The 57,671-nt window shown below is 52.1% G+C and carries 53 protein-coding genes (1 of these 53 running past the window's edge); 14 read left to right on the top strand and 39 right to left on the bottom strand.

Features of this window, described 5'->3' with window-relative positions:
* Nucleotides 1–45, top strand: partial view of a lactoylglutathione lyase gene (gene gloA, locus CX651_RS10360; protein WP_039033974.1) — the 3' end only. It extends 366 nt beyond the left edge of the window; 45 of the gene's 411 nt are visible here — the last part of the coding sequence; the start codon falls outside the window, past its left edge; its stop codon occupies nt 43–45.
* 129 nt (nt 46–174) lie between these two features.
* On the opposite strand, the gene grxD is transcribed toward gloA, so the two are convergent.
* Entirely contained in the window at nt 175–510 is a 336-nt protein-coding gene (grxD, locus tag CX651_RS10355) for a Grx4 family monothiol glutaredoxin (protein WP_101055934.1), read from the bottom strand.
* A 221-nt stretch (nt 511–731) separates the two neighbouring features.
* On the opposite strand from grxD, the gene sodB reads away from it, so the two are divergent.
* From sodB to CX651_RS10335, 4 genes are all read left to right on the top strand, one after another.
* The gene (sodB, locus tag CX651_RS10350; RefSeq protein WP_025011619.1) at nt 732–1,316 is read left to right on the top strand and encodes a superoxide dismutase [Fe]; all 585 of its coding nucleotides are present in this window, start codon (nt 732–734) and stop codon (nt 1,314–1,316) included.
* A gap of 266 nt (nt 1,317–1,582) precedes the next feature.
* The gene (locus tag CX651_RS10345; protein ID WP_101055933.1) at nt 1,583–3,517 is read left to right on the top strand and encodes a PrkA family serine protein kinase; all 1,935 of its coding nucleotides are present in this window, start codon (nt 1,583–1,585) and stop codon (nt 3,515–3,517) included.
* Nucleotides 3,518–3,568: 51 nt separating this feature from the next.
* Nucleotides 3,569–4,837 (top strand): YeaH/YhbH family protein, encoded by a 1,269-nt coding sequence (locus CX651_RS10340; RefSeq protein ID WP_101055932.1) that lies wholly within the window; start codon nt 3,569–3,571, stop codon nt 4,835–4,837.
* Between the two features lie 12 nt (nt 4,838–4,849).
* Nucleotides 4,850–6,370: a SpoVR family protein gene (locus CX651_RS10335; protein WP_101055931.1), complete on the top strand. Its 1,521-nt coding sequence runs from the start codon at nt 4,850–4,852 to the stop codon at nt 6,368–6,370.
* 103 nt (nt 6,371–6,473) lie between these two features.
* Here CX651_RS10335 and CX651_RS10330 read toward each other — a convergent pair whose 3' ends face one another.
* Genes CX651_RS10330 through apbC form a run of 9 tightly spaced genes read right to left on the bottom strand, consistent with a single transcriptional unit; the run spans nt 6,474 to nt 13,446 of the window.
* On the bottom strand, nt 6,474–7,265 hold the full coding sequence (locus CX651_RS10330; protein ID WP_101055949.1) for a TatD family hydrolase: 792 nt from the start codon (nt 7,263–7,265) through the stop codon (nt 6,474–6,476).
* A gap of 44 nt (nt 7,266–7,309) precedes the next feature.
* Entirely contained in the window at nt 7,310–7,636 is a 327-nt protein-coding gene (locus CX651_RS10325) for a PilZ domain-containing protein (RefSeq protein WP_025011164.1), read from the bottom strand.
* 10 nt (nt 7,637–7,646) lie between these two features.
* Complete coding sequence (holB, locus tag CX651_RS10320) at nt 7,647–8,558, bottom strand: DNA polymerase III subunit delta' (protein ID WP_101055930.1); 912 nt, start codon at nt 8,556–8,558, stop codon at nt 7,647–7,649.
* A gap of 25 nt (nt 8,559–8,583) precedes the next feature.
* Nucleotides 8,584–9,216, bottom strand: a complete 633-nt coding sequence (tmk, locus tag CX651_RS10315; protein ID WP_025887713.1) for a dTMP kinase — start codon at nt 9,214–9,216, stop codon at nt 8,584–8,586.
* A complete protein-coding gene (gene mltG / locus CX651_RS10310; RefSeq protein ID WP_101055929.1) occupies nt 9,216–10,223 on the bottom strand; it encodes an endolytic transglycosylase MltG in 1,008 nt (335 codons plus the stop codon). Before mltG ends, tmk begins: the two co-directional genes overlap by 1 nt.
* On the bottom strand, nt 10,220–11,053 hold the full coding sequence (pabC, locus tag CX651_RS10305; RefSeq protein ID WP_101055928.1) for an aminodeoxychorismate lyase: 834 nt from the start codon (nt 11,051–11,053) through the stop codon (nt 10,220–10,222). The genes mltG and pabC overlap by 4 nt, the downstream gene beginning before the upstream one ends.
* A 14-nt stretch (nt 11,054–11,067) precedes the next feature.
* Complete coding sequence (dcd, locus tag CX651_RS10300; protein WP_101055927.1) at nt 11,068–11,649, bottom strand: dCTP deaminase; 582 nt, start codon at nt 11,647–11,649, stop codon at nt 11,068–11,070.
* Between the two features lie 30 nt (nt 11,650–11,679).
* Nucleotides 11,680–12,318 carry a uridine kinase gene (gene udk, locus CX651_RS10295; RefSeq protein ID WP_101055926.1) on the bottom strand — a complete coding sequence of 213 codons (639 nt, stop codon included), beginning with the start codon at nt 12,316–12,318 and terminating at the stop codon, nt 11,680–11,682.
* Between the two features lie 12 nt (nt 12,319–12,330).
* The gene (gene apbC / locus CX651_RS10290; protein WP_025011170.1) at nt 12,331–13,446 is read right to left on the bottom strand and encodes an iron-sulfur cluster carrier protein ApbC; all 1,116 of its coding nucleotides are present in this window, start codon (nt 13,444–13,446) and stop codon (nt 12,331–12,333) included.
* Between the two features lie 159 nt (nt 13,447–13,605).
* Between apbC and metG the strand changes: the two genes are divergently transcribed.
* The 7 genes from metG (at nt 13,606) to CX651_RS10255 (ending at nt 24,558) form a co-directional block, all read left to right on the top strand.
* Entirely contained in the window at nt 13,606–15,636 is a 2,031-nt protein-coding gene (metG, locus tag CX651_RS10285; protein ID WP_101055925.1) for a methionine--tRNA ligase, read from the top strand.
* Between the two features lie 150 nt (nt 15,637–15,786).
* Entirely contained in the window at nt 15,787–16,212 is a 426-nt protein-coding gene (locus CX651_RS10280) for a DUF7079 family protein (protein ID WP_101055924.1), read from the top strand.
* A gap of 159 nt (nt 16,213–16,371) precedes the next feature.
* A complete protein-coding gene (locus CX651_RS10275; protein ID WP_146225994.1) occupies nt 16,372–17,394 on the top strand; it encodes a non-structural maintenance of chromosomes element 1 family protein in 1,023 nt (340 codons plus the stop codon).
* A complete protein-coding gene (locus tag CX651_RS10270; protein WP_101055922.1) occupies nt 17,391–17,924 on the top strand; it encodes a hypothetical protein in 534 nt (177 codons plus the stop codon). Before CX651_RS10275 ends, CX651_RS10270 begins: the two co-directional genes overlap by 4 nt.
* An 88-nt stretch (nt 17,925–18,012) precedes the next feature.
* Nucleotides 18,013–18,447 (top strand): hypothetical protein, encoded by a 435-nt coding sequence (locus CX651_RS10265; protein WP_101055921.1) that lies wholly within the window; start codon nt 18,013–18,015, stop codon nt 18,445–18,447.
* Between the two features lie 16 nt (nt 18,448–18,463).
* On the top strand, nt 18,464–22,063 hold the full coding sequence (locus tag CX651_RS10260; protein WP_101055920.1) for a DEAD/DEAH box helicase: 3,600 nt from the start codon (nt 18,464–18,466) through the stop codon (nt 22,061–22,063).
* Nucleotides 22,064–22,506: 443 nt separating this feature from the next.
* Complete coding sequence (locus CX651_RS10255; protein ID WP_101055919.1) at nt 22,507–24,558, top strand: TonB-dependent receptor; 2,052 nt, start codon at nt 22,507–22,509, stop codon at nt 24,556–24,558.
* 254 nt (nt 24,559–24,812) lie between these two features.
* Here CX651_RS10255 and CX651_RS10250 read toward each other — a convergent pair whose 3' ends face one another.
* The 16 genes from CX651_RS10250 to CX651_RS10175 all read right to left on the bottom strand — a co-directional run bounded on the left by CX651_RS10250 (nt 24,813) and on the right by CX651_RS10175 (nt 37,597).
* Nucleotides 24,813–25,220: a PaaI family thioesterase gene (locus CX651_RS10250; RefSeq protein ID WP_101055918.1), complete on the bottom strand. Its 408-nt coding sequence runs from the start codon at nt 25,218–25,220 to the stop codon at nt 24,813–24,815.
* A 98-nt stretch (nt 25,221–25,318) separates the two neighbouring features.
* Nucleotides 25,319–25,660, bottom strand: coding sequence for a hypothetical protein (locus CX651_RS10245; protein WP_101055917.1), 342 nt, complete (start codon nt 25,658–25,660; stop codon nt 25,319–25,321).
* Between the two features lie 107 nt (nt 25,661–25,767).
* A complete protein-coding gene (locus tag CX651_RS10240) occupies nt 25,768–26,193 on the bottom strand; it encodes a DUF6559 family protein (RefSeq protein ID WP_101055916.1) in 426 nt (141 codons plus the stop codon).
* A 277-nt stretch (nt 26,194–26,470) separates the two neighbouring features.
* Complete coding sequence (locus tag CX651_RS10235; RefSeq protein ID WP_101055915.1) at nt 26,471–27,052, bottom strand: GAD-like domain-containing protein; 582 nt, start codon at nt 27,050–27,052, stop codon at nt 26,471–26,473.
* Between the two features lie 397 nt (nt 27,053–27,449).
* Nucleotides 27,450–27,755, bottom strand: coding sequence for a hypothetical protein (locus CX651_RS10230; RefSeq protein ID WP_101055914.1), 306 nt, complete (start codon nt 27,753–27,755; stop codon nt 27,450–27,452).
* 44 nt (nt 27,756–27,799) lie between these two features.
* Entirely contained in the window at nt 27,800–28,093 is a 294-nt protein-coding gene (locus CX651_RS10225) for a hypothetical protein (RefSeq protein WP_025889069.1), read from the bottom strand.
* 129 nt (nt 28,094–28,222) lie between these two features.
* The gene (locus CX651_RS10220; RefSeq protein WP_101055913.1) at nt 28,223–28,891 is read right to left on the bottom strand and encodes a Type 1 glutamine amidotransferase-like domain-containing protein; all 669 of its coding nucleotides are present in this window, start codon (nt 28,889–28,891) and stop codon (nt 28,223–28,225) included.
* A 110-nt stretch (nt 28,892–29,001) separates the two neighbouring features.
* Nucleotides 29,002–29,859 (bottom strand): hypothetical protein, encoded by an 858-nt coding sequence (locus CX651_RS10215; protein ID WP_101055912.1) that lies wholly within the window; start codon nt 29,857–29,859, stop codon nt 29,002–29,004.
* A gap of 69 nt (nt 29,860–29,928) precedes the next feature.
* The gene (locus CX651_RS10210; RefSeq protein WP_101055911.1) at nt 29,929–31,062 is read right to left on the bottom strand and encodes an alpha/beta hydrolase; all 1,134 of its coding nucleotides are present in this window, start codon (nt 31,060–31,062) and stop codon (nt 29,929–29,931) included.
* 293 nt (nt 31,063–31,355) lie between these two features.
* Nucleotides 31,356–31,637, bottom strand: a complete 282-nt coding sequence (locus CX651_RS10205) for a DUF6150 family protein (RefSeq protein ID WP_101055910.1) — start codon at nt 31,635–31,637, stop codon at nt 31,356–31,358.
* 326 nt (nt 31,638–31,963) lie between these two features.
* Nucleotides 31,964–33,925: an NERD domain-containing protein kinase family protein gene (locus CX651_RS10200; RefSeq protein WP_101055909.1), complete on the bottom strand. Its 1,962-nt coding sequence runs from the start codon at nt 33,923–33,925 to the stop codon at nt 31,964–31,966.
* A gap of 100 nt (nt 33,926–34,025) precedes the next feature.
* On the bottom strand, nt 34,026–34,412 hold the full coding sequence (locus CX651_RS10195; protein WP_025011246.1) for a ribonuclease E inhibitor RraB: 387 nt from the start codon (nt 34,410–34,412) through the stop codon (nt 34,026–34,028).
* Between the two features lie 16 nt (nt 34,413–34,428).
* Nucleotides 34,429–34,650, bottom strand: a complete 222-nt coding sequence (locus CX651_RS10190; RefSeq protein WP_037475159.1) for an RNA-binding S4 domain-containing protein — start codon at nt 34,648–34,650, stop codon at nt 34,429–34,431.
* Nucleotides 34,651–34,737: 87 nt separating this feature from the next.
* A complete protein-coding gene (locus tag CX651_RS10185) occupies nt 34,738–35,271 on the bottom strand; it encodes a GNAT family N-acetyltransferase (protein WP_101055908.1) in 534 nt (177 codons plus the stop codon).
* A 15-nt stretch (nt 35,272–35,286) separates the two neighbouring features.
* On the bottom strand, nt 35,287–35,565 hold the full coding sequence (locus CX651_RS10180; protein WP_039034012.1) for a peptidylprolyl isomerase: 279 nt from the start codon (nt 35,563–35,565) through the stop codon (nt 35,287–35,289).
* Between the two features lie 196 nt (nt 35,566–35,761).
* Nucleotides 35,762–37,597, bottom strand: coding sequence for a DUF885 domain-containing protein (locus tag CX651_RS10175; protein WP_101055907.1), 1,836 nt, complete (start codon nt 37,595–37,597; stop codon nt 35,762–35,764).
* Nucleotides 37,598–37,676: 79 nt separating this feature from the next.
* Here CX651_RS10175 and CX651_RS10170 point away from each other — a divergent pair, with 79 nt between their 5' ends.
* Nucleotides 37,677–38,186: a diguanylate cyclase domain-containing protein gene (locus CX651_RS10170; protein ID WP_101055906.1), complete on the top strand. Its 510-nt coding sequence runs from the start codon at nt 37,677–37,679 to the stop codon at nt 38,184–38,186.
* Between the two features lie 93 nt (nt 38,187–38,279).
* On the opposite strand, the gene CX651_RS10165 is transcribed toward CX651_RS10170, so the two are convergent.
* From CX651_RS10165 to CX651_RS10115, 12 genes are all read right to left on the bottom strand, one after another.
* Nucleotides 38,280–39,296: an AraC family transcriptional regulator gene (locus CX651_RS10165; RefSeq protein WP_101055905.1), complete on the bottom strand. Its 1,017-nt coding sequence runs from the start codon at nt 39,294–39,296 to the stop codon at nt 38,280–38,282.
* 123 nt (nt 39,297–39,419) lie between these two features.
* Nucleotides 39,420–40,442 carry a protease SohB gene (sohB, locus tag CX651_RS10160; protein WP_101055904.1) on the bottom strand — a complete coding sequence of 341 codons (1,023 nt, stop codon included), beginning with the start codon at nt 40,440–40,442 and terminating at the stop codon, nt 39,420–39,422.
* Nucleotides 40,443–40,777: 335 nt separating this feature from the next.
* Nucleotides 40,778–42,499 carry a phospho-sugar mutase gene (locus tag CX651_RS10155; protein ID WP_101055903.1) on the bottom strand — a complete coding sequence of 574 codons (1,722 nt, stop codon included), beginning with the start codon at nt 42,497–42,499 and terminating at the stop codon, nt 40,778–40,780.
* Nucleotides 42,500–42,733: 234 nt separating this feature from the next.
* Complete coding sequence (locus CX651_RS10150; RefSeq protein ID WP_025009827.1) at nt 42,734–43,039, bottom strand: hypothetical protein; 306 nt, start codon at nt 43,037–43,039, stop codon at nt 42,734–42,736.
* A gap of 280 nt (nt 43,040–43,319) precedes the next feature.
* On the bottom strand, nt 43,320–46,877 hold the full coding sequence (locus CX651_RS10145) for an ABC transporter permease/M1 family aminopeptidase (protein WP_101055902.1): 3,558 nt from the start codon (nt 46,875–46,877) through the stop codon (nt 43,320–43,322).
* A gap of 10 nt (nt 46,878–46,887) precedes the next feature.
* Entirely contained in the window at nt 46,888–47,778 is an 891-nt protein-coding gene (locus CX651_RS10140; protein ID WP_101055901.1) for an ABC transporter ATP-binding protein, read from the bottom strand.
* A 290-nt stretch (nt 47,779–48,068) separates the two neighbouring features.
* The gene (locus CX651_RS19850; RefSeq protein WP_157822678.1) at nt 48,069–48,212 is read right to left on the bottom strand and encodes a hypothetical protein; all 144 of its coding nucleotides are present in this window, start codon (nt 48,210–48,212) and stop codon (nt 48,069–48,071) included.
* A gap of 9 nt (nt 48,213–48,221) precedes the next feature.
* A complete protein-coding gene (gene oleD, locus CX651_RS10135; protein ID WP_373296822.1) occupies nt 48,222–49,304 on the bottom strand; it encodes a 2-alkyl-3-oxoalkanoate reductase in 1,083 nt (360 codons plus the stop codon).
* A gap of 108 nt (nt 49,305–49,412) precedes the next feature.
* The gene (locus tag CX651_RS10130; RefSeq protein ID WP_101055899.1) at nt 49,413–51,278 is read right to left on the bottom strand and encodes a fatty acid CoA ligase family protein; all 1,866 of its coding nucleotides are present in this window, start codon (nt 51,276–51,278) and stop codon (nt 49,413–49,415) included.
* A 1-nt stretch (nt 51,279) separates the two neighbouring features.
* Complete coding sequence (locus CX651_RS10125) at nt 51,280–52,266, bottom strand: alpha/beta fold hydrolase (protein ID WP_101055898.1); 987 nt, start codon at nt 52,264–52,266, stop codon at nt 51,280–51,282.
* 101 nt (nt 52,267–52,367) lie between these two features.
* Nucleotides 52,368–53,417: a 3-oxoacyl-ACP synthase III gene (locus CX651_RS10120; RefSeq protein WP_101055897.1), complete on the bottom strand. Its 1,050-nt coding sequence runs from the start codon at nt 53,415–53,417 to the stop codon at nt 52,368–52,370.
* 201 nt (nt 53,418–53,618) lie between these two features.
* The gene (locus CX651_RS10115; RefSeq protein WP_101055896.1) at nt 53,619–54,962 is read right to left on the bottom strand and encodes a class I SAM-dependent methyltransferase; all 1,344 of its coding nucleotides are present in this window, start codon (nt 54,960–54,962) and stop codon (nt 53,619–53,621) included.
* Nucleotides 54,963–55,436: 474 nt separating this feature from the next.
* Between CX651_RS10115 and CX651_RS10110 the strand changes: the two genes are divergently transcribed.
* Nucleotides 55,437–55,697, top strand: a complete 261-nt coding sequence (locus CX651_RS10110) for a DUF1289 domain-containing protein (protein ID WP_263619455.1) — start codon at nt 55,437–55,439, stop codon at nt 55,695–55,697.
* 89 nt (nt 55,698–55,786) lie between these two features.
* Here CX651_RS10110 and CX651_RS10105 read toward each other — a convergent pair whose 3' ends face one another.
* The gene (locus CX651_RS10105) at nt 55,787–57,313 is read right to left on the bottom strand and encodes a peptide MFS transporter (RefSeq protein WP_101055895.1); all 1,527 of its coding nucleotides are present in this window, start codon (nt 57,311–57,313) and stop codon (nt 55,787–55,789) included.
* Between the last annotated feature and the right edge of the window lie 358 nt (nt 57,314–57,671).

Here is a 57,671-nt window from a genome sequence, read left to right as displayed (position 1 = left end):
ATCGAGCTTATTCAAATGAGTTCGGCTGAAAACGGCTTGGGCTAACAACACGAATGCAAAGAAGCCATCGGCAAGGCAGGTGGCAGGTGGCAGGTGAATTCAATGTAACAAAGAAAAGGCCGGAACATCTCCGGCCTCTTGCATTAATGCACTTATAAAGCGCTGAGATTAATCTCAGGCTTCATCCTGCTTGTACTTGGCTGCAGTGTCCTTGATCAAGGTCTGTAGCTCCCCTTTTTGGTACATCTCGGTCAGGATATCGCAACCGCCGATCAGCTCACCTTCAACCCACAACTGAGGGAAAGTTGGCCAATTGGCATACTTGGGCAGTTCAGCACGGATATCAGAATGCTGCAGAATATCAACAAACGCGAACTGCTCGCCGATATTGATCATGATCTGCGCCACCTGAGAGGAAAAACCGCAGCTAGGTAATTTGGGCGAACCTTTCATGTAAAGGATGATGGGGTTTTCAGCGATTTGCTGCTTAATTTTTTCAACAGTTTCCATTTACGTTCCTGAGTACGACACTATATTTGATTCGCTATTGTACGCGAGAGAAACGCAGAACAAAATCACACTATTTGTAAGGTTATTTAGTTATTTGATTTTCCAATGATGTCAATCTGCTCAATCACTCAAACAATGATTCACTTCACAAATTTTATCGGTACAATAGGTGGCAGTGAGCAAGTCTGAAAATGATAAACCAAGTCCATGGAGAGATACTAATGGCTTTCGAATTACCCGCATTACCATATGCCAAGAACGCACTGGAACCCCACATTTCTCAGGAAACCATCGAATACCACTACGGTAAGCACCACAACACTTATGTGGTTAAGCTGAATGGTCTGATCGAAGGCACTGAATTCGCCGGCAAGACCCTGGAAGAAATTGTAAAAACCTCCAGCGGCGGTATTTTCAACAACGCAGCTCAGGTTTGGAACCACACTTTTTACTGGAATTGTCTGGCGCCTAACGGCGGCGGTGAAGCCACTGGCGCTGTAGCAGAAGCCATCAATGCTGCTTTCGGTTCTTTTGAAGCCTTCAAGACTCAGTTCACTGAGTCCGCAGTCAACAACTTTGGTAGCGGCTGGACCTGGCTGGTTAAAAAGGCTGATGGCACTGTCGCTATCGTTAACACCAGCAACGCGGCCACTCCACTGACAGATGCTTCAGTGACCCCACTGCTGACCGTTGACGTTTGGGAACACGCTTACTACATCGACTACCGTAACGTTCGCCCTGACTACATGGCGCACTTCTGGCAGTTGCTGAACTGGGATTTTGTTAACCAAAACTTCGCCGGTTAATTCTCATCAAAACTGAGTTACTGAAAAGGAGCCTGATGGCTCCTTTTTTATAGTTCACAGACACTTCCTCACCGGCAAATCCAACCGCCGTCAGCTCATAACTCCCCTTCACGCCACAAGTGCAACTATTGCTTTTGCAACTATTTGCCTTTGTTTTTATTTATGTTTTTTGACATGAAGCATGAATTAGTGTCTAAGATTAATGGTAGGCAACTGCTAAAGACAGTTCCCTTCCCAGACATATTTGGCGTTTCAGGGGGTTTAAAATGGGCATATTTGAGCACTACCAACAGCGCTATGAGAAGAAACTCGATGAAGAATACACATTACAGGAGTTTCTCGATATCTGTAAGCAAGATCGCAGCGCCTACGCTTCGGCTGCAGAAAGACTGCTTATCGCCATCGGCGAGCCGGAAGTGGTCGACACTTCCAAGAATCAGGTTCTGAGCCGGATATTTTCCAACCGCTTAATCTCTCGCTATCCCGCGTTTAAAGACTTCTACGGCATGGAAGATGCCATAGAGCAGATAGTCTCTTACCTTAAACATTCGGCCCAGGGGCTGGAAGAATCCAAGCAGATCCTCTATCTGCTGGGACCTGTCGGTGGCGGTAAATCGTCGCTGGCCGAAAAACTCAAAGCCTTAATGCAGCAAGTACCCATCTATATTCTCAGCGCCGATGGGGTCAGAAGTCCGGTCAACGACCACCCTTTCTGCCTGTTTGATGCCGAGGAAGATGGCAAGTTACTGCAGGAAGAGTACCAGATCCCGACCCGTTACCTGCGCAGTATCATGTCGCCCTGGGCGGTCAAGCGTTTGCATGATTTTGGCGGCGATATCTCCCGCTTCCGGGTCGTTAAGGTATTCCCTTCAGTGCTGGATCAAATTGCCATCGCCAAGACTGAACCCGGAGATGACAACAATCAGGACATCTCTTCTCTAGTGGGCAAAGTCGACATTCGTCAGCTGGAGCACTTTGCCCAGAATGATGCCGATGCCTACTCCTATTCAGGAGCACTGTGCCGTGCCAACCAGGGTTTAATGGAGTTTGTGGAGATGTTCAAGGCGCCGATCAAGGTGCTGCACCCACTGCTGACCGCCACTCAGGAAGGCAACTATAACGGCACCGAAGGTTTATCGGCCCTGCCCTTTAACGGCATTATTCTGGCTCACTCCAACGAGTCTGAATGGAGCAGCTTTAAAAATAATAAAAACAATGAAGCCTTTCTCGACCGTGTTTATATCGTTAAGGTGCCCTACTGCCTGCGCGTGTCGGAAGAGATGCAGATTTACCGCAAGCTTATCGCCAATTCAGAACTGACCAAGGCCCCCTGTGCCCCAGGCACACTGGAGACCTTGGCTCAATTCAGCGTGCTCTCAAGGATCAAGACCCCGGAGAACTCCTCCGTCTACTCCAAGATGCGGGTCTATGACGGTGAAAGCCTCAAGGATACCGATCCCAAAGCCAAGTCTTACCAGGAATATCGTGACTATGCCGGGGTCGATGAGGGGATGCATGGACTATCAACTCGCTTCGCGTTCAAGATCCTCTCCAAGGTCTTTAACTTCGATCATTCCGAAATTGCCGCCAACCCAGTGCACCTCTTCTATGTGCTGGAGCGGCAGATAGAGCAAGAGCAGTTCCCTTCCGATACCGCAGAAAGGTATATGGAGTTTCTGAAGGGCTATCTGATCCCTAAATATGTTGAGTTTATCGGCAAAGAGATCCAAACCGCTTATCTGGAATCTTACTCGGAATATGGTCAGAACATTTTCGACCGCTATGTCACCTATGCCGACTTCTGGATCCAGGATCAGGAATACAGAGATCCGGAAACCGGCCAACTGTTTGACCGAGCCGCACTCAACGCCGAATTGGAGAAAATTGAAAAGCCGGCCGGGATAAGTAATCCCAAAGACTTTCGCAATGAGATAGTCAACTTTGTGCTCAGGGCCAGGGCCAATAACGATGGCAACAACCCGCAATGGACCAGCTATGAGAAACTCAGAACCGTGATAGAGAAGAAGATGTTCTCAAATACGGAAGATCTCCTGCCGGTCATATCTTTCAACGCCAAGACCTCCACAGACGATCAGCGCAAACATGATGATTTCGTCAATCGTATGATGGAGAAAGGCTACACCAAGAAACAGGTGCGCCTGTTGTCCGAGTGGTACTTACGGGTACGTAAGTCCTCATAGCTGTGCCCTTTCGGGGCTTTCGGGCCCCGGTATTTGCTTTGGGAGGTGCGTATGGCGAACTTTATCGACAGGCGGTTGAATGCCAAAGGAAAGAGCACGGTTAACCGTCAGCGGTTTATTAACCGCTATAAACAACAAATTAAAAAAGCGGTCAGTGATGCTGTCACTCATCGTAGCGTCACAGATGTCGACAAGGGAGAAAAAATCAGTATCCCCACTAAGGACATCAGCGAACCCGTATTCCATCAAGGCCCTGGCGGCGTGCGTGAGCGGGTACATCCAGGCAATGACCAATTTACCCGCGGCGACAAGATAGACAGACCTCAGGGTGGCGGACGCGGTGGCAGCGGCAAGGGCGACGCCTCGGACTCAGGCGAAGGTCAGGATGACTTTGTATTTCAAATCTCCAAAGATGAGTACCTCGAGCTCTTGTTTGAAGATCTTGAGTTGCCCAACCTGCAGAAAAACCGCCTGAACAAACTGGTGGAATACCAAACTTACCGAGCCGGTTATACCAATGATGGAGTGCCCTCCAATATCAATATCGTCCGCTCTTTGAGATCCTCTCTGGCGCGGCGCACCGCTATGTCCGCGGACAAGAAGCGGCGACTGCTGGAGCTGGAAAACGAACTGGCAGAGCTGGAGAACACCCCGGGTGCCAGTGCCGAGCGGATATTGCAACTCAAAGAGGAGATTGAAGAGCTTAAACAGCGCATCGCCAAGGTGCCCTTTATCGACACTTTCGATCTGCGCTACAACAACTTTGCCAAGCGGGAAGTGCCCACCAGTCAAGCGGTGATGTTCTGTCTTATGGATGTCTCCGGCTCCATGGATCAAGCCACCAAAGATATGGCCAAACGCTTTTATATATTGCTGTACCTGTTTCTGACCCGCACTTACAAAAATCTTGAGGTCGTTTATATCCGTCATCATACCCAGGCCAAAGAAGTGGATGAACACGAGTTCTTCTACTCCCAGGAAACGGGCGGCACCATAGTCTCCAGTGCACTGAAATTAATGCACGAGATTCAACAGGAGCGTTATCCGGCCAATGAATGGAATATCTATGCCGCCCAGGCATCCGATGGTGACAACTGGGCAGATGATTCGCCCACCTGTTATCAGATCCTTGAAACACAACTGCTGCCCGTAGTGCGCTATTTCAGCTACATAGAAATCACCAACAGGGCGCACCAGACGCTCTGGCGTGAATATGAAACCCTGCAAAAACAATTCGACAATATGGCGGTACAACATATTCGCCAGGCAGAGGATATCTATCCCGTCTTCCGCGAGTTGTTCAAGAAGCAGGCGGTTTAAGGGGAAGCGATTATGAGCAAAAAGAAAACACGCCAGCCGCTAAGCGATGGTCCTGAATGGACTTTTGAGCTGCTGGAAACCTATGAAAAGGAAATCGCCCGGGTCGCGGAGCATTATCGTCTTGGGACCTATCCCAATCAGATAGAGGTGATCACCGCCGAGCAGATGATGGATGCCTACGCCAGCATAGGCATGCCTATAGGTTATACTCACTGGTCCTTCGGTAAGCGTTTTATCGAAACCGAGCAGGGTTATAAGCGCGGCCAGATGGGACTGGCCTATGAGATAGTCATCAACTCCAACCCCTGTATCGCCTATCTGATGGAAGAAAACACCCTCACCATGCAGGCCTTGGTGATAGCTCACGCCTGCTTTGGCCACAACAGTTTCTTCAAAAACAACTACCTGTTCCGCACCTGGACAGATGCCGGTTCCATCATTGATTACCTTGTCTTTGCCAAGCAATACATCAGTGAATGCGAGCGTAAATATGGCATAGATGAGGTGGAAAACCTGCTGGATTCCTGCCACGCCTTGATGAATTATGGCGTCGACCGCTACAAGCGGCCAACAGAAATATCGTTTCGTGAAGAGCAGGCACGCCAGAAAGAGCGCGAGGCCTATCTGCAAACCCAGGTCAACGATCTCTGGCGTACCATCCCCTCACTGCAGACCAAGGAGGAAGCCATACAGCAAAAACGTTTTCCGTCAGAGCCACAGGAAAACATTCTTTACTTTATCGAAAAACATGCTCCGCTGCTGGAGCCATGGCAGCGGGAGTTGGTGCGTATCGTACGCAAGATGGGGCAGTATTTTTACCCGCAACGCCAGACCCAGGTGATGAACGAGGGCTGGGCCACCTTCTGGCATTACACCCTGCTCAACCACCTTTATGACGAAGGTCTGGTTACCGACAGATTCATGTTGGAGTTTTTACAGAGTCACACCAATGTAGTGGCTCAGCCTCCCTATAACAGCCCTTATTACAACGGCATTAACCCCTATGCCCTGGGGTTCAATATGTTTTGCGACATTCGCCGTATCTGCGAACAGCCAACTGAAGAAGATAGATATTGGTTCCCGGATATCGCCGGCAGCGATTGGCTGAAAACTGTACATTTCGCCATGGAAAACTTCAAGGATGAGAGCTTCATCAGCCAATATCTATCCCCCACCATGATCCGCAAGTTCAAGCTGTTTGGCGTACTCGATGATGAAAGCAAAAACTATCTGTCGGTATCGGCCATTCATGATGAACAGGGATACCGCGATATCAGACAAATTTTGTCTTCGCAATACAACCTGTCCAATAATGAACCCAATATTCAGGTGCATAATGTCATGGTCAATGGCGATCGCTCGCTGACACTGAGGTATATACCCAGTAATGGTATTCCTCTGGCAGACAGCTGCCGGGAAGTACTCAAACACCTACATAGATTGTGGGGCTTTGACGTCACCCTGGAGCAGAAAGCGGAAGATGGCGAGATACGAATACTGGCCTCGTGTCCTGACAAAGGCGAATATATCTAACCATCATGTGGGCTGCTTGTACTCCTGCCCTCACCGGCCATTGACTCACAGCGCAAAACAGATAGGCTCGAGCTATAAGCAAAAGCCTCTCTGTTTCGTTGAGCTAGCTTCTGCCTGCCAGTTTAGCGGCATCCTTGAACAGGGTAAAAAAGTTGTCTGTGGTGTACTGGGCCAACTCTTCAAAGGACTCACCTCTGAGCTCGGCAACAAACTCGGCGACATCACGAACAAAGGCCGGCTGATTCTCTTTTCCCCGATGAGGCACGGGTGCCAGATAAGGCGAATCGGTTTCGACCAGCAGCCTGTCTTTGGGGATTTTACGGATAACACTTCTTAGCTCAGCGGCATTTTTAAAGCTGACGATACCGGAAACCGAAATATAAAAGCCCAGATCCATAGCCGCCTTGGCCATTTCCCAGTTCTCGGTAAAGCAGTGCAGTACCCCGCCGCACTGTTCGGCGCCGCCGTTCTTCAGTATGGCTATGGTGTCTTCTCTGGCATCCCGGGTGTGAACAATCAAAGGCTTGGCCACTTCTCTGGCCAGCGCCACTTGCTGCTCAAAGCATTGTTGCTGCAAGGCCTTGGTATCATCGGCATAGAAATAATCCAGCCCTGTCTCGCCAATGGCCACGACTTTCGGGTCGGCGGCATAACGCTTGAGTTCATTGAGATCCAATCCCTCTTTCACATCCAAAGGATGCACCCCGGAAGACAGGAACACCTGCTCAAACCCGGCGACTTTGGCCTTCATCTCTGCAAAACCTTTTTGCCGGACATTGACACAAAGAAAATAATCTACCCCCCGAGCCTTGGCGGCATCGAGCAACTGACTGAGGCTTTCGGGATCCGGCGCGGCTTTGAGGCGATCGAGATGGCAATGGGAATCAACTAACACTTGGAAATCCACCCACAATTGAAAAGGACGGCAAGGATAGCGCCCTACATAGTGCAGGTCAAATCACCCGAGGCCAGCTCTCTGGAAAGGAGTTTTTCAATATGATGCTTGTGGGACTCGGGATCCGAGAGAATTTTAACCCCGATACCGGCCGGGCGTCCTCCGGAAGCGCCGAGCGGGTTGATCCACACCACGACCCCCTGAAACTCATTGACATGAGTCGAGCCCGGCAAACGATAACCTATCTGGATCTCCTGACCGAGGAAATGTCCCTCGGTAGTTGCCACAAACAGGCCCGCCGGCTGAATAAAAGGCATGTAAGCACGATACAACTGGTGCAGGGTGTCAAAATTCACTGTCAGATCGACCATAGGATACTTTTTAAGTTTTCAGTCTCTTATATTCTAAGACATAATTCTGGCAAAGCGCCAAGTAGTTGACACTCGGCATCTGGCTCAGACGATTGCAGGTATCCATCACCTTGGCAGCCAGGGTCGCTATTTGCGCCCGCAGCAAGGGGTCCTCCCCTTCGATGGTTAACAGCTCTCTATGCAACACCAAGTATAAAACTCTAAGTACATCAGAGATTTGTTCCTCACCTACTGTTAACAAACTAGCACACAGATGGCCCGTTAACAAACTGGCGCGCCAATCGCGGCGATAATCCAATAAGGTCTGGTATCTGTCAGACTGCAAAACCTCTGCCAACTTTAGCGGTCCGCCGACGACGGGCAAACACCAGGTAACATCGGCCGGCAGCGGTAACTGCTGCGCCAGCCAGGACTGAATGGCACTCTTGTCCGGCAGTTTTACCTGCACTCTCTGACAACGACTGGATATGGTCGGCAACAGCCCGGCGGTGCTGTCGGTCTGTAGAATAATCAGCGTCCCCTGCCCCGGCTCTTCCAGGGTTTTCAGCAGAGCATTGGCCGCAGCTTGATTGAGGCGCTCACTTTGGGCGATAAGCGCCACCCGCCGCCCACCTTGCTGGGCCGTGGAGGTCAGCTCCTGACAAAGCGCCCGCACCTGATCCACTTTTATCTGTTTACCATCGGCTTCAAGAAGATGAAAATCGGGATGGTTACCGGCGAGCACCAGCTGGCAGCTCTTGCAATGACCGCACTCTCCCCGAGCTGTGGGTTCGCTGCACAGGGCCGCCGCGGCTATCTCTTCGGCTAGCTTCATGCCGCCATAACCCTGGGAAAGCCCCAGCAGCAACGCATGAGGCATCTGAGCCGAGTGCAGTTGCTGCATAAAACGGGCTTTAGCGTCACTCAACCAGGGCATGTCCATCTTCATCACTCCTTATGCCGCTTGCTTACCAATCTTTGGTTTGCAACACAGCCAGAATATCTTTATGCACTTCGGCCATGCTCTGACTGGCGTCGATAACCGCTATGCTGTCGTCCTGTTGTGCCAGGCTCAGGTAGGTGGCACGGGTACGTTCAAAGAAGGCCAGTTCCTGCTGCTCGATTCGATCCAGCTCACCACGGTTGGCGGCGCGGGTTAACCCAAGGCTTGGCTCTATGTCGAGATACAGGGTCAAGTCTGGTTTAAAGTCCCCAAGGGTGGCGGCGCTGACCGCGCTGACCAAGGGCATCAACCCCCGACCACCGCCCTGATAAGCCAGGGACGACAGGTTGTGTCTGTCGCCGAGCACCCAACTGCCCTCGGCAAGCGCCGGCTTGATCACTCGGGCCACCAGCTGCGCCCTGGCGGCATACAGCAGCAGGCATTCAGATTCGTCACACAGAGGGTCGCTTGCATCGGCCACCTTCACCAAGTCGCGGATCTTCTCCGCCAACGGGGTGCCACCCGGCTCTCGGGTACAGACAGGTGCCTTGCCGGTATGTTTTTCGATAAAGTCTCGCACCAATGCGATGGCGCTGGACTTACCGGCGCCTTCCAGGCCCTCGATAACGATAAATTTTGCAGTGGCTTTTTGTGGCATTATCTCTTTCTCTGATACTGGTTCACGGCGCGGTTATGTTCGGCCAGTGTACGGGAAAATACATGACTGCCGTCATTGCGGGAAACGAAGTAGAGGTACTCCACCGCTTCCGGGTGTGCGGCCGCCAACAAGGCTTCCCGCCCGGGCGCGGCAATAGGTGTCGGCGGCAGTCCAAAAATACGGTAGGTGTTAAATGGCGTTTCTTCGCGCAGATCTTTACGGGTGATATTGCCATCAAAACGCTCCCCCATGCCGTAAATGACAGTGGGATCTGTCTGCAAGCGCATGCGTTTTTTCAAGCGATTAACAAATACCGCCGCTATCTTACCGCGCTCCTCTGCCAGGCCGGTTTCCTTTTCTATGATGGAGGCCAGGATCAAGAGTTCATAGGGACTCTTGAGCGGAATGCTTTGATCCCGCTGCTGCCAGATGCTCTCCAGTTGTTGCTGCATCTTGATAAAGCTTTGGGTCAACAGAGTATTGAGCTCAGTGCCGGCACGATACTGATAGGTATCCGGGAAAAACTTGCCTTCCGGCAAGCCGCTGTTATCCCCTTGAGCTTCGAGCACATCGATAAATGGCTTGTCGCTGACCTTGAGATACGCCAAGGTCTGCAGATACGCTTGCCACTCGCGAATAGTCTTGCCCTCTACCAGCGTCAGGGTAAAAGTCTTCTCGTCACCGGCCACCAACCGCTCCAGCAAAGAAACCGGAGTGTCGCCGGGTTCAATCTGGTAAAGACCGCTGCGAATAGCAGTCATCTGCGGGTAAAGCTTACCCCAGAGCTTCCAGTGCCAGTCAAACTCCAACAACTGCTGATTTTGCAGCTCTTGCCCCAACTGGTAAAAGGAGGTGCCACGTTTCAGCAGCAGCTCTCTGGGTTCGTCCAGTTTCAGCTCTGTGGCCGCAAAGCGGTTGAGTTCGTTGTAACCCCAAAAACCAACGCCCAGCGCCAGAGTCATCAGGGTAAACACAAAGGCCAGGGCCGCAACTAAGCATTTTTTCATAATTGGATAGCAAGCGCCTTGCGAAGAGGTGTGCTGCCGGGCCAGAGTTCAAAGTTTTGCTGATCCACAGCAATAACATCGACCAAACCCAACAGGCTGTTACTGATAAAGAGGTGCTGCGCCCGTTGCAGCATCTCTGTGTTAAGAGGGCACAGCTGCACGTCAATGCCCTGGTCGAGCAAGGCCACAATCAACTGCTGTCGCATCACTCCGGAGACACCAGAGTAATTCATGGCCGGTGAATACGCCGTCAGTTTACCTTGTTCATTAGGTAGTAGCAGGAACAGATTGGCCATCGAGGATTCGAGCAGTAAATCGTCGCAATCCAGTACCAGCCAATCATCAAAGCCTTCAGGCAATGGCTGCGCCTTGATAAGCACCTGTTCCAGGCGATTGAGGTGTTTAATGCCGGCAAGCCTTGGCTGTTTGCCAAGCCTGATGGGTGAGGTCTTGAGGGCAATCCCTTTTTGCTGCCAATCAGGATAATGCGCCGGCAATGGCGCCAGGCTGATGACTTCGGTGACCAAAGCGTCTGCCGGCGGCGTATAACCACGGCCGCCCTCTCCCCGAGTGAGCTGCAACTTAAGGCAGCTGTGGGGATTGGCGACGGCAATGCGCTTGAGGCTTGAGCGCAAGGCATCCGATGCCTGCCAGACAAAACCCAAGCGCAGCGCCCCTTGAGTCAAGCGGGCAAGATGTTCACCCAGAAAGGCTATTTGCCCCTTACCATCCACCGCCATGGTTGCAAACAGGCCATCACCATAGGTAAAGCCCCGATCGCGAACGCAGACGCTATCCTGCTCTTTTCCCTGAACCCAGACACCACTCATGCGCAATCCAGGGCTCAGTCCTGGCTGATCCGACTGGCGACCGCATCTTGCTGATCGCGATACTTGGCGTTCTTGCGGGTGTTGTAGGGTCTGGCCACAGGACGAGACAAGCGCTCAAAGTTCAGTGCCCCTATGGTCATCATGGGACGCAATGCCAGCGGTAGTTTACCGCTGTTGTAAAACTCGAGCACGATTCGCCCCTGCCAACCCGGGTCGATACGGTGCGCGGTCACGTGCACCATCAAGCCCAGACGCGCCAGAGAAGAGCGGCCATCAAGCCAGCCGACTATGTCGGAAGGCAGGTGAACACTCTCATAGGTCACTGCCAGCGCCAGCTCGCCCGGATGCAGAAAGAAGGCTTCGCCATCGGCAATATCTATCTGCTCGCTCATCACTCTATCCAGCGCAGCCTGCACTTCGGCCTTGGGGCCGCTGAGATCTATATAGGGCGCAGTATGATCCTTGAACACCCGAAACTGGTGACCCAGACGCACATCAACACTCACGCCACTGATGGCCTCTATGCCGGGACGGGGGTCTATAACTATGCTGCCCTCGTCCAGACATTGTTCAATTTCGATATCAGTTAATCGCATCTCGCCTTCTAGCTCCCTGGATACTTGTGGTTATTTAGCCAGCAAATGCTGGATTCTGGCCTTGAGAATATCGGTGGCAATCCGGTTCTTGCCGCCCCTTGGCACTATGATGTCGGCATACTGCTTTGAGGGTTCGATAAACTGCAGAAACATGGGTCTTACCGTTTTCTGGTACTGGTTGATCACAGACTCCATGGTGCGGCCACGCTCGGCCACATCACGGGTCAGGCGCCGCAGTAGACAGATATCCAGTGGTGTATCCATAAACACGCTGGCATCCATCAGTTCACGCAGTTTAGGGTCAGTCAGCAGCAGAATACCTTCGAGAATGATGACCTTTTTAGGGGTCATCTTCAAGGTATCGCTGGTGCGGGTATGCTCGGCATAGCTATAGCAGGGAATATCCACCGCCTGCCCCTGTTTGAGCGCTACCAGGTGAGTGCTGAGCAGTTCATGATCCAACGCCTTGGGATGGTCATAGTTGGTCTTGACCCTCTCGTCCATGGACATATGGCTCTGATCCCGATAGTAGGCATCTTCATTGATAACCCCAATCTGATCTGTCCCTAAGTCTCGGCATAACTCTTCAAATATGGTCTTGGCGATCAAACTTTTACCTGACGCCGAAGCCCCTGCTATACCGATAACGACACACTGTGGCGAATTCATGCTGCGAAAACCTTACTCATCATCTGCTATTGCGATTGAAATACTGCTGTGATTCTTTTGTTTTGCCAGTTGGGCACCCACACGGCGGGCGATATCCCGGTAAATGGCGGCGACTTCACCCTCAGGCGCAGCCACCACAGTCGGCTCACCGTTATCCATATCCTCACGGATATTGATATGCAGAGGTAAGGCACCCAGTAAAGGTACTTGATAACGCTCGGCTATCTTGCTGCCACCGTGAGTACCGAAAGGATGCTCTTTATGGCCACAGGCAGGACAGAGATGGAAACTCATATTTTCCACAATACCGACGACTGGGATGTTCACCTTCTGGAACATAGTGATGCCTTTCTTGGCATCGGCCAGCGCTATATCCTGAGGCGTAGTGACTATCACGGCGCCGCTGACCGGCACTTTTTGTGACAGGGTCAGTTGGATATCCCCTGTGCCCGGAGGCATGTCAATCATCAGGTAATCCAGCTCAGGCCACTGGGTTTCGTTAAGCAGTTGCGCCAAAGCGCCGGCGGCCATAGGGCCACGCCATACCGCAGCCTGATCGTCGGTCAGCATGAAACCTATGCTCTGGGCGCTGATACCGTGAGCCGTGGCGGCTGTCATATGTACACCATCCGGGGACACAGGTCTGAATGTCGGGATCCCCAGCATCAATGGAATGGAGGGGCCATAGATATCGGCATCCAAAATTCCCACCCTGGCACCTTCAGCCGCCAGGGCCAAGGCCAGGTTAACCGCAGTAGTAGACTTGCCCACACCGCCCTTACCGGAAGCAACGGCGATCACCTGCTTCACATTGGGAATAGGGGCTATATTGCCTAGGGCCGAGTAGCTGAAAGGCTCAAAGCCAATCTCACATTCCACCTCGTCGATGGCATCGAGCTTGGACAATTCATTGGTCAGCGCAATCACAGTATCGCGATATTGAGTCTGACAAGGATATGGATACAAGATGGTCAGCAGTAGCCTTTTACCATCCAAATCCAATTTACGAATACAACCGGCATCGACTAAACCCTGGGCCAGGTATGGATCCTGAAACGCATTGAGAATGGCAAGAACCGGACCGAGCAGATCGTCACTGAGACGATAGTCCTGAGAAGCAGAAGACAAAACGCAATCCCCTTTTGATAAATTTCGCCAAGTGTACCAGATAATGACGCGAATATTAGAGTAGAATTAACCCACTCATGTCAGGTTTTGATGAAAAAGCCGGATTAATCGGTTAGTATCTATGCCATTCTTTCAGGGCCTAGATTTAACAGAGAAAAGATGGCAACTACACAACGTAAAATCCTTGTTACCAGCGCGCTTCCATATGCCAACGGTCCCATTCACCTGGGCCACATGCTCGAGTACATTCAAACAGATATCTGGTCCCGCTTCCAAAAACTCCGTGGCCATGAGTGTCATTATATCTGTGCCGATGATGCCCACGGTACACCTATCATGCTCAAGGCTCAGCAGATGGGGATCCAACCCGAAGAGATGATCGCCAAGGTCAATCAAGAGCATCAGCAGGATTTTGCCGAGTTCAATATTGCCTTTGACAACTATCACAGCACTCACAGCGAAGAGAACCGTCAGCTGGCCAGCGAGATCTACCTCAAACTGCGCGACAACGGCTATATCAAGAGCAAGACTATTTCCCAACTGTTCGATCCGGAAAAGTCCATGTTCCTGCCGGACAGATTCGTCAAGGGCACCTGCCCCAAGTGTAAGTCTGAAGACCAATACGGCGACAACTGTGACGCCTGTGGCGCCACCTACAGCCCAACCGAGCTGATCAATCCGCGCTCGGCGGTATCCGGTGCCACACCTGTCATGAAAGAGACAGAGCACTTCTTCTTCGATCTGCCCGCCTTTGAAACCATGCTCAAGGAGTGGACCCATTCAGGTTCACTGCAGAGTGAAATGGCCAACAAGCTGGATGAATGGTTCGAGCAAGGTCTGCAGCAGTGGGATATCACCCGTGATGCGCCCTACTTTGGTTTTGAGATCCCCGATGCGCCGGGCAAATACTTCTACGTTTGGCTCGATGCGCCTGTTGGCTACATGGGCTCATTCAAGAACCTCTGCGACAAGCGCCCGGAGCTGAACTTTGACGAGTTCTGGAATGCCGACTCAAAGGCCGAGGTGTATCACTTCATCGGCAAAGACATTGTCTATTTCCACAGTCTATTTTGGCCGGCCATGCTCAAAGGTGCCGGCTACCGTCAACCAAGCAGTGTCTATGCCCACGGCTATGTCACGGTCAACGGCGCCAAAATGTCCAAGTCCAAGGGCACCTTTATCAAGGCCCGCACTTACCTGGATCATCTGGATCCTGAGTATCTGCGCTACTACTACGCAGCCAAGCTCTCCAGCCGCATTGACGATCTGGACTTGAACCTGGAGGACTTTGCCGCCAGAGTCAACTCGGACCTGGTCGGTAAACTGGTTAACCTGGCGAGCCGCACCGCCGGCTTTATCGTCAAGCGTTTTGACGCCAAGCTGGCCAAAGTGGAAGACAATAGCCTGGCCGAGTCCTTCCTGGCCAAACAGGAACTGATCGCCGAGCTGTATGAAGGCCGCGAATACGGCAAGGCGATGCGTGAAATCATGGCGCTGGCCGATGTCGCCAACGCTTACGTTGCCGATGAAGCTCCTTGGCAGTTGGTGAAAAACGAAGAAACCCTGGCCCGCGCCCATCAGGTATGCTCAGTGGCGCTGAATTTATTCCGTATTCTGGTGACTTATCTCAAGCCGGTTCTGCCACGCTTGGCCACCGATGTTGAAGCCTTCCTCAAGCTGGAACTCACTTGGAGTGGCTTGGCACTGGATATGGCCGGTCACCAAATCAACCCGTTCAAGCCCATGATGCAACGCATCGAGCTCGATAAGGTGAGCGCCATGGTGGAAGCCTCCAAGGAAAGCCTCAAGGCAACCGAGGATACGCCCAAGGCCTGCGGCCCATTGGCAGATGACCCTATCAGCCCAACCATAGAGTTTGACGACTTTGCCAAGCTGGATCTGCGGATTGCATTGATCAAGAAGGCCGAGCATGTGCCTGAAGCCAACAAGCTACTGAAATTACAGCTGGATCTCGGCGGCGAAACCCGTCAGGTATTTGCCGGTATCAAGTCGGCTTATGCCCCGGAAGATCTCGAAGGCAAACTGACAGTAATGGTAGCCAACCTGGCTCCTCGCAAGATGCGCTTTGGTCTGTCTGAAGGCATGGTGCTGGCCGCGGGCCCTGGTGGCAAGGAGCTGTGGATCCTTGAGCCCCATGAAGGTGCTCAGCCAGGCATGAGAGTCAAATAAACTCACATCCATAAATCACCCAAGGCCACTTCCGTGGCCTTTTTATTGGATCTGCCTGGCTAAATTAGCAATGAGAGTTTGATAACTTGATGTCTCTGATGTCTTTGGTTACCCTCTCTGCACAAATAACAGCCTTAAAGGAAGGATCCTATGGCTGAATCCCCCTCCCATATAATGCTGGAAGAAACAGTAAAATTCCCCATCCGCCAAGCGGTATGGAGCGCACTGTCAGACTTGTTTCTTGATACCGATGTCACTCTGCACTACCCCGGCATTATCCGGGTATGTGCTCTTTCCCCTTATTCTCTAAAAGAACTGGAGCATATTCTCTATCGGGAAGTTGCGCCCGTTTGTGGCCCCAATTTATTCGACGTCTGTGGTGAGTGGGCGGGCTTCGATGAACAGTGGCTCAAGGAGCAAATCTTACTGCAACTCATCAATTCTCCCAATCTTTGGCAAAGAATGAAGCAGCACTTGGCAGAACGAATGTTCAATGATTATTTAGCACCTCACTGGCAACTGCTATCGGCGCAGATCCATAGTAGGCGCAATAACACACTCGCTGACAAGCTTTGAAATCATATTGAATCAATTTTATGCAAGCTGTTGCATATATTAATATTTTTTTCAAAAAAACACTCAATATCTGGTTTTTTATTTCAACTTTCGTGTTAAGGTTTGCGCCGTCTCTCATGACATAAACCTCCAGCTCAAACAGATAAGTAAGATCCAACAGTGGCCCATACAAATAGCCTTCCAGCCCCTTTGAATATTCTTCTGCCCATGCGTCGTTATCGGTTGAGCTTTCGTCATCAGCAGTTGGAGATCCTGGGTAAGGTCTCACGTTTTTTACTGCAATCTTTTACCTTATACGGTGTAACCCAGGAACAGATCCAGCAAGTTACCGCACTGACAAGCTCACAACTGACGCCATTGCTCGAACGTTTATGTGCACTCGGCTGGCTGGAAGATGATCTGCGCCAATTGACCCCACAAGGGAGTCAAATGGCACTGGCTTGTGAGCTGACCGATCTGAAATTTGTGCTGTGGCTTGATGTGATGGATCCGCAACTCAATCCCGTTTGGTGCCACGATGAACAACTATTATTGAAAAATAACCCCTCCGAACCCTGGATGACCTTGAGAGAGTACGAAACAGACTGGAATATTCAGCAGGTGCTGCAACAGCAAAGACTGAACCGCCGATTGGCCTCCAGCCTGGAAAATCAAGGGGAGCTAACCAAGCTGATGCAACAGCTTTGTCCGACCAAGTATCACAGGATGCTGCAGGAGCAGCGTACTGCCTGGCAGCCACAGCTTGAGATTATCGGCGATGAAACAGAGCTTAGTTATGCCTGGGTCGAGCTTGATAGCGAAACATCATTAACTTCGGAAAAACGCGGCACACTGCTATTAAAAGCCCCGACACTCGAATATCAGGCTAATTACACTGTGCCGCCCCTGCTCGATTCAACACTGGCAACTCCCCCACCCAGTCGACTCCACTTGTGCCAGTTGAGCGGCGCCATTATTAACACCAGCGAGCGAGTCGAAGGCAACGCTAGTTGGCCCAAGAGCGCTGAAAAGCCCATAAGCGAACTGTTGCAGGTCATCGGCGCGAAAGAGGAGTCCCTTGATACCGGCATTAGTCGTCACATTACTCTGAACCAGAGCCTGCGCCCACTGCGACTCGACAAGCCGCAGCTGATGGCGGCACTCAAGGCACAATTTGAAACCTCGTTGGAGCCAAACCAATGAAAACTGTTTCACTGTTTGCCAGTAAAACCCTGGAAATTGGCAGTGCCCGGCAGGCGAGGCTCTACCAGGCTGGCCGAATAGGTTACCAACTGATGCGCGGCGCCAAAGGGGTTAACCCTGTATTGGTGTGGGTCGATGCAGCCATTTCGGTACTTGACTGCCTCAACTCCTATTTTAAGCTGCAGCGTGCCAAAGAAGTCACCGAGCAGTTGCAAGCACAAAAACGTACGTTGCAGCATCAACTCAAAAACCTCAGCAAACAGATGGCACTGGAGCAAACGCTCTGGCAAATGGAGGCCGAGGAGCGCATGACACTGCTGCAACACAGATTACAGCACGACAATCACCTGACGACTCAACTTGTCGCAGAACTACAGAGTCGCCGCCAGAGTCTGGAGCTATTTCTTGGACAGTTGCAGCATCTGAGAAGTACCGCTCGCCGTGAATGTCCAGAGCTCAGACGACTCAGCAGACTGACCGATGAGTTAATGAAGGCACAACTCTTGTGCTTGGTCGGCGCTTTTGAGTAACACCAAGCTTAGTTAACGATTTGCGATTCATTATCGTCAACCCTAGTCACCTAAATCAAGGCTATTGAAGTTCAGAGGGCACACACAAATGAAAACTCCCAGCCGAATTAACACCAAGTCCCCGGCCAAACCACAAAGTAAAACCCCGGAGCTAAGCGGCGCAGAAGTCGTTGCGCTAGCCAAAGAGGCGGTCAGTGCTTATCAGAGTTACAACCAACTGGAAACTGCCAGAGCGGAAACTGAAAGAGTAAAAGCCGAAGCGTTAAAAGAGATAGAGCTGTCCGACAACGAATTACGTCAGGCGCAACTCAAACACCAGGAGCGCAGTCAGGAAATCGCCCTCGACAGGCTCAAGGCCGACAATGAACATCAACTCAATGAACAGGCCCATCAACGCTGGCAACAGGATCATCAAAGTCGCGAGCAGACGATTGAGATTTTGCGCCATAAGGTGAGTTTGGGTGAAGCCAGCGATGAAGAATATCAGCTGCTGCAACTGTTGCATAAATTGCCAAACCTTTAATCCAGGAGTTTATTGAGTGCTGCCAGCCATCATCATAGGCATAGGGGTTACTGTCACAGCAACTGCGACCGCTTGGTTGTTCGATAGAGCCACAGCTAAAGAACATCAGCGCCACGACGAGTTGCGCGGAGACATAGACGCTCTCAATCGGCGTTATAGCAGTATGGCGGCAGAGCACGACAGGCAGCAAGCTCTACAGTTGAGTCAATCGTTGCAGCAACTCTGCTCCAAAATGGAAGCTCAATATTATGAGCTGCTGAATAAAGTCAGCCTGATAGACGCCGAACTCCAACTGCTACCCGAGCAAATAGCCACAGAGCTCAATGATGAGGGGCTCAGCCCCTATCGGCGCCGGGCGCTGCAGCAAAGTTATTGTCAGGTAGAAGATGCCCGCAGCCGCCTGGTTGCCTACAAAGACTATCTCGACTGGTATCTGGCACAACTCAAAGCCGTGCGGGATACGCTCGACACCGAGCCTTCGGTATCTGAACTCAAAAAACACCTGGATGAGCTTACGCCACCGAGCCCGACCTTACCCGCAGAATGGCTCTATGTCGGGAAAGTGGTGCTGGTAGAGCAAGATGAACTGGATACAGACCTGCCCTTCAACAGCAGGCTGCATCTTGGCAATAACCTGGGCTTGCAGGGCTGGAGCAACGACCTGCAGCGCAAGCTGTTTTTCAGCTATGACGATCCACAAGCCATTCCGCTGCAAATAACTCACCAACGCAGCGGCAAGAATGGCACCCGGTTATTCTATGCCTGTGTCGCCAGAGGTGTCGCCTGGGTAGAGGCGATAATGTCTGCCAGGCCAATGGCATTCGAAATTGAACGCCGGGTAGCCAAAGGTTATCTGGCCCATACTCAAGGCAAGGCCATATCCGCCTTTCTGCCAAGGCAGATGACCCCCAACCCCATGTTGGAACTGCTACCGGGCCAACAGATACAAGCCTGGCCAGAGCTTTACAACCTGACGCTGGACGCCAGCCCTGGCCAGCAGCAATCCCGGGGAAGAATTCAACTCAATATGCTGGACACGGCCGAACTCGGCGGCACAGATGAAGGCTCACTCTATCTTTACCTGCCTTCAGAGCTATTTTCTGAGCAGGAGCTCATGGCGCTGCGGGCGGATGATCCAACGCCCTGGCGCTTGCTCCATTCCGATATGGAACAGGACAGTGGTGACTTACGACTGGCCCGCCACACTCTGGCGCTGAACTGCCAAATTGATACCAAGCAAGCCTGTTTGCGGGTCAGCGATGTCGAAGACTTTGAAGACAGAGGTCAGGGGTATGAGCTGCCCTTTATGTTGATCCCGGCAGACAGTGCTCTTGAGTCCAGTGTGCTGGCCAATCCGGATGGTATCAGTGCCCTTGTCGCCTTTATCAACCACTTGAGCAGCAGTGAAGCCGACAGCCAGACGCGGATGGCGCAACTGAAGATGCTGGGTCAGTGGCAAAGCGTACTCGATTATCAGCAGGCGCAGTTGGATATCACCTTGGTGGGACAAGCCGACAAGCTGCAGGAGCAAGAGCAGGACTTACTGCTGCACTTTATCGTCGATGACAGTCAGCACCAGCTGCTGGCGGATTTCAAAGCCGGGTTCAAAGCGCAGCAAAGCAGTGGTTTTTCGCCTCGTTGCACCCTCGAATACTGGGGCGAAACCGCCGCAGGCGAATTTGTCTGGCTCAATCCCCTTCCCGCCCGGCAACAAAACCGCCTCGAAGTGACTATCGATTCCGATAGTATGCAGCTGAGGCTACCGCAAAAATGGGCCCAAGAGCTGCAATCCACTCAGGTCGGTGCAACAAAAACATGCCTGCGGCTCAGTCTCAAGCTGTTTGACGATGCGCTTCAGCGACAACAAGCGGCTTTGGATGCATTTCGTAACGATGCCTTGGTCGAGCCCAGGCTAAAGCAGATACTTCTGGCACCGGGCAGCTATACACCGCAACAGGATCCATTCTGGCAACACAGATTGCGCGAAGATCTTTGCTGGCAAAATACCCAACTGACCGAACGCCAGAAGCAGGTTATCCGCACAGCACTCAGTGAGCAGTATCTTGCTCTGATCCAGGGGCCACCCGGTACCGCCAAGACCACTTGCATAGTGGAGATGCTGCACCAGATTTTCCACCATAGTCCAGAGACCCGGGTATTATTGGTATCGCAGCAACATGCGGCGGTAGACAACGCCCTGGCACGCTTTATTGATTTACACCAAGCCTTGCTGGAGCAGCAAGATGTACGGCTATTGAGAATTGGGGCCGATGACAAGGTCAGTGGCAAACTCAGCGACTACACCATTAAACAAAAACTGAATGACTTTGAACAGCGAAGTCGCCGCAGTGCCCTGGCCTGTACAACCGAAGCCGAACCTTTGCCTGAGCTGGCTCACCGTTGGCTTTACGGCGTTTTGGGCACAGAGCAGGAACAACAAAGGCTTGATAAAGAGCTCAACTGGATGTTACTGGCAGATCATAATCTGGTTGGCGCGACTTGCGTTGGACTGGCCTCCAGACGTCAAAGCATAGATCAGCTCAGGTTCGACCTCGTGATCATTGATGAAGCCGGTCGCTCCACGGTACCCGAACTCATGATCCCTCTGCTCAGAGCCCGCAAGGTGATACTGATTGGCGATCATTTCCAACTGCCTCCCAGCGTTGCGCCGCTACTGCAAACAGATGAAGCCAATGACGAATTACCCTTTTTAAACGAATGTTTCCTGGAAACCAGTTTCTTTGAAGGCCTATATGAACAACTGCCGCCCACAAGCAAAAGCTTTTTGGCTGAACAGTTCAGAATGCCGGAAAAGATAGGCGATCTGGTCGCCGAGCTCTTTTACAGCCCGGACGGTGAGCGACAACTGTTCAACGGCCGACAACTGAATGAACAAGACTTCGTCCTGCCGCACACCTTGATTTGGAAAGATGTCGCCGGTCAACAGCAACAAGAAGGCACCAGTAAGTACAATCGCGAAGAAGCCGAGGCGATAGTCACCTTTATCAAGAATCTGGCAGACAAAAATAATCTCCCGGAAAACACCACTGAGAGCCGGGTGACTCATCAGCCTGCCACGCCTCTGGGCATCGCCGTCATCACCCCCTATGGCGCCCAAAAACGACTGATCCGTGCTCTGATGAGCGAGTTATCATCGCCCGCGGCAAGTGGCGAATATCGCCTGGGTCAGTTCAATATCCGCATTAATACAGTGGACAGCTTTCAAGGCAGCGAAGATGAGATAGTCTGTTATTCCACAGTGCGAACCCGGGGCAACCTGCGCTTTATTCTCGACTGGAAACGACTCAATGTGGCCTGCTCCCGCGCCAAGCAAAGCCTGCTCTTCTTCGGCGATCTCGAGTTTCTGAGTCGCCCTGGCGCCGCCGGGAAACACAGAAACCTGTTTGCCGAAGTGATAGCCAGAATTCCCAAACATTGCCGATTACGAAGAAAACCGGATGCCGAAGGCAAAAGCCCAAGACAAGCTACAGGCAAAAAAGCGACACATTCACCCAATAGACCAATGGGAAAACCGTCAAAGAATCGGCCTCCCAATGATAAACAATCAAGGCATAAACGGCACAAACGCGCGCCCAAGACCGAGCAGACGGTTTAATAGCTGTCTGTTCTCCTTGGGCCTGGCCCGAAATGGAGTTCGGGCGCCAAACGACTATACCCCCCTCAGGTAAGCCATGCTCACTTATCCGGAGTGTGGCCTTCAAGTAGCCGTAAACCTCAACTGCGCCCGGTTAATTGTAAAGGCCGGATTATCAAAGCGGCGGCAAGCCTTTTGTTCATATCTTCCCTCAAAGAGCAAACTTAACCCTGGCAACTCACCTTGTGAGCGCTCAGATACTTGCCCCATCTATTCCAACGTCTGCGGCCACTCATTTCGTGTATCCATTTTGTCCCGGTTAGATAAAAGTACCCCTGCATTCGATCACATTTTATCAAATGATAATAATTATCACTTGCGATCGTAATTTCATATCTATAAATTTGCCCCCACTTAACGCTTATTTTCTCAATCGCTTCATTTGTTAATCAGGACAGATACTCATGCCTAGCTACACGTTTAAGCTCAACGCCCTGCTGCTCGCTATGCTGGCATCACCGGCCTTTGCCGACGATGCTGTCGAGCGCGGAAATCAATCAATCGAAAAAATTGTCGTTTTGGGGGAAAAGACAGAGAAATCATTGAAAGACGTGAGTTCATCTGTATCTGTCATCACGGAAGAGCAGCTTAAGACACTGCAATACCTGTCGGTGCACGACGCCATCTCTGAAATCCCCAACCTGGTAGTGCTGTCCGGGCAGATGCCCAATATCCGTGGGGTTTCCGGTAACGGCGCCGCCACCGGCTTTAGTGGGGTTTCCGGCGGCGCCAAGACCCGGGTATCTACCATAACCGATGGAGTGGCAGAACCTTTTATGGCGGATTTGACCGGCGATACCGGCATGTGGGACATAGAGCAGATTGAAGTGTTTCGTGGTCCCCAATCCACCAGCAATGGCCGCAACAGCATAGGCGGCGCCATGTTTATCAAGACCAAGGATCCGACTTTTGACTGGCAGGGTGCCGCTCGGGTGGGTTATCGCAGTGAGAGCCAATATATAGACTCGGCCGCCGCTATCTCCGGCCCTTTGATTGAAGATGAGCTGGCCTTTCGCCTGTCGGCGCAGCATACCGATGGTGAAACTTACGCCAACCCTGTTATCCATGAAGCTAACCCGCCGGGCTTTGATCTGAATAAGCTCAACACAGACAGAATAAGAGCCAAACTCCTGTGGGAGCCCGCAGCTATTGACGGCCTCAAGGCCATGCTCAGTTATGCCAAAAACCATGAGCGCGGCAATACGGGACGGCAATACTTCAGTGGTGACGATCCCTGGAAGTATCAGCCCATCAATCCCAGAAACATGGACACTGAATCAGATACCGGCAGCATTAAGCTGGACTACAGGATCAGTGACAATTTCTCGGTCGACTTCTTGCTGGCCAGAATGAACTACAACTGGGTGATGGATACTTATGACAAGGATCCTGCTACCGAGCAAGTGGTGAGTATGGAGGAGTCCAACACCACGGCTGAAACCAAGCTGCATTTTGGCCTTAACAGCGAACTCTACAGCGGCTTTATCGGCCTCTACTATTTCAAGCGCGATCAAGACTTCAACAGTATCGGTGGTTCAGTTTATCGCGGCGACGACAATAGTGACTCCAAGGCGGTTTTCGGCGAATTTACCTATAACGTCACCGACGACTTCAGGATCACTGCCGGAGGCCGGGTCGAACGGGAATCCCAGCTGCGTAACTTCTGGATGAAGCAGCCGCAAACGCCCATAGAAGACACCCTGGACAACAGCAAGACCATCAAGTTGCCCAAACTGGTGCTGCAATACGATATCAATGCCGAGACCACAGTCTCCTTAAGCGGTCGCCGTGGCTACAACGCCGCCGGTGCGGCGATAGGCTTTCCGGAGAATGAGTTCTACTTCTACGATGAAGAGTACGTTAACGCCTATGAACTTGGGCTGAGAACCAGCCTGGATGGCGGTAATATCAACCTGAGCGCCAACCTGTTCTACAACGACTACGACGGATATCAGGCCACAGGTTCTGCCAGACGGGTTATCAACATGGACAAGGTGATTACCTATGGTGCCGAGTTTGAAGCCTCAGCCATGCTGACCCGGGATCTGCGCCTGCACGGCGGCCTTGGGCTGCTGAGTTCGGAAATCAAGGAACCTGGAGAAGGTTATGCCTCTGCCAAGGGCAATGAACTGGATTCGGCCCCCTCAACGACCGCCAATCTCGGTGCCCAGTATTGGCTGACAGATCAGCTTACCTTCAGTGTCTCCGCCAACTATGTCGGTGAGTACTATGGTGACTTTGAGAACACAGAGGAACGAGTTGCCGGTGACTATGTGCTGGCACGTATGTCGCTCAATTATGAGACAGACAACTGGATCTTCAACGCCTTCGTCAACAACGCCTTTGATGAGAAAGCCGTGTTGAGTCGCTCTCCGGCAGCCCGTAACTACCCGGATGGCTATGCGGCGATAGTCGATCCCCGTAACTTTGGGGTCTCTGTCACCTACCAGTTTTAGCCTTAGATAAGCCAAAAGGCTCCAAAAGGAGCCTTTTTAATTTTATTGAAGCCGTTTCATGACTGAGTCGCAAACTAGATGAAGTAGGCAAGCACCTATCCAGAAAATACTTGGTCAGGTTGCAGATACTCCCTGGATGCAGAAGGCCCAAAAAACAATACATCACAGTTATCGAGTTCGGCATTGAACAGGACCAAAGCCCGAGGAAGGATAGAGTCACAAGGGCTGCAACAATTTTTGAATGGAGTTAGCGGCTAGTTCGTCGGCGGAATGGAATAAGTGCCCACGGCATGAGCCACAACTTCGCTGTGTCCATCTGAAAACACAGACACTTCGGCAATCGCCAGGGATTTACCCAGTTTCAGCAGCCTACAATCGGCAACTATGTCACACTCGGCGCTGGGTTTACGCAGGAAGTTGATATTCAGGTTAGTGGTTACCGCCAGAGGCACTATGCCTATTTCCCCCAGCAAGGCGACATAGATGGCAATATCCGCCAGCTCCATCATGGTCGGCCCAGAGACAGTACCACCGGGGCGCAAGTGCGCCTGAGTTATCGGCTTACGCACTCTAGCCGACTTATCTCCCAGATGTTCAATCACAATGCCGCTATGTGGCAGCTCGCGTTCGATAAAAGCTTGCAGCTCGGCGATAGTCACCATCTAAACCTCCTTGATTGTTAGGCCACTCTTGCGGGTATCGATGGGCTATGGGTATCACTTGGGCATTAACAGCCTCTGGTTTAGCCATATTTGCCCTTCTACTCCTGTTTGGTCGTGGGCTTTGATACCGCTTTTAATTGTTGCCGCCGTTTAAGCTCCCGCCCCTGAAGGGTAAATATCAACCAAACCAACAGCAAAGGCAGCATTGGGACTATCCCCCAAAGCAAATCCACTGAGCTTGCCACCAAGGTGTATTTAAGCTGATATACCGGCACCAACACCCAAAGGGGATAGCTGTAAAACAACCCTCGCACCAGACGCATAGACAAACTGCGATGCAGCTCGGCGCCGGGAAGCGAGGCAAACATCAAGGCAAACCAGCCCAAAACGCCCGTCAGCAGCGCAAAACCCAGCACAAGCTGGATCAATAGTTCCGGCATTGCCCTCTCCCTGCGTATAAGCTTCTCATTCTTTGACCCGGTTTACGGCATTCGCCGAACGAACCGTCAACCAAGAGAAGTTATCACTGAAGCAAAGGCCAACTAGCTTAATCACCGCCAGAATCATACCCCGGATCCGCAGCGGCGGTTTCCGCTGCACTATGGCCTGTACAGGCATCATGCAGGCAAGCGACAGAAAAATCCTGTGGCCGACCAAAGATAACCTCCGCAGCTTCCCTTCTCAGTTGACCATAGTCCGGCTCACTGGGACCTTGAGTTATGGATGGTTGCATCGAAATACGGGAAAACTCGGCCGGTGAGCAGTACATGGCATAGGCATAATATTCGTTGGTCGAAATCCTGCCATTGCTATCATAGGCTTTAGGAGGACGCCCGAGCTTTTGTCTGATTAAGGCCCTTTCCAGCTGATTTCTGGAATAATATCTCTTCTTGCCATAATGCTTTAGCAAATCCCTGGATAGCTTACGGGCATATTGCCTTATTTTTCGTTTTCGAAACAAATGGGCAAACATAAGAACTCTCTGCTTGGCTCACTTTTCCACTATATCGATTTATCTATCCGGCGTTTTGTCCCACTTGCTGCTCGGCACCACAGAACAGATATGGTGCGGCAAATCAGTTGATGATTATGCAACAACCCAGCGCGAGCGTAACAACGCCAAGCATGGAGGGGGAATCGATAAACATGGCCCAGTGCGCCGACAAAACCAGCTTGCCGAGCGTATACAAACAGACCCGGCAGTAAACTATGACCGCTACCCGGTTCAATTTCTCATCCTGCTCTCGCGGTTAGGCTTCCAGTGCCAACTGCAGCAAGAAGTCCAGTTGCACTCTGGCATCGCCTCTTTGAGTCTTATCAGGGGCAGGCTCTCCCCCGAGACGCAGTGCCGGGGTGTAAAAGTAGATCTGGTTCGGCTGCAGCTTGCCTTGCTGATCGCTGACTTGTTGAAGTTCCTTCTTCCTGAAGAAGCTGGTTTGCACTTCATCGTCACAACACCAGTCATTGAAGAAGTCTTCCATGCTCCAGGTGAGCACATCTGTCTGCGAAGTGTGGGGATCGATAAAGGCGATATCTTCATCCCCTTCATCGCTAAGGAGCCGATAATAAAAAATGTCGCCAAAACAGCTGATAGCGAACGGGATGCGACTCATGTCTTCATCCAACATCAGCCAGCCCCAGAGATTGTCCAGGTATTCATCCGGATCAATAAGTTGGATTAAACCATCACCATAGTGGCCAAAGCCATGTTGTTGCCACAGTTCCAATAAGCACTCGGGCAAATGGTCCCGATATTTGGCAAGAGTTGGCGCCGATACTGATTTGATATCTGCGCCGGGTGGCAGATGGTCGATAAAAGATTGCAGAAGCATTGAGGTAAAATTCCTTTTCCTATCAGAATAACTGTCACAAAACCTTGGGTTTTCCGTGACCTTGTTTTGAAAGCCTTTAGGTATCGGCATGAAGCCTGGGCAAGGCCGTATTCGATTATGCGGCCTTTGATAGCATGATTGCAATCCCGAGAGACACACCAGCTATTCGCTGAGCCCCAAAAATCGCCGCAACAGTATGAGTATTTTTCCGGAAATATCTTCCGATAACAAAGCCCACCACCATAAGTCAGGCTGTCACTGCCGAATTCGTTCATCACAGCAAGCTACTGCCCCGCTACTTCAATAACGGCCTCGAGGTAATCGCCCTCGGTTTGCTTAAATACGGCTTGCACGGCTTTCCTGATAAAATCTTTTTTTGAGGCTGTTTCTCTGGTAGTCACTGCTCAGCTTCTTTAGCCGCCAGCCATTCACATTCGGCAGTGGTAACCAACTCCCCCAGTTGACGGTGCTGATCCCGCCCCTGGAAACTGGAGCGAGCCCCCTTAGGGATAGGTACTACATATTGAATATTCCGGGCCAGTTGCTCGAGAAATAGATTGCCGAAGCGGCGATACTCTGCAACTTCCCGCTCATTGAGCTGGATCATAAAGCGGTTGCTATGTCGGCAAAGCACGTCCAGATATAACAGCCCTTCATGCTCCAACAGGTACCATTGCCCTTGAGCCATCGTCAGTACTTTCATACCCAGCTCCCGACTATGCCGCTTTTACCGAAAGAGGCACAAAATTACAGCAGCGTAAGCCACTCTGAGGTATCTGCCAGAATAAACTCATAACGCTTGCCATCATTGAGAATGACCCGCAGCGCATCTGCCGATATGGGGAAAATACCGCCGCCAGTAGCCAGACACTTTTCTACCGCGCAGATATCATCACGCTTGAGTGTATAGGGCCCCAGCCCCAGTTGCTGATTGAAAGGCACAAACTTGAGTTCATTGCCGGTCAAGGAGATTTTGCCATCGGCTTTGGCCACTCCATTCTGCACTGTAGTCATTGACGATTTGATCAGTTCTGCTGCCATCCTTGCTTCCTCTTGGGTGATGCCTTGCTTCCTTAAGGCCTTGTTGGCATAAGCCATCAATAATGTTCAAACTACCCCAATAAATGGGATTTGTCATCCCGATGAACGGGCACTGCTGCACTGCAGGGCTCAGGCGATAGCCTCTGGCAGGATGATCTCCGGCGCGCCAAAACAGTGAAGATAGCCATCAATAATGGCCAGCGCGTCTTCATCCGAGCAGAGATAAACGGGCAAACCATACCGCTTAGCCAATTGCTTTGCACGCTGTTTTTGGCTGAGGCCATGGGATTGATCTCGGCTCTGCGAATGAACCACATGGGGCACAAATAAAAGGTCGGCCAAGCCCAGCGCCTTCAGGTTTTCAAGGCCCACTGTATTGCTGTCACCACAAAGCGCCGCGGTTTCTATGTTGGCGGTCAGCAGCATGGCACCGGCACTGACACCAACCAAGAGATGTCCGGATGCAGCATAACTCTTGAGTTTCTGCTGTTGATTGCGGCTATACAATCCATGTAAAAAACGGTAAGTATCCCCGCCAGAGAGATGCACTAAAGGCTTATCCAGCAACGTCTGCATCGCAGTGTCATTAAAGCCCTGTTCAAAATCCAGGTAGGTGTTGAGACCTATGCCAAGGCCTTGATAAAACGCCTGTGTTGGCCGGTAGAAATCTTCCTCGGGGTCAGGCTCTGAACCTATGTAACCACCGACTTGTCCTTTAAGCCCCAAAGCCTCAATAACAAACGCTAGCGCCTTATGGCCGATTGCGCTTTGGTGATTACTGAGCAGCAGTAGATTCATATTTTTTCGCTCCTTGAAAGTCGGCAGTTTCTTACAACACCCAGAGTTTCCCGCTCACAGCCTCAACAGCCATTCGCGCCGTGATTGATAAAGTTCTTCAGCCCAAGACATCAGCGCAGGGAGTCAAAAGCAGCCAGCAGTGCTTCATCTTCTCTTTCTAACAGGCATTCGCCAATCTCATCTATGGGTAACGTAGCGCTGAGGGACAACAGCTTAAGGGCTTCAATATGCTCAAGAGTCAGTTCATGCTCGGTAAGCAAGAACGACCAATCGAAACTGTCGACAAGCGCCTGCTCGACACCATCGGCATACAGCTGGTTAAACCTTTTTGGGTTGTGACCGAAGATCAACGCCGCCAAGCAAGCATATTCGCCGAATTCACTGTCATCATCAAAGCAGTAATCCAACGCTATGCCCCGACTTAGCAACGCAGCCAAAGCCTGTTCACCGGCTCCATTCAAATGGTATTCATTGTAAAACAAACAGGCCGCCGCCGTAGCCAGTGCCTTATGGGAGAAGGCGTATCTGGGCAGTAGAAAATTAAAAATGGCGTAAGCGTCAGACTCTCCTGCAAAGACCAATTCCAACAACCGGTTATGGTCCAAACGGCCACCCACTGAAATAAACGCGCTAATAAAACCGAGATAAACATCGTGACACAGCCGGTAAAGATGTTCAGGGTCGTCTTCGACCAAGCTGCCATCCGGGCCGTTGACTTTGATGATGTCAAATAGCGGCGTAAACTGCTTCGGCTCGGAATAATACGCCACACGGCAATACATAAGGTAATAGATTTGATAGTCCTTGATAACGGCGTTCGCTCTGAGATAAGAGATGATCTCAAGCCAGGCCGGGTCTTTCTCTATCCTGAACATATATTGGGACCAGGCTTTCGGCATGTGCTGGCGCAAATAGTCCAGATTGCCTTCTTCAATATGTTGTTTTATCTCATTTAATCCACGAAACACGGCATTCCTCTCATAACAGGTGTAAATCTTCTCCGGGAAATCCCGGGCTTGGTAGGTAAAAGACCTGAGTTAGGGCTGACTCAGTTTTTGCTCAAGCGCCCGGTTCTGAGCCATAATCTCTTCGAGAAAAACCGAACCATGCAGCCTGGCCAATTGCAGCGCCTTGATAGAAGCCGCCATTGCCTTATCGAGCTGTTGGTTAAGCGTATAGGCGGTTGCCAGGCTGTCCCAAAGGATTTCCGAGCGAGCGAATTTCTCTACTCCTTGCTCCAATATGGCAACGCCCCAGGCTGTTTGGCCCTCATAGGCGGCCTTTAGGCCGTATACATTGAATTGATGTGCCGACAACGGAAAGGTATAGCCATACTCGGCAGTTTTTCCCCTGTAGAACGCCTGCAGTTGTTGCAGCGACATCGCATCGACTTGTGGTACCGCGTTCCAGCCACTGAAGATGGCTTTAAGCCCCTCGACATTGCCAATCAAGGGAGTGCTGTCGTGGGTTTCTCGGGCAAAACGGGCATTGAAAACCTGTAGCTTTGACGGCTTCTTGGTTTCCAGTTTTTGCAGCATGGCGTCAAAAGCCTGCGCCATCTCGCCTGGCTCACTCGCCATACTGAGAAACCAGCGCATGGGCGCTTTGCGCTCGCGAGTCTGGTATTTGTCGTAATCTGTAATCAAGGCACCATCGTCCCACCAGAGGCTGGGACTAATGGCTATCGCGGCATTGAAGGAAGATGCCGGACCGAGCGCCTGATAACTGCTGTAAAGCCCGGCCAAAGAGTGGCCAAATATCATCCGGTAAGGCGCCAGACGGTAACGTTCACTCAATGTAGGCAGCAGTTCCTCTGCGATAAAACGGTTATAAACATCGGCCTTTCCCGCCCTTGCGGCGAAATCTTCCGGCTCTGTGGGAGTAAAGTACTTGAGTCTGTCGCGGGTGCTTATGCCCACCACTATCATTTCCGGTACTATGGCGTATGTGCTCAGAAAGCCGACGCTGGATGCCACATGATGAAACTGAGTCGAACCATCAAGTACCAACAGCAAGGGGTAGTGAAAACTGTCTGAATGTCGATAACTCTCGGGCAAAGCAACCTGAACTGTCACGGCTTCATCGATAAGCCCGGCCGCAAGTGTAAAACGCTGCTCTTCGGCCAATACAGTCAGCGACAGCAAGGCACAAAGCAAAAATACGAATCTCATGGAAATCCTTGTCAGTAAAACGTCTTTAAAGGGCATTCAAAGGCCGGCGCGAGATGAAAAGCTGACGGTCAATAGCAGATGGCCGCAGGCAGCTGTCGTTGCCACAAGACAGTATTCACCCTCACACTTACCAGCAGGCCTTCGCCCGAGATGGTCATCCAATAGTGTTCAAGCCAGCCGTTATTGTCCGTCTCAGATTTATAAAGACTCACAACGCAGCCAAGGCTGTTTTCCAATATCCATTCTTTTCACCTTCCCGACGTCCTTTTTACCTGGATTTAGACGCAGCTCGGTTACAAACGGCCTTTGAGCGGGTGCTGGGTTTGCCAACCGCTGGCTCCGCGGCTGCTGACAAAATACACCAGCAGATCAGCTGCGCTGCGATGGCTGACCCAATGAATGAGTGATGTGGCCGTTGAGCGGCTCGCCACCTGACACCAGAGGCTATCCTGATTGTGCGTAGCGCCGCGGCTGTCGACTCGATAAACCAATAGATCGGCGGCCGCGCGGGAGCTGACTTCATGTACCAACACCTTGGCCGCTCCCCGAACCTGAACCTCATAAATAAGTGCCATAAAACCTCCCAGTTGTAGTTTGGCTGTTTCTAATGTGGATGTTAATTTCCGAAGTGATCAGCAAACTCAAGATCCAATTACAATATTTTTCGGTATTACATTGACGATAGGTATAAACATCCTTCCTCTCAGACTCAAAGCCAGAGACTGGATTAGGAGCTCAACACTATGACCTGCAGTTTCGTTGGATAACTTAATCACCTTGATTGCACAGGCGTCACATTTCTTGTTTCTTATCATCCATGTCCAAAATAATCATTTACCCAAAATCGAGTTAAATTGTGCATGATGCATTCATATTCAGTTGTCACTCGTAGTTGTGCTGCTTATGAGTTAAAACCAAATAGCGGCATATAGTCATCATTGTCTGTCAGGTTGACCTCAAAGCGCAGCACCTTGTAACACATGGCAAACAAAGACTCTCCCAACCAACGGGGATCAAAAGCATCGAGGGCCCTGAGCATACCCGCAGGGCCGGCATCGCCCTTGAGCTCTATAGGGGTCAACACATCAATAAAACTGGCCACCAAACCATAGAGATCCCGTTCGGCATCCCCTTCAAGGGCCCAGAGATCCGGGTCGGCATATTGAGCAGCATAGTGTCTGGCCGCTATATCCTGACCCAAGCCAAAGTTCAAAAGCACGGCGCTGTCGCCATTACAGATAATATTCTTCGGGCAGATGGCACTATGGAAGATATCCAATCTATGGAGATACTGCAGCGCCGTCAGCAACTGCCGAAACCAGCCTATCACCTGTTGCGGCGATTGGATCTCGGCGCAATCCAAAGCAACTCCCCGCTCCCAGGCCCTGGCAATGAAGACCCGGTCGCTGCCGCCAAGTTCGCCAAAGGCCAATACCCGCTCAACATTAGGGTGATAGATGCGGCTCAGGCTGCGGTATTGATGATTCAGACCGGGCCAGTCCTGCTGCAAAAAGCGATAAACAGACAGCCCGACATCGAACTGTCCCTGAAGGTGAGTGGCGCGCCAGAGTTCACTGTGAGCGGCCTGATAGATGACTTCTTCAAGCCGGAAGTGATGGTCGATAATGCTGCCCTCGGCTATCTCTGTATCGCTATCCAGGCTGTCACAGACTCCGGTTTCAATCAGCGCGCTGAGATCGGCTCTAAGCTCATCAAGATCCGCGCCCCGCCCTGCCGCAACCCGCTGGAACCAGAGGTAGATACGTGGCTGATGAGTGGCCAGCGCCAGAGGTAAAAATCGCTCGGCATAGCGCCTAAGATCCTCATCGATACTGATGTCATCACGGATATCGATAAATTCGACTTCGCCATCATCACCGATAAACAGGCAGTGCTCATCCCAGCCGCCGACACAGATATTACGCCGATGAATTTGCGACAGACTGGTGGCCCCACGGCGCAATATTTCCAGCAGTTGATAAATGCTGAGCCGCTCGATTTCCAGCAGATGAATAGGCACACCTCTTGGCATGCGAATAGGCAACACCAACTGCTCGCCATCCTGAATAAGGGGCGCAGAGTAAGGCACGCCGCTGCAACCGGACAGTTTCTGTAACCGCTGAAACTCACCCCGCAGCCGCTCTTCATGCTGTCTTGCTTCAGAAAGCTGCTCGAAATGGGTAGGGATCAGAATTTTCAGCAGCCAGGGCGCGGTCCAGCCGCCGGGATTGTACTCGGCCTGCCAGACTTCGAGGCCACTTTGCAGGAACAGGCATTTGAGCTTGATAAAATCCTGTATTTTATTGTTGCGTTGTTCCACCAGGGCCACCTGCCCCAGAGTGTCCAACACCGCCTCTTTCTGACGCTGATTGATCTGGTGCTTATGGGGAGCCGTCAGGCCCCACTCTTTGGTAAGCGCAGCGATGATCTGCCTTGGGGTATAGATGCTCAGGGCACAGTCCTGCTTCTCCAGCTCTATGGCTTCGCCCTTATGACCTGTTACAAATACCATGCCCTGGCACCAGGGAGCATAGACACCGACCGGGATCTTGTTCTTCAGCTTACCGGCCAGCACTCTGGCAACATAATTGGCCTTGGACAGGCTGTTGTCTACCTCGCGGCCATCCAGCGACCAGGCGTGCAGACCGGCATTAAGCCGGCCGATATAGCCTTTGACATCGATGACATACACGCCCCACTCGCCGACCACCAGAGCATCCACCTCCATCGCTTGCCCGGACTGAGTCGGGATCTCAATATTGGTCAGCAGCAGATAATCTTTGGGTAACTCATCACCCAGCAGTTCAAAGGCCCAGCGCTCGGCGTCGTTGACCGGGGTTCCAAAACTGATGTGTTTGGCCATATCACTCTCCCTGAGATTGGCAATCAGTGGGGGCAGAATAAAAAGCTAGAGAATAAAAAGCCACCCAAATTTGGGTGGCTCAGGAAAAATTCACTTATCTTCAGTGGTGGCAGTGCTCATCACACTCATGGTCATCATCGGCAAACTCGTCATCGCCGTCCTGATGCTGCATCACGCCCCAGCCATCTGTCATGCCGTCAAACTCTGCGGCAAAGCTGTTCAACTCGGTTTCGCGCGCCACCAATGCCTGATACTCGGGCACCATATTGATGCAGACAATCAGCTCCCACTTTTCAATCTCTTCGTTGAACTGCAGCTCAACTTCGCCTGCCTGCTCGGACTGACTCAAATCTTCCAATGCCGATTCAGCGTCGCGCTGATCATCAAACACCAGGAAAAAGTCCACATCCAAAGGCTTGCTCAAGTCGATACCCGACTCCTGCATTGCCTGCAGCATCTTGCCGTTGTCATCATCTGGAAATTGCATTTTGTTCCCCTTGCGCTTATTGCGCCGCCACTATTTTAACCGTTTCGCCGTTGAAACTGACCAGATCGCCCGGCAGCAGTTTCTTGCGCTTGCGGGTTTCAACCTCGTTATTGACCAGCACCAGCCCTTCGGCAATCACATGCTTGGCCTCGGCGCCGGCACTGGTCATGCCTTCTGCCTTCAGCACCTTATAAAGCTCAATATACTCATCGCCGCTATTGAGGGTGAATTCGCTCATTTTCTGTGTCACTGTGACCTTGCCTTACTGGAATTGACTCGATTTGGGGCGGATTATAGCAGCAAGCATCCGCTTGGGGGAGAGAAGTCAACGACGCTCATCGCTGAGCAGGCCATAGGCCCTGTCATCCACCCAAAGATCGCCGATACGGAAGTTGTGCCGCAATATTCCCTCAAGCTCGAAGCCGCACTTTTCCATGACCTTGGCCGAAGCCAGATTGTCATTGGCGCAGTGACCGATGAATTTATGAATATTGAAGCTCAAACAGCCCCAATCTATGACCCCGTGTAGCGACTCTGTGGCATAGCCCTTCCCCTGCATATCCGGATGCAACAGGTAACCTACCTCGGCCTGCGCCAGCTCAGGATCGACACAGTAAAAGCCGGTCAAGCCGACAAAGCAGTCGCTACCCAGTTCTTCAATCACCAGCGTCAGCCAATCCCCGGACTCGTAACGCCAAGGCTGGCTTCGCTGCTCAAACTTGGCTTTGAGCAGTGGAACGGGTTCGGGATCTCTGACAAAGCGGCCCACTTCAGGATCGCAATGCAGTGCCAGAAACGCCGGCCAATCTTGCGCCGTCAGAGTCCTGAGCCTGAGTCTATCGGTATAGATTTCTATCACTTGCTTGACCCGGGCTTAACCGCGACTGGTGACTTCAAGCAGGTGAAAACCAAAAGCGGTTTTCACCGGCCCCTGTACTTCATTGAGCGGCGCGCTGAACACCACTTCATCAAACTCACGCACCATCATACCCGGACCGAATGAGCCCAGCTCGCCGCCTTGAGCTCCAGAAGGACAAGCGGAATGTTTACGGGCCAGCTCGGCAAAATCGGCGCCATCGATAATCTGTTGTTTCAAGCTGGCGCATTCTGCTTCGGTTTTTACCAGTAGATGTCTTGCTGTTGCCTGTACCATAATTTGCTCCTCAGTAATCTTGGCCAAGTGGCCTTTTTTCGGTCGGTCACCGAACAAACCCGGCCAGTATAATATCATTCTGTGTCAGAAGTTAACTGACACAACAATAATGGCAGGCCGTGAGTCAAAGATAAAAAACGCCGTCAGATGACGGCGTTTTGAGTTTGCTTATCAAAGACTCGACTTAAATTCAGTCTCAGGCTGATGCTTTTTGCTTCAGCTGTTTTTCTATCCAGAGATCTATCTTGGCTTCCATCACCGCCATGGGTAAGGAACCTGTGGTGAGAATTTGATCGTGGAAGGCCTTGAGGTCGAAATTATCCCCCAGGGCTTTCTCGGCCCGGGCTCTGAGCTCCAGGATCTTCAGCTGACCAACTTTATAAGACAGTGCCTGACCAGGAATTGCCATATAGCGCTCCACCTCGGCGATAATGTCGCTTTCCGCCAGTGGAGAGTTGTCTTTCATATACTGAATCGCCTGTTCACGGCTCCAGCCCTTGGCATGCAGGCCGGTATCCACCACCAGACGCATCGCCCGCAGCATTTCATCCGAGAGCTTGCCGAAATATTGGTACGGATCTTCAAACAAACCCATCTCTATTCCAAGATATTCGGCATAGAGGGCCCAGCCCTCTTCAAAGGCGGTATAACCGCTGAAACGTTGGAACTCAGGCACGCCCTGCAGCTCTTGCTTGATGGCTATTTGGAAGTGGTGACCCGGCGCCGCCTCATGCAATGACAAAGTGGTCATGCCCCACTTGGGCTGAGCTTTCAGGTTATAGGTGTTGATGTAAAACACCCCTGGACGACTGCCATCGACGGCCGGTGCTTCATAGGAAGCTCCCGCGGCCGATTTTTCACGGAAGCTTTCAACCGGCTTCACCACATAGTCGGCCTTGGGCATCACATTGAAGTAACCGGGCAATACGGCATTGATTTTATCCTTAAGCACCATATAGCCGTCAATTAAGCCCTGCCTGTCACTGAAGAAGTACGTGGGCTCGGATGACAGTGAAGCAAAGAAGGCCTTGAGATCACCTTCAAAACCCACTTGCTGGCGCACCTTGTCCATTTCATCGAGGATCCGCGCCACTTCCTTGAGGCCGATTTGGTGAATATCGTCCACCGCCATAGTGGTTGTGGTATGAGCATTGGCCAGATGTTGGTACCAAACTTTACCGTTAGGCAGCGCCCACCAACCGTCAGTGGCCCGCGAGGCCGGCAAATAGGTTTGCTCGAAATATTGCTTGAGTGAGGCGATAGCCGGCAGCAGTTCTTGGCTGATCATCTGCTGGTATTCCTGCTCAATCAAGGCGCGTTCGGCGGCGTTGAAACTCTCGGGCATCTTGGTCACAGGGGCGTAGAAGATACTGTCTTGAGGCTTATCCACCAACTGTGCCTGCAACTGAGGGATAAGCCGCTCGACCAATACCCGTGGCAGCACAACCTTGCTGGCAATGCCTTCATCCATACGCTGTTTCGCCAGCTCTGTCCATTTGACAAAACCTTTCACCCTCTGCTGCCAGTTGGCGTAATCCTGCGGGGTATTGAAAGGCTGGGCACTCTCACCACTGCCAAGCTGCACCATAGTAATCACTGTGCTGTAGAACTGGCTTATCGGCATAAAACGGCTGGGGAAGGTTTCATCCACCAACGCCATATCCCTGTCATAAACAAACATGTCGTAACTGAGTTGCAACTGTTCGGGCAAAGCTTGTTTGTCTATGGTCTTGGCCTGGGCGGCGTAGCGACTATTAAGTTCATGGCGCTGCTTGAGGTAGGCCTCGGAGAGGTCGCCACCGAAAGTATCGTTATAGTCATTGACCCCAACAAAGGTGGCGTAGATGGGCTCAAGCTTGAGGTAATCCTTGAAAAATTGATCCACCATGGCGAGGTAAGCCTGCTCTGCCGTTTGTACCATTGCCGCAGCGGGCTGTTGCTCCGCCTGTGGCTGAGTCACCAAACTGCTCTCCTCTTTAGAGCAACCGCTCAACGCCAAAATAATAGAGCACAGCAAAAACCCTTTTTTCATTGTCGTTATTCTCCTGTCACAACTCAGTAGATGGATTGGTTAACTATACTTGTAGCAGTCACTAGCTCGGAGCCAACCCATGATTTATTCCTTCAGCAACTCGGGTTTCAGGGATCCGGAAACCGGGGTCTATAACCGGACCTATTTTATGGAAGTCTTTCACCGTGAATGGTATCGCCATCTGCGAGATCACCAGAGTCTGGCGCTATTGTATCTTTGCCCTCACATACATGAAACAGTTAACCAACCTCACTTGCTGGAATTCTTTGCCAAACAGGTGCAGCAAGCCTTGCTGCGCAATACTGATCTCTTGGGACGCATCAACCACCAACTGTTCGCCCTCGGTCTATTCAACGTCGATAAGATGGGAGCCCAAAAGGTCATCGAACGGATTAATGAGAAAATCAACAAGTTCAGCGAAGAATACAACAAATTTCATCACCTGCAGCTGGACTACCGTCTGGCGGCCTGTATTTGCCAACCCAACAGAGAACTGAAACCCGAAACCCTGTTTATTGATGTTGAAACCCTGACCCATCAATTGGAACAGCAAGACACCACGCTTTCCAGCGTCAGGGAGATCCACTGAATCAGTGCAAAAGGCTTATCGCAGAATCGCAAAGGTCTCAACAGCAGATTATTTATGACTAAACTGGTCAGGATAAAATGAACCTGGCCTTGGTTAGTTTTGCTGCCCCAAACGGCTAAAATAACCGGGTGGATACCCGAGCCAATGCTTGAAACTTTGACGAAAGTGACAACTATCACTATACCCCAAACGCTCGGCAATCTCGCTCACCGACAGTTGGCCTTCGAGGATCCAGCTTACCGCTCGCTGACACCTTTGCTGATCCACCAGGCGTTGATAACTGCTGCCAAGGGCCGCCAACTTGCGCCTCAAACTACGACTGCTCATGTGTAACCTGAGTGCCATGGTTTCCAACGTTGGCACCAAGGGGAAATCGCCATCAAGTTCGTCAATAATTTTTTCAACCAGCGAACTCTGCTGCTCAAAACTTTGACTGCGACCTGAGAACTGAGTCAGATCCACTGCAAGCGCCAACCAAGATTTGTCGAGGCGCCATTCATTGAAATCACTCTGGAACTCCACCCGCTTGGCCAGTTTTACCAAACTTGCAGACTGCATCAAGATGCCGGTAACACTGATAGCGTTAAAAACTATCTCTTGTCCGGTCAACTCCCGCGCCAAACTCAGTAATGCGCCTATACTGTGAAGAAATTCACCACGATAGATTAACGGTTCGGCCCGGCCGGTATTAAGCCAGCGCAGACGGATTTGATGCTCATCCTCCAGCAGTAAAAGATCAGCAAAGCTGCCCACCCACTTGGGATGATTTAGCACAAACTCCAGGCACTCACCAAGGCTCCGACATTCTCCAAGCAAAGGCAACAGAAAACCCAAATCAGTTACCCGAGTGTAGAGCCCAGCCAACAGGCTAACATCCTCACGTCGACTGCGTTGCATTAGAAACGCTATCGTGGCGCTGAGTTGCCAAACCCTTACCCATTGGCACTCCTTGAGCTCATTGATACCCGTACCTATGTGCAGGCATATCTCTTCAGCAGCCTCGGTTCCCAATTGTGACTGAATAAAACGAATAAGGTTGGCCAGTTCAAAAGCCGGGTACGCCTGATCCCCAACCATCATATTGGCTCGGTATTTGATCTGCATAGCCATTGTTGTCTTTTTGTTGATTTCCAAAAAATGGTTTTAGCGTATCCAGCAAGAGAATTAAAGACACACGCATAAAAAACCCCGGGAAGCCGGGGTCTGATTATCGAGTTAGCGAGATACCAAAGATTAGATTGGTCGATTTTTCTCAGCCAACTTGTTATAGCAGGCGTTGAGCATCAAAGAAGCGCTGTGAGCCAACTTGTCGGCCAGTTTCTTACGCAGCTGATATTTCACTTTGATCACAGTCCTATCCGAGGCCAGCTTCAGCAAGAGATCGTCACTGGTGCCCACTTCATCTATGAGTCCCAGCTCTATAGCTTGCTGACCATACCAATGCTCACCTGTTGCCACCTTGTCCAGCTCCAGTTGCGGCCGATAGCGACCGACAAAGTCCTTGAACAGCAAATGGGTTTCTTCCAGTTCCTGTTGAAACTTGGCTCTGCCTTCATCAGTATTCTCACCAAAGAGTGTCAGGGTACGCTTAAAGTCGCCGGCGGTATGCTGTTCATAATCAATGTCATGCTTCTTCAGCAGCTTGTTAAAGTTAGGTAATTGGGCAACAACACCTATGGAGCCTATGATAGCGAACGGTGCAGCAATAATGCGGTCGGCAACGCAGGCCATCATATAACCGCCACTGGCAGCCACTTTATCCACGCATATGGTCAACGGCAATCCAGCACTGCGGATCCTGTCCAGTTGGCTGGCAGCCAGGCCATACCCATGAACCATGCCACCACCACTCTCAACACTGGCTACAACTTCATCACCTTCCTCGGCAATCGCCAAAATAGCGCTGATCTCTTCCCGCAGCGATGCGACTTCGGCGGCTTCTATGCCGCCTTTGAACTCGACGACATATACCTTGGGATCTTTGACGTCCCCGGCATCCAGTGCCTTGTCATGGGCTTTTTGCTCCGCTTTGAGTTGTTTCTCATAGGCCTTGAATGCCTTTTTGCCCAAGAGTTCAGCCTTGAGATGATGCTTGAGCGATTTGAGTTCATCACTGAGATGAGTCAGTTTCAACTCGCCCCTGTCACTCTTTTGTTTTACTGCCGAAGCCACCACAATCACCACTATGGCGCCGATAGCAACCACCAGGGTAATCGCCTTGGCAAGAAATAGTCCGTACTCGTATAAAAATTCCACTAAGGGGTTCCTTTCACTGCGAGAAAGCACACAAAATTGCGCTATTCTAGCAGTCCTTTTACGGATAAAAAAACCCGATGCAAATCAGTTAAGCGAACATCAATAAACTTGAGGGCTTCAGAAGGAGTTTGAAAGTCCCTCTAAAGCCCTCGTTGTCTCTATCGTTTGCCTATTAAAACGCCGTTTTATTTTTTCGGCCAAGTTGTGAGTCGAACATGCCTGATTATCTAAAGAAGTGGCAAACTAATCCGCATTTGGCGCTTGTATTCGTTAATGCCTTTCTTTCACTCTCAAAATGAATCAATTCCTATGTAAAATATCGCCGGTGCGAGTATCTACTTGGGTAACGATGCCTGATGGCCACTGACGAAGGCATCCAATGCTGTTCTGGCGCGGCTTTCAGCATCAGCCAGGCTGTCGCTTGCCTTCATAGGCTCAACCACTTCGTAATAGCACTTGATCTTGGGTTCGGTTCCCGAAGGCCTTACTATCACTCGGGCACCGCCTTCAAGATGGAAAGTCAGCACATCACTGGCCGGTAATTCGATGATCTCCCGCCGCCCATCGGCGTAACGCCGCTCGGCCGATTTGAGATCCTCGGTCACCAATACCGCCATGCCCGCAATGGACTCGGGAGGATTGGCCCGCAGATGGGCACCGATATCCGGCGTTCCCGGCTTAAGCGCTATGCTCACCTGAGTATTGAGGTGCAAGCCATAGTCGCGATAGAGTTGTTCCAGTCTGTCCCAGATGGTTTTATCCTGTGCCGCCAGCTCGGCAGTCAGCTGGGCAAAAGCCACCAGCGCCGACAGGCCGTCCTTATCCCATACCATGCTGCCCACTGTGTAGCCCAGCGCCTCTTCATAGGCAAACAGGAATTTATTGCTGTCGCTCTGTCGCTGCATGCCAACATTGGTGAGCCATTTGAAACCTGTGAGCGTGGTATAAAACTCACCGCCCTTGGCCTTGGCGATTTTGGAGAGCAAGGTTGAAGAGACTATGGTGGTTCCCAGTAGACGCTGATTGGCCGGCGCCTTGGACAATAAATAGTGGCCCAGCAAGGCTCCCACCTGATCGCCGGTAAGCATTTGATATTCGCCGTCATCACGGCGCACGGCCACCGCCAGCCTATCGGCATCCGGATCGTTGGCACAGGCCAGCATCGCCTGATGCTGCTTGGCCTCGGCAATCACCAGATCCATGGCGCCCTTCTCTTCCGGGTTGGGGAACTTAACCGTTGGGAAGTCACCGTCCGGTTTTTCTTGGGCGGCGACAGAATAAACCTGGGTAAAACCGGCATCCTTGAGCACTGTCTTGGCCATTTCTGCACCAACACCATGCATGGCGGTATAGGCCAGGCTCACCCTTTCGGGCGCCGTTTTGTGCTGCAACACATCGGCATGGAACACACCGCGGCGATAGTCCTGATAGAAATCATCCTGCAGCCAGATGAGTTTACCCTGCTTGGTGGCTTCACTCTGCTCCAGCCAAGGCAGCTCTTCGTTGGCAGCCTTATCTATGCAGGCTGCAATACCTGAGTCGTGTGGCGGAATGATCTGCGCGCCATTCCCCCAATAAACCTTGTAGCCGTTGTATTGCGGCGGGTTATGGCTGGCGGTCACTACGATGCCGGCGGCAGCTTCAAAGTGTTTCACCCCAAAGGCTACCAGCGGCGTGGCGGCCACTTTGGCGGTGAGTCGCACCTTAATCCCCATGGCGGTCAACACGCTAGCGGCATCATGGGCGAAGGTACGTGAATCATGGCGGCCATCGAAACCTATCACCACACCGCGGCTGGCGGCATCTTTAACCTGGGCGAGCAGATACTGCCCCAGGCCCGCTGTGGTTTGGCGGATAACCAAACGGTTCATTCGCATTGGACCGGCGCCGACCACGCCCCTGAGACCGGCGGTGCCGAAGGCCAAACGGCCGGCAAAGCGGGCGGCCAATTCAGTTTCATTGCCTTCGGCTTTAAGACTCAATAGCTCATCCCGGGTTTTAGGGTCGGGATCTATCTCCAGCCAATGTTTCAGTTGCAGCTCCAGATGAGTATTCATAGGGTGGCCTCTTTGATAATCAGTTTCATTCCAAAGTAAGAAAATCTCAGGTCCGCGACAAGTGAATTTGCATTAATTTTATGATTTTGCTCAGGCTTTAGAGCCCCTCTTCCGGTTTAAGTTAGCTGTTTGTCGTCAGTTTGGGGTGTCTACAGCGGCAATTAAGGACTAAGGAAGGTTGAGCTCTCGGCTTTCATAACACCTGTGACTTACAAACAGATAGGTGCAACTATTTCAGCGGGACATATTAATGGAGATGACATTGTTGAAGATCTCCTTGTCAAATTGCTGCTCCAGTTGCTGCCGCCAGGGCATGGGACAGACGCGCACCAGAAAGAACTGCTCACGAGAAGTGTCTGTCACAAACGCCATACCGTGCTGCATCAATTCGTAGTGGATATCATGGACAAACACCATGGAGAAATTCTGCCGCCCGGTTAGCTGGTTGATATCCTCACGGCTCATGCTTACCCCATGCTCTACCTGCTCGAAGCGCTTGTAAAGCCAGTCGGCAAACTCTTTGGCACTGACCATAGACATAATCCCATTCCTTATAGAAGTTTGAGCCACTCAAAGCTTTGTCAGCCGTTTGAAACCCAGCCAAATTGGCGATGGCATAGAGTGCCTATGGCGAGCCAAGTTAGTTAGTCATCGGCTGGCTATATTCATAAACTATAGTCGAGCACAGCAAACTAAGGAGTTGAATAGCCTTCAAACCGAATTGCACAGCTGAATTGATGGGGAACACATGAGGCGAAAATGCCTCGCAAACCTGATTGCGAGGCATTTAGCAAAACGTCAGAAATTATTATAAGGTTTTCTAAAACTTGAAAATATTATCCCCTGAATCCCGGTCCACCAGCTTGATGAAGGGGTCGACCCCGACATAGGCAGGCTTTTCGCTCAGCACCAGTTCGAGATGGTTCTCTCCGCTCTTGAGCCGATATTTCTGCAGCGACAACACCTGATCATCCTGCTTGAGCTTGTCCGGGTTGACCTTGAAGGCGCCTATATCAATCCATTCATCCAGCGGTACTTCCTGCTCGGCGCCCTTCTCTGAAGCGACCCGGCGCTGGGCATAGATATCCAGACTGACTTTAAACTGGCCTTCCGGCGTTTCGGTTACCTTGGCCTCGGTCAGACGCAGGTCATAGAGACTGATCTCAGAGAAGGAGTTCTCAATGAAACGCGCCTCGGCACCGTCCGTATTCCGTTTCAGATAGCTGAGCAGTTCCAGAGTGGTCGGGAAAGGATCGCCGCGGAACTTGTAACGCTCAAGGAATGCCTTCAAATTGGCATTGAGCCGTTCTTCACCCAGGCGGTCACGGATCCCCATCATGATCACCGAGCCCTTCTGGTAATGGATATAGCCCTGCCCTTCACTGCGCAGCAACGGCTGTTCGCCCTTACTTTCCGATGAGCGACCTCGCAGGTAGCGGTCAAGCTCATACTTGAGGAAGCGGCGCAGCATCTGCGGGCCATACTTGTGCTCCATCACCATCAGCGCCGAGTATTGCGACAGGCTCTCGGAGATAACCGCACTGCCCTGTACATCGGCAGCGCCAACCTGATGCCCCCACCACTGGTGTGCCACTTCGTGGGCCGTCACATAATAGACGGGGTCAATATTGTCCGAGTTGCGCAGGTCGGCGATAAAGCCGATACGCTCAGAGTAAGGCACAGTGTTGGCAAAACTCTGGGCAAAGGAGCGATAACCGGGAAACTCTACTATACGCAGTTGCTTGTGTTGATAGGGACCAAAAGCCTGGCTGTAATAGTCGATAGAGTCTTTCACCGACTCTATCATTCGCTCCACGTTCCAATAGTGGGCCGAATGATAGTACACCTCGATCACTATGCCCTTGTACTTCTGCCGGTCCACTTCGAAACGTCCGGAGAGGATCGAATAGAAGTTAACCATGGGGCTATCCATCTTGTAATGGAAGAAGTTGCGACCATTTTCACGCCATTGCCGCTGCAGGTATCCGGGCACCAGTGCCATCTGCTGGCCTGAGGTGGAAACCGTGGCTTCAAAGTCGATAAAGTCGCCGTCTACACCAAAGAAGTTCTGCCGATAAAAGCGCGTGTCTTCCAGCTTATTGGCTCTTGGTTTGTCTTCAAGAGCACGTTTCTCACGCTCGTGGCGATCGCTGAGTTCATAGCCTTCCTGATACCCAAACTGAGGCAGCAGCTCGATATTATTGATAAAGGTGCCGTTTTCGACCACAGACAGATCGAAGTTAGACTCTTCAACCCCTTGGGTTTCCCGAATCAAATGAATGCGGCCGCTGATTTTCTCCCCCGGCGGCAACGGCTTGTCAAACACCAGCCAACTGACATTGAATTTATCGTCAAACTCGCCCAGAGTCGCCCCCGGCAAGGTGATGCTGAGATCTTCCGCGCGGGTGTGGGACGGTAGACTGACCAGCAATTTGCTTATCGGCTTGTCCTGTTTGTTGACCCAATCAAGCTTGATATCTGCCTCGATTCGCCGTGACTCGGGATAGATATCAATGTCGGCCTTGACCGCAGTGGTGGTCAGCACGGGCAAAGACGCATACTGCTTGAATTTCTTCTCATAGTCGGCACGCAGGTCTGTTTCCTCATCATTGGTATAGTAATGATTGACCACCTTGGTCTGGTAGAAGAGATAGCTGCCGCTGGCAACAAACAGCATAACCCCAAAGGCCGCCAGCAAGCGTCCCTTGGCTCCCAGTTGACCGCCCAGCAGGGCAAACCTGTGTTTCAGAGGCTGTTTCGGCCCCCTGTGATAGAGGCCATAACCCAGCACAAACAACAATAGTGAGAAACCGCCCCAATAGAGCATATACAGGCTGTGGCTCAAGAGTCCCCAGCCGTAACCATTCATATCCGAATAGGCCAGATAAGGGGAAGCGCCGAAGTTGTACAGCGAATGGCCGAATCCCCAACTTGCCATCACAAAGGTCGTCAGGTAGTAGGCGACAAACAGTCCCATACCGGCATACTTGTTCGGGCTGAGCACCTGAAAGAAGAACGCCAGAACCGCCGACATCAGCAGTGGCAACAGATAGTAGAAGCCCAACCTGATGGCGTATTGAGCCAGTTCGAGATTGTACTGCCCCTTGATCAGTTGGAAAGTAATTGTGGTCAGGGTCGCCAACAGGTACAACAGTGCCATCACCAACACCACAGCCACCAGTTTGGAGGTCCAGAACACCAAATTCGGCACCGGCAGACTGTCGACTATGTCCCCCATTCCGGAGTTGCGCTCACGCCAGACAATCTCGGCGCTGTAGTAGATGAGTACTATCACCATCAGCAAGCCGGTGGCCCCGGCAATATTATCGACCATGTCCTGGGTCAGCGGCCAGTTGGAGGTACCATACCAACCAAAATCACCGAACATGGGCCCAACCAGGTTAAAGACGGTGAGCAGTCCCAAAATCACAAATGGTGCTGTGTAGAGCACCTGGCGGATTTCAAAGCCGACTCGGGCCTTGAACTGTGCCGAAGTCGATGGCGAGCTTGCGCGGCTCAGTTGCTGCAAGGGCTGCAATGCCGGTGTTGCAGACTGCTTGCCGGCGCGTTTGTCCTTCTTGCGAGTAAGTGTTGGTTGGCGCCAGACCTTGGCTACAAGCAGCAAGATGACCGCCAGAGAAAGCCACATGGCGCGGTTGCTGAGCATAACACCGGTCAGCTCCACCAACTGGGTGTTTTTCTCGGCTATGGTCCAGTAACGGGTAACGTCGGCAAAGGTGCGCAGTGCAAAGGGATCCAACATGGCTGCCAGCGTGCGAAACTGCGGCTGACTGGCCAGCTCGCCGGTGAGGTTGTAGATAATAAGCAGTGCTACGGCTGTCAGATACAAACCCATCATGGAGCGAAAACGGCTGGCCATGGCATAAAACAGCGCCGATATCAGCAGCAGGCTCGGCGCGGCCAACAGCAACAAGGGCAGCAGATAATAGCTGAGCTGATTTTCACCGAAACGGCTGGCATCGACCCAAGGCATAAAAGAGCCGAGCCACATCGCCAGCGGCACCATGGAAAACACCGCCATGACCACCAAATAACTGCCAAAAAAACGCCCCAACTGATAGGCCAGCGGAGTCAGCGGTTTGGAATAGATCAGTTCCTCCATCCCGTGCTGCTGGTTGCGCACCGCTGTACTACCGACAAAGTTGACCACGGCAAACATGGAGATAAAGCTCATGATCAGCAGGGTCTGGGCAATGCTGAAGGGGCTGTTCTTCAGCACCTCACCGCCACCACCTATCTGCACATTGTTGGATACAACGGATAGAAAGCTGATTAAAAACAACAGCAAAGAAACAACATAAAAAGATGGCTGCCGCAGATAGTAGCGCCATTCAAAGCGTAACATGGAAACAAACATGGGCAGTTCCTCAGGCAGCCTGAACCGGCTTGCTGTTGCGGTGGCGATGCAGGGTGCTGAAATAAAGATCTTCCAACCCCGGCGTTGCCTGAGTAAAACCTTCCGGCGCCGAATCGGCCCAGACATGCAGCACAGTGCGCCCGGCAAACAGGCGTTTGGCAATCACATTGAGCTGTTGTTCAAGCTTAGTGGCCTCGGCCTGGCTGACGGTGCGAGTCCAAATTTTTTGCTCCAAAGAGGCCACCAACTCCATGGGATTGCCCTGCAGCAGGATCTGACCACCAGCGAGCACCGCCATATTGGCGCAAAGCTCCGAGACATCTTCCACTATATGGGTCGAGAGGATAATCACCTTCTCTTCCCCCAGGCTCACCAACAAGTTGTGGAAACGGTTGCGCTCCTCAGGATCCAGGCCGGCGGTGGGTTCGTCGACAATCAACAGCTTAGGGTCGCCAAGCAGCGCCTGCGCAATCCCGAAACGTTGACGCATACCGCCGGAAAAACCGCTGACCGCCTTGTTCTTATGTTGATAAAGGTTGGTGTGTGCCAGTAAGCCATCCACCATCTCACGCCGCTCACCCTTGTTGTTGATCCCTTTGAGAATAGCCAGGTGATCGAGCAAGTCCCAGGCGCTAATCCTGGGGTAAACATTAAAATCCTGCGGCAGATACCCCAGGGTCTGACGCAATTTTTGCGGCTGTTTGAGAATGTCTATGCCGTCGAAACTAATGCTGCCGCTATCGGCACTTTGCAATGCGGCTATGGTGCGCATCAAAGAGGATTTGCCTGCACCGTTGGGGCCGAGCAGACCAAACATCCCTTTGTCTACCTGTAGATTTACATTATCCAGTGCCTTAACACCGTTGTCATAGGTCTTGCTTAGGGCTTCGATACTGAGCATAGTTTCCTCATGCCGGAGAGATAAATGATCACCAAGCTAGCATGATTTAAACCTTGCGATCCGCAAAAATTGTAACAAACAATCAACCATTTAACATACTTTGTTCGCTAACACCGATAACTTTTTGCTGAATAGTTTCTCTTGTGCCGGTTGCCAACGGCTTGCGGCGTCATCAAGAAGAATTAGCAGATACATGGATTATCCTGATCGGGCGCCCCTGGTTCGCGCTCCAAAGGATGTCGCCGGTGATGGATTACGCTATGTGCGGTACTTTGGCTGGACTATTTCAGTTATTGCAGCGCCACCTCAGGAAGGGGCTCAAGGCTGACTTGCCCCAGACTATGACGACTGTCGGCAAGGGTAAGCCTGATACGTTTGGCGTTGAACTCGATATAAATAAGCGCCGGCTTGGTGCCGGACAACAGCTGCAACATATCATTTGCTTATGATGTTCTTGAGCTTAAGTGACCAAGAGAGCGCCTTAGCTTATTCATCCCCTGCTCCATACTGACGATGACCCTGTAATCCAGGTCGCGCTTGGCGGCTGAGATATCGTAGTAGTGGCTGCAGGAAAGCTGTTTGGCGACAAAGCGGGTCATCAACGGCTCCTGCTTGATAGCCAGCAGTCGGTATATTCCTTCGAGCATGGCACCAATGGCGTAGGCCAGAGAGGCCGGTACCCGCTTTTCCACCGCGGGTAAATTGTCACAGGCAAGAATGCTGTCGAGCATGGCCGCCATAGTCAGGGGCTGATCGTTACTGACAAAATAGGCCTTGCCATTGCAGCGGCTAGGTTCGGCCAGCAGGCTTCTGGCCGCACTCAGGTGGGCAAAGGCGGCATTGTCGATATAGATGGTGTCCACCAATTTGTCTTCACGGCCCACCAACTTGAGCCGGCCCTTGCGACCTCGCTCCAGCACGCGGGGCACCAAATGAGGATCGCCAGGCCCCCAAATCAGGTGCGGCCGAATGGCCACTGTCTTCAAGCCGTTTTGGGCAGCGGCCAGCACCAACTCTTCCGCTTCCGACTTGGAGGCGCCGTAATGGTTGAGATAACGCCTGGCGTAGGGAACCGACTCATCGATACCTGCCTCATCCTTGCCATCGAAGGTGACACTCGGCGTGCTGGTATAGACCAGATAACCAATCCCCAATTCACGGGCGCAGGCGATGATGTTTTCTGTCCCCAACACATTGGGGCGAAAATAGCTTGCTCTGCTGCCCCAGACTCCAGCCTTGGAGGCAACGTGAAAGATAAGCTCACAGCCATCGAGGGCTTGTTTCAATGCTTGCTTGTCGCAAATATCGGCGCGCACCATGGTGGCTCCCATGGCCTCGAGCGCCGGATAATGGCCCCTGGCCACCCCCACTACCTGAATACCGGCGGCCAGCAGCGGCCGACATATGGCCGCTCCCAAAAAGCCTCCAGCGCCTGTCACCAATACCCGCTTGACTCGGGTCGCGAGTTCCCGGGCCAGCGCCAACAGCTCGGGATGAAGTTCATCATGCCCGGTTTCTTGTGACAAAACCGCTGTCTCTTGTGACAAAGCCGCGGGCAAATCCTGCGATGAGGCTATTGACTCAGGTGATTGAGATTGTGGTGCAGATGTGGCCATAGTGGGTTTCTGTCTCTGTTATCTATTTTGGCTTCCAGCCAACTGTTTTTGCGCCCAAACGGCAAGTTGCTCGCGAAATATCTTGGCATTGTGGCGCACATCCATGGGAAAACCAGGATGCAACATAAAATGCCTGATGCCTCGGGTCAGTGGCTGCTTGTCGGCAAGTGCCTGCAACTCGGTAAACAGCTGTTGCTGCTCAGTTGGCGACAGGAATTGCTCAAGCTCGATGCAGATAAGCGGCGCTTTTTCGGGCGCAGTGCTATCAAGGGAAGTGCTATCGAGGGAAGTGCTATCAAGGAAAGTGCTATCAGGGCCAGCAGTAAAAGAGAAAGCGCTCTCTTGGACTGTCCCCCCGCCGCCAGGCTTATTCTGCGTCAGCTCAACGCCAACCAGTGCCGACCGTTTAACCTGAGGATGGGTATTGAAAATCCGCTCACAGGGAATGGACAGATAGCGCTTTTGTAGCTCACCGTCCTTAATGACATCCACTCTGTGGGCCTTGCGGCCACACATCCATAAACGGCCCTCGGCATCAAGATAACCGAGATCGCCCATCCGATGCAGTTGCCTGCCTTCATAGGCAATCTTGGCCTGCTTGTTGGCGCCTTCACGGCGATAGTAGCTCTGGTTAACCACAGCGCCGTCAACGACGATTTCGCCTATCTCCCCCGTCGCCAACTCGAGAGTCGGCGACCAGCTGTCGATAGCCTCTTCACTGATCCCTATGATACTGACCCTTATTCCAGATACCGGCTTACCGACACAGATGCCGCCGCCCTTGTCGGTGATGGCGGCGGTAGCGCCAAGCGCCTTGCTGCCAATCATGGAGACAGGCAGGGATTCTGTGGCGCCATAGGAGTTGAGCACTTCGACATCCTCGGCCAACATGGCGGAGAAACGCGCTATCGCCTTGGGATCGGCCGGTGCGCCGGCGGATATCACCCGCTTCAAGCTGTGCAGCCGGCGCCCGTTTCCGCCGCGTCCCAAACGGTCGAGCAAGGCGGGGTTCACGAACATATTGCTGCAGGCATAGTGCTCTATGGCGGCAAACAGGTTTTCCGGTCTGGCGGTTATCGGTTTGCTGGCATCCATTTCAGGCACTATCGATGCCATCCCCAGCGCCGGTCCAAAGAGAGCAAATAGCGGGAAGGTAGACAGATCCCGCTCGCCGGGACGAATGCCATAGTCATTTCGCAGCGCGGTTATCTGCGCCTCAAACATACCGTGGCTGTAAACCACGCCTTTTGGGGTGCCGGTGCTGCCACTGGTAAACAAAATGGCCGCCATCTGCTGCGCGCCGAGCTGCGCCATGGGAAACGTGACTGACTCAGGTGCCCTGGCCAACAAACGGCTGACACTGCTGCCCCCCCAAGGAGGGTTACGCCCAAGAAAGCCTTCACCTGCCGTCAGCAACAAGCGGATACTGGGTTTGCCCCAACCGAACAGCAATCTGGCCACATGGGCCTTGGGGATCCCGATAAAGGCGTCGGGCTCGGCTTCGGCCAGACACTGCTTGAGCTTGGCGATCCCCATGCCGGGATCTACCATCACAGGGATGATCCCCGCCTTGAACAGGGCAAAGGTAAGCACAAAAAACTCTATCCCCGGAGTCACCATAAGCACGGCTTTCATCCCGGGCTTAAAGCCATAGTCGAGCAAGGCGCCGGCAAGCCGGTCGCTGTCGCTGTCCAGGGTCTTGAAATCAAGCTCCTGATAACTGAACTTACCAGCGCGGCGACGCTGCACGGCAACCGCCAGGTCTTCGCTCTGGTTAATGGCCGCCTGCTTCAGGTGGCGACACAAGTTGTGCCCCTTGGCGGAGTTTGCCTCTGGGGCCGGTTCATTTGCGGCCACTTGCGAGTCTTCGGCGGGTGGGAACATCTCAGTCAGCGCTCCCGGCAGAGGTTGTTTCCGCCGATGCCTTTTCTTCAGGGTTAGATGTTTGTTCGTCGGCGCTTTTTGCCACTGCCGTTTCATCAATAAAGCGGCGAATATGGGCTATCACCTCATCACTGGCGTCTTCAAGAATATAATGGCCGCAGTCGGCAAAGGCGTGCAGCTCGGCTTTGGGCAAGCGCTGCTGCCAACCTTCAAGGAAGTGCCGGTCGAAGACAAAGTCCTTGAGACCCCAAAGAATAATGGTCGGCACCTGGGTAAACTGCTGCAAACTGGCATCAATCGACTGCACCAAGTCCCAGTTTCTGTCGCCGGGCTTGAGCGGAATATCCTGTACAAACCTCAAAGTCGAGATTCGATTTTGCCAGGAGTTGAATGGTGCCACATAGGCACGGCGCACATCCGCGGCCATGGGCGCACGTTTGACCCCCACATAGGAAGCAGCGGACGAGAAGGCATTGAAACCCCGTACCAGCAGGGTGCCAAGCGCGGTATCGCGGCAGATTTTCAACGCCAGCGGCAAGGGCTTGCTCTTTGGCAAACCGAAGGCGGCGGTATTGAGCAGCACCAGGCGTTTAATCCGCTCGGGATAGCGGGCGGCATAGCCCATGCCTATCATGCCGCCCCAGTCATGCAGCACCAGCGTGATATTGCTGCGAATATCCAGACTATCCAGCAGTGCTTCCAGATCGTCGATACGCTGCGCCAGCGTGTAGTCATAGGCATCATCGCCCGGTTTGTCGGACAAGCCGCAACCTATATGATCCGGCACCACACATTCATATTGGTCGCTTAACGCCTGCACCAGGTTTCGGTAGTAAAAAGACCAGCTGGGGTTACCGTGCACCATCACCACGGCATCGGGGCGTTGGCCGTTAATCCCGGCAGGTTTTTCATGCACATAATGCAGTTTGTGGCCGCCGAGCGTGATGAAATGACGCTTGAACGGGAAGAGTGTATCTAGGGTGGCCATTGGCTATCCTGTTATTAATTTTGGTTATTTAGGCACTATTCTAATGGGCTCTGTCGAATGGGCATTGTCAAATGGCATTGTCTAAAGCCTGTATCAAGGGCTTACCAGCGCAGCCCCAGCATCATGCAGTTGAGTCCCGAGCCTATGCCAAGAAAGCTCACCCGGTCGCCTGCCTGCAAAAAGCCTTCACCGTGGGCCAGCGCCGCCGACACAGGCAAAGAGACAGTGCCCATATTGCCAAGGCGGGCAAAGGTGGGAAACTCTTTGTGCTCGGCAATGCCCAGGGCGCCCAGTACTTGTTTTCGGTTGGCAGCCCCCACCTGATGACAGATAACCTTATCCACTTGTCCGGCAAGCCACTGGCGCTGCTGCAAAAACTGCTCCCAGGTCTGGCGCGCCAGCTCCACCCCCTCCTTCAGAAGGGCAACGGCATCTGTGCGCATCACCTCGCGGTAGAGGCGGTTACCGACCTCGACAAAGCCCCACTGACACATCTGATGATGCTCAGGCGCCGCCAACTGACTGGCACCAAGCAACTGATGCTTGCGGGAGGTGGTAAGCGGCAAGCTGCCATCCGTGAGGATAACGGCCACGGCACCTGAGCCGCCGGTTAGAGTGGCCAGAGACGCCGCAAAGTTCGCCATGCTGGGATCGGCCAGCATCTGCTCTATGGACGCCTCGACTATCTCCCGGGATGATTCACAGGACACCACCATACCGGCGCGGATCTGCCCCAGTTCTATACGGTTGGCCACATCCAGAATACCGGACAGGACTCCCAGGCAGGCGTTGCTGATATCAAAAACGGCGCAGTCGCGCCCGATACCTATTTCAGAAGCCACAGCACAGGCCGTGGCCGGCTCATGCTGATCACGACACACGCCTGTGTATACCAAGGCGCCAAGCGCTTTGGGATCCAGCCCAGTCTCGGCCAGCGCCTTTTGGGCGGCGCACACTGCGCCTTGGGAGACCTTGAAGCCCTTGGGCCACCAACGACGCTCCTCAATGCCCGTCAGAGCAGCGAGTTGCCCAATAGGGATACGGAATTTTTGATAAAGCGGCGCAAGCCGGGATTCCAACTCGCGGCTGGACACCATTTCCGGCGCCAACTCATAAGCCAGACTATTGATATACACACGGGAATAATTCATGAAAAGCCAATCACTCTCTCGGGCGCTCTGTGCCCTTGTTATCTTTTGGGGTCGTGATAATTAAGTCTTATGCCCCAGGCTGGCGTCATTTGACCAAGAAACGCCGGGGTATTCAATAAAAAACGCATTAAGCCGGTACTTGGCGCCGACTAATTCCCCGCTTGAGAGGCATCTCTGTCCAAGCGGGCCTTGTTGTTTCATTTAGCGGCTACCAGGCAACCAGGCATGGATTAAGGCGTTGCGCGGCGTGGTGGCCTGCTCACAAAAGGCGCCGAGCTGCACCCGGTAATCGGCCTCCAACAGGAAACATACCCTATCGAGCAGCAGATACCGTTCAATAACCGGCCGAAACAGATGTGCCGCCAAGTCAATACGAGCGGTTAATCTGCGCCTTTGCTCCCCCAAGCGTTGATAGGCGGCAAAATCCACCGCCTCAGGCAATAGCACTCCCTTTTGCGCCGCGGCCCAAAGACAGAAGTCCTTGAAGCTGCCGGAAAGCTGACTCTGCCGCACCGCAGGCAGTGGCAGATAAGAGTCCTGAGCGCGCAGCTCACGCTGCAGACTATCGAATCCGAGCCGCCAACTGACCTCTTTGATCCTGTCGGCGCGCGCCTTTTGATTGGCAATAACACTGTGATTAAGCGGCAGTTGCAGCGCCGTCTTATCCAGTCGCAGCGCCTGCTCTTGGGCGCCTTGACTCAAGGGAGTGATATCGCCGGAGGGCAAGAGATGATAACAACACGGGGAAACCGAGACCACGGCAGTACCACTTGCAACCGCGCGGCGCAGCAGCGTCAGGTGCAGCTCGCCGCAGGCATGCAGCGCAATAGCATGCTGCTTGGGCTTGAGATAACAAGGCTCGGCGGCAAAGGCATCGGCACAGACAAATTGCTGCGGCAAGTTACGTTTCTTTGCCGCTAGCTCGCCGGCTTCGCACAAAGATGCTTGCCACTCCAGGCTCAATACCGCCTTGCCGCTCAAGGCGCTGAGCAGGCGCCCGAGATGCCCTTTTCCGGCGCACCACTCCAATAAAGGAAAGGGGTTGTTATGGGTGGCTATGGTATTGGCAAAGCGGCTTATCTGCTGCCATTTTCGGCCCTTGATACCGGCACTGAGCCGGGCCTCGGTTGACGCGCAAAGCTTAGGTTGGCCATTATCCAGCTCAGGTGCCGGATAATCAAAGAGATGCCAGGCAAAGTGTCTCTTGTCCCACAGGGCCAATTCCTGCTCGCTCAAATCTGCAGCCAAGGCCGGCCAGAGCCTTGCCAACAACAATGACTGACTGGCATCCACAGTCTCAAGCGCATCGTCATCAATAGCCCAAAGCGCCGCGGCCAGCTTGGCAAAGCGCTGCTGCCAGGGAAGTTTGCGGTGCTCGAAACTCCTGACACTCCAAAGCGCGCGGCTTGAGAGCAACAACTGACTGAGCTGTCGAAGCTCTGCTTTCACCTCGGGCAAGCTGCAATCAACTGCCGTCAGCTGGGTTTCAACCCTGCCGGCCACAGGCTCGGCTTGCCGGGGGGAATTCTGTTGGCAGTCACACATTTTACTGGCCCGATTAACTTAAAAGGGTCGCATTATAGCCCCTGGTTGCCTTTGAGGAAAATAGCGCCACCCAAGCAGGAAACAGGGGGCAAAGCCTGCGAAAAAACTGGGGTTGAGTCTCCCTCTTGCTGGTAGCTTTACAGCCAAGGGAAAAACCAGCAGTAAAGACAAATTCACATAACAAATTGATTAAAAGTGGATTATTGCTTCAATAAACTATGTCTAAAGCCCGATTATCATCTTTCCTGGCGGCCTGGCAATGAAAGCTGCCGCCGCTGTTTTCAGGTATAAATTTGCTCAAAGCTGTTACCTTTGCACCTGCCGCAATAGACTGGTGCATTCAAGCTGACAAAACAATCGAACGAACTCAATCTAATGAAATGGTCGAGTGAAATTGGTCGAGCGAAATCAATCGCGCCAATTCACGGCGCTACACTCCGCCGCTGAACAGAATATTGATAAGAAGGATATTGAATGATCCAATCTCCCTGCGTGGCGCGCTGCGGCCTCAATGAAGACGACTTTTGTATGGGTTGCCTGCGCCATATAGATGAAATCGTCAATTGGAGCCGTTGCCCGGATAAAGATAAACGCGCCATTATTGCCAAACTCCCGGAGCGAAAACGCGCCTTTTCGGGCATGGAAAACAGCGGCATTATCAGCAGAGCCAAATACCTTGAGGCAGAGGCCAGGCTTGGGCATAGCGACAAGAGCAAAACAAGCAAAAAAGAGTGATATAGCTTAAGCGTTCAAGGCAACCCAGACTTCAATAAAGAAAAAGACCGCGATTGCGGTCTTTTGGGGATGTATAGGTCACTCAGACATTACTGCGCTGAGTCGGCAGAACCATTTCCGTTATGGGAATGATGAGTTTCAGTCAAACGACGCATCAGCGGCAATACCGCCAACGCGATAAAGGTACAAACCAGCGCCGCTATTCCCAACTTGTTGAACAAGCTGGTGTAGATAGGCAGAGTCTCAAGCGGATCTGTGATGTTCTTAGGCACACTGGCGAAGTTGGCCACCACACCACCCAGATACTGAGAGATGCCCGAGGCGACGAAGTAAGCCCCCATCATAAAGCCACCCATGCGCTCAGGTACGTAACGGGCAATCATAGCCAAGCCCAAACCACTTACCAGCAGCTCACCGAGTGAGTATGCACCATAACCCCAGATCATCACCCAGGAAGAGGTCTTGCCATCAACGGCGAACATACCGGCGAAGCTGTAGATGAAGAAACCCAGAGCCACTACGGCAAAGCCCAGTGCGAACTTGGCGGCGATGGAAATATCCTTGTTGTTACGTCCGGCAGAGGCATAAACCCAGGCCAGCACAGGGCTAAGCAACATGATCCAGATAGGGTTCAAGGCCTGGAACTGCGCCGGTGACCAAGTCCACAGATCGACACCAAAGGCTTGGAAGTTCCAATCGACGTTACGCAGGGCAAACAGCGCCAGCGAGGTAGACATCTGCTGGTAGAACACAAAGAAGAATACTGTTTGTACCGTCAGTACCAAGGCGGCTATCAAACCGGCCCGCTCACTGGTTTCACTGTTTTTAATCAGGTAGATAAAGATACCGAGTACGGCAGCACCTGCGGTGTAAACAAAGGCGCGGGCCACATCTTCATATTCAAGGATAAAGGCTGAAGCCACTACAGACAGGGCCGCCAGGCCGAGTACCGCAAACAGCTTATTCATTTCCACCGGACGGGTATCCGGCTCTGAGCCATAGTTGGCCAGAGTTTTACGCATCATGGCGTAGTTGCCCAGTCCCACCAGCAGACCCACGCAGCAGACGGCAAAGGCCGCATGCCAACCGAACTCGTTGCCATAGTTGGCATTGACGTAATCTTTAATCCAGGGAGTCAACAACATGGAGAAGGTGGAACCTACGTTCACCGCCATGTAGTAAATGGTAAAGGCGCTGTCTATCTTGGAGTCGTCCCCTTCATAGATTTTACGCACCAGGTTACCGGCATTGGGCTTGAACAAACCGTTACCGACAACAATTACCCCCAGAGCCGAAAACAGGAACCAGGTGTTTTCGGTCGGCACTGTCATCAAGGCATAACCCAGAGACAGGATACCGGCACCGAGCAACATGGTGCGCTTGGTACCGAGAATTTTATCCCCGACCCAGCCACCAATCGCCGGCGACACATAAATCAATGCGGCACAGGCACTCCATACCAGGTTGGCGCGACTGTCCTCAAACCCTAGACGCTGTACCATGAAGTACACGATAAGCGCCTGCATACCGTAATAACCGAAACGTTCCCATAGCTCGATAAGTGACACAGTCATAAAAGAATGTGTCTTGCTTACCTTAGGAGACCCTAATGTCATTTTGCTTGCTTCCATCTTGATTTGAAATAATTGTCAGACGAGTATAAAACTGCAGGCCGCACAATCCAACGCCAACTCTGGGGCAAAACACACTTTGTCGCAATTCTCCTACTCAGCTCAAACCCCATTGATTACTTTTTAAACAAAACAGGATTGTTCTAAAGAGTAAAGCGGAGCAAACCCAGCTGTCATAAGGCTTGCCATTAGTTAATGCGAATTCTTATCAGTATCAAAATCATCAATCAGCCAAGATTAGAATCGCTTTAATCGGCGCCTTTGATATAAAAAAACCGCCCTTTGATGTAATGCCGATCAGTTAAGACAGATCGCTTGACGATCTCACTGAAAGGATCAAAAT

The organism is Shewanella chilikensis, from assembly GCF_002836945.1.
GTDB classification, from domain to species: domain Bacteria; phylum Pseudomonadota; class Gammaproteobacteria; order Enterobacterales; family Shewanellaceae; genus Shewanella; species Shewanella chilikensis.
This window is presented reverse-complemented; position numbering and strand designations above follow the sequence as displayed.

Coding starts and splice junctions, on each gene's coding strand:
- dcd (WP_101055927.1), bottom strand. CDS start 11,649: ATGCGATTAACTGATATCGAAATTGAACAATGTCTGGACGAGGGCAGC.
- grxD (WP_101055934.1), bottom strand. CDS start 510: ATGGAAACTGTTGAAAAAATTAAGCAGCAAATCGCTGAAAACCCCATC.
- CX651_RS10140 (WP_101055901.1), bottom strand. CDS start 47,778: ATGCTCAGTATCGAAGCCCTAAGCAAGACCTATGACAACGGTGTTAAG.
- udk (WP_101055926.1), bottom strand. CDS start 12,318: ATGAATTCGCCACAGTGTGTCGTTATCGGTATAGCAGGGGCTTCGGCG.
- CX651_RS10325 (WP_025011164.1), bottom strand. CDS start 7,636: ATGGTCGATCTGACAGTGAATTTTGACACCCTGCACCAGTTGTATCGT.
- CX651_RS10180 (WP_039034012.1), bottom strand. CDS start 35,565: ATGGTACAGGCAACAGCAAGACATCTACTGGTAAAAACCGAAGCAGAA.
- pabC (WP_101055928.1), bottom strand. CDS start 11,053: ATGAGTGGTGTCTGGGTTCAGGGAAAAGAGCAGGATAGCGTCTGCGTT.
- metG (WP_101055925.1), top strand. CDS start 13,606: ATGGCAACTACACAACGTAAAATCCTTGTTACCAGCGCGCTTCCATAT.
- CX651_RS10190 (WP_037475159.1), bottom strand. CDS start 34,650: ATGAGCGAATTCACCCTCAATAGCGGCGATGAGTATATTGAGCTTTAT.
- CX651_RS10130 (WP_101055899.1), bottom strand. CDS start 51,278: ATGTTCCCACCCGCCGAAGACTCGCAAGTGGCCGCAAATGAACCGGCC.
- CX651_RS10270 (WP_101055922.1), top strand. CDS start 17,391: ATGAAAACTGTTTCACTGTTTGCCAGTAAAACCCTGGAAATTGGCAGT.
- mltG (WP_101055929.1), bottom strand. CDS start 10,223: ATGAAAAAATGCTTAGTTGCGGCCCTGGCCTTTGTGTTTACCCTGATG.
- CX651_RS10205 (WP_101055910.1), bottom strand. CDS start 31,637: ATGGCACTTATTTATGAGGTTCAGGTTCGGGGAGCGGCCAAGGTGTTG.
- CX651_RS10210 (WP_101055911.1), bottom strand. CDS start 31,062: ATGAGATTCGTATTTTTGCTTTGTGCCTTGCTGTCGCTGACTGTATTG.
- CX651_RS10165 (WP_101055905.1), bottom strand. CDS start 39,296: ATGGCTATGCAGATCAAATACCGAGCCAATATGATGGTTGGGGATCAG.
- holB (WP_101055930.1), bottom strand. CDS start 8,558: ATGGACATGCCCTGGTTGAGTGACGCTAAAGCCCGTTTTATGCAGCAA.
- CX651_RS10340 (WP_101055932.1), top strand. CDS start 3,569: ATGGCGAACTTTATCGACAGGCGGTTGAATGCCAAAGGAAAGAGCACG.
- CX651_RS10200 (WP_101055909.1), bottom strand. CDS start 33,925: ATGGCCAAACACATCAGTTTTGGAACCCCGGTCAACGACGCCGAGCGC.
- CX651_RS10175 (WP_101055907.1), bottom strand. CDS start 37,597: ATGAAAAAAGGGTTTTTGCTGTGCTCTATTATTTTGGCGTTGAGCGGT.
- CX651_RS10125 (WP_101055898.1), bottom strand. CDS start 52,266: ATGGCCACCCTAGATACACTCTTCCCGTTCAAGCGTCATTTCATCACG.
- CX651_RS10255 (WP_101055919.1), top strand. CDS start 22,507: ATGCCTAGCTACACGTTTAAGCTCAACGCCCTGCTGCTCGCTATGCTG.
- CX651_RS10280 (WP_101055924.1), top strand. CDS start 15,787: ATGGCTGAATCCCCCTCCCATATAATGCTGGAAGAAACAGTAAAATTC.
- CX651_RS10110 (WP_263619455.1), top strand. CDS start 55,437: ATGATCCAATCTCCCTGCGTGGCGCGCTGCGGCCTCAATGAAGACGAC.
- CX651_RS10120 (WP_101055897.1), bottom strand. CDS start 53,417: ATGAATTATTCCCGTGTGTATATCAATAGTCTGGCTTATGAGTTGGCG.
- tmk (WP_025887713.1), bottom strand. CDS start 9,216: ATGCCACAAAAAGCCACTGCAAAATTTATCGTTATCGAGGGCCTGGAA.
- CX651_RS10250 (WP_101055918.1), bottom strand. CDS start 25,220: ATGGTGACTATCGCCGAGCTGCAAGCTTTTATCGAACGCGAGCTGCCA.
- CX651_RS10105 (WP_101055895.1), bottom strand. CDS start 57,313: ATGACATTAGGGTCTCCTAAGGTAAGCAAGACACATTCTTTTATGACT.
- CX651_RS10170 (WP_101055906.1), top strand. CDS start 37,677: ATGATTTATTCCTTCAGCAACTCGGGTTTCAGGGATCCGGAAACCGGG.
- CX651_RS10265 (WP_101055921.1), top strand. CDS start 18,013: ATGAAAACTCCCAGCCGAATTAACACCAAGTCCCCGGCCAAACCACAA.
- CX651_RS10230 (WP_101055914.1), bottom strand. CDS start 27,755: ATGAAAGTACTGACGATGGCTCAAGGGCAATGGTACCTGTTGGAGCAT.
- CX651_RS10115 (WP_101055896.1), bottom strand. CDS start 54,962: ATGTGTGACTGCCAACAGAATTCCCCCCGGCAAGCCGAGCCTGTGGCC.
- CX651_RS10195 (WP_025011246.1), bottom strand. CDS start 34,412: ATGCAATTTCCAGATGATGACAACGGCAAGATGCTGCAGGCAATGCAG.
- CX651_RS10155 (WP_101055903.1), bottom strand. CDS start 42,499: ATGAATACTCATCTGGAGCTGCAACTGAAACATTGGCTGGAGATAGAT.
- CX651_RS10220 (WP_101055913.1), bottom strand. CDS start 28,891: ATGAATCTACTGCTGCTCAGTAATCACCAAAGCGCAATCGGCCATAAG.
- CX651_RS10240 (WP_101055916.1), bottom strand. CDS start 26,193: ATGTTTGCCCATTTGTTTCGAAAACGAAAAATAAGGCAATATGCCCGT.
- CX651_RS10245 (WP_101055917.1), bottom strand. CDS start 25,660: ATGCCGGAACTATTGATCCAGCTTGTGCTGGGTTTTGCGCTGCTGACG.
- CX651_RS10145 (WP_101055902.1), bottom strand. CDS start 46,877: ATGTTTGTTTCCATGTTACGCTTTGAATGGCGCTACTATCTGCGGCAG.
- CX651_RS10225 (WP_025889069.1), bottom strand. CDS start 28,093: ATGGCAGCAGAACTGATCAAATCGTCAATGACTACAGTGCAGAATGGA.
- CX651_RS19850 (WP_157822678.1), bottom strand. CDS start 48,212: ATGTTGCAGCTGTTGTCCGGCACCAAGCCGGCGCTTATTTATATCGAG.
- CX651_RS10235 (WP_101055915.1), bottom strand. CDS start 27,052: ATGCTTCTGCAATCTTTTATCGACCATCTGCCACCCGGCGCAGATATC.
- CX651_RS10335 (WP_101055931.1), top strand. CDS start 4,850: ATGAGCAAAAAGAAAACACGCCAGCCGCTAAGCGATGGTCCTGAATGG.
- CX651_RS10345 (WP_101055933.1), top strand. CDS start 1,583: ATGGGCATATTTGAGCACTACCAACAGCGCTATGAGAAGAAACTCGAT.
- sodB (WP_025011619.1), top strand. CDS start 732: ATGGCTTTCGAATTACCCGCATTACCATATGCCAAGAACGCACTGGAA.
- CX651_RS10150 (WP_025009827.1), bottom strand. CDS start 43,039: ATGTCTATGGTCAGTGCCAAAGAGTTTGCCGACTGGCTTTACAAGCGC.